The following is a 57,671-nucleotide window of genomic DNA, read 5'->3' as shown; positions in this document are numbered from 1 at the left end:
TTTTCCAGGATTCAATGTAAATATTACCTACCAAATCAACAGGTACATCTTTAGCTAAATTTATGGTTGAACTTATTGAATGTGTTGTGTATTTTTGAACTAAGGCTTGCATTTCAACACGTTTAACCCAATCAATTTCTGGCGCAGTTGCTCCGTTATATGGGCTTTCACTAATATCAGTTTTACCAGTTACTTCCATCCATTGTTTTAATTTAGGATGATATACTTCAAACTCTTCAAAAGCGTCACCCATATCATCTACATATGCAACTTTTGCATTTACATCACCTTCATTTACTTTTCTTCTTCGTTTATAGGATAATAAGAAAACTGGTTCTACTCCAGACGAAGTTTGTGCCAACATACTCAGACTTCCTGTTGGAGCAACAGTACTTATTGAAATATTACGTCTACCGTATTTCATCATCCTTTTATAAACTTCAGGAAACTCTTTTTCCATCATTTGTACAAACTCAGATAAATTTTCGATGTCTGGATTAAAAACCTCAAACTTTCCACGAGTTATGGCCATATCTATACTACTATCAAACTCACCTTTAAGTTTGGTTTTCATAATTTCATCAACAACAGCAATTGCTTCATCAGTATCAAACTTTTTACCTAAAGCAGCCATACAATCAGCCAATGCAGTAAAACCTAAACCTGTTCTTCTTCCTTTTTTACCTGTTTTATATAATAATTTCCAAGTGTCAATTTCTACTTGTTTAATATTATTTGGTTCCTTATCGTGCATTATTTTGTTGAATATCTTATCAACAGCTTCCAATTCCAAATCAACTAAATCATCCATTAAACGTTGCGACTCATAAACAACTTTATAAAACTTCTTATAATCGAATGTTGCTTTTTCTGTAAATGGGTTTTCAACAAAACTATATAAATTAATAGCTATTAATCTACAACTATCTCCACCTTGCATAGCAATTTCTGAACAAGGATTTGTTGAACTATTTTTAAAACCTGGGTAAATAGATGATGTTGAATAATAATGTTGACGATCCCAAAATATTAATCCCGGCTCTGCAGTATTATGTGCACAAGTAATTATAGTATTCCATAATTCCTGAGCTCTAATTGTTTTCGTATAGGTTGGTTTATCGCTTTCAATTGGCCAACGTAAGGTAAAATCACCATCTTCAATTACGGCCTGCATAAATTCGTCTGACAATCGTAAAGATATATTTGCCCCCGTAATTTTAGTTAAATCTTGTTTAATTGTAACAAATTCTTCAATATCAGGATGTGCAATATCCATAGTTAACATTAATGCACCTCTTCTCCCATTTTGAGCAACCTCTCTTGTTGTATTTGAGAAGCGATCCATAAAAGAAACTGCACCTGTAGTCGTTCCTGCAGAATTTGAAACTTGTGCTCCACGAGGTCTTAAATTTGATAAATCTACACCAACTCCACAACGTCTTTTAAATAATTGTGCCAATTGCTGATCCGTGTGGAAAATACCACCATAAGAATCAAAAACAGGCGGAACCACAACACAATTTGATAATGATGCAATAACATTTTCATTTCCTAACGAAGACATTACACTTCCTTGCGGAATTATATATTTAAAATCTTTAAACAAGTCAAAAATATCATTTTCTGATAAAAATTTTCTTGATTTTCCGTATTCTGATAAACCCTCTATCTCTTTTTCACTATCCAAATATTTCTTCTCAATTCTCCCAAATTCAACAGCCATTCTCTTATGCATTTGATCTGGTGTACTTTCCAAATATTCACCTTTCTTATTTTTTACTGCATACTTATTCATCCAAGTAGTCGCAGCAAGCTCATCACCATTAAAGTAAGCTAAGCAGCTCTCTAACACTTCGTTATATTCGTATATTTTCGGGAATATTAATTCTTCTATCATTTTGAGATGGTTTATTATTAATCAATTTTTGAATCAATAAAATTATTGAATTATTAAACCTAAATGGTCTTTTAATGAATTTAGTTAATAACATTTTGTTGTTGAAAAGTTTAATGAAATTATTTTTTTAGTTTTTATTTCGTAAATTCATCTTCTAATATTTTATAAATTGAATTTGGTGAAACACAATCTAACTTTAAACGGGATTACTGGTATTATTTTTGGAATATTCTCAATAATATTTAGTTGGTTCATAAAGTTATTTTTAACTAATTTTTCGTCTGGAGTTGGAGTTGCAGGATTTTTACCAATATCTTTTTTTGAAATTATTTTAGGGGTTATTTCGTTACTTTTTATTCTAATTTCTTATTTTACTGTTGTTTTAATAAATAAGAAGAGAAGAAAAAAAATAGGATTAAAAGGATGGGATTCTAAAGCTAAAAAAATTAGAAAAATATTTCTTGCATTATTATTAATAGGCGGAATTATTACACTTTTACTTGTTAAAGTTGGGCATATAAAACTTATAATTCCTACCTCACTTTTTCTTTATGGAATAAGCTCTATTGTTGTAAAAAAATACACTGTGGGTAATACGATACTTTTAGGAACCCTCTTTATTTTAAACGGGCTTTTAGCAATGGTTTTTACAAAACAATTATTTATGCTTTGGGGAATGGCTTTTGGTGTTTATCATATAATTTATGGCTCACTTGGTTTTTTTAAAAATCAGGAAAATTAATATTTTAATTTTCTTACCAAGTCTTCCAAACCATTTAGCTGAATCTCATAAACCAAACCTAGCATTTCACCAAGTTTTCCCTTTGGAAAACCCTTATTGTTATACCAAACAATATAATGCTCGGGTAAATCAATTAAATGTTTGCCTTTATATTTTCCAAAAGGCATAACAGTGTTAGCCAATTTTTCTAATTCGTGTTGCTGATTATTTGCCATCTATATAATTTTGTAAATAACTAAAACGCTCCGTTAATTTTCCGTTTTCAGTCATTCTAGCTCTTAATAGAACCCCATCTTCATCATTATTTAAAAAAGCTGGAATTACATGTTTAGCAAAACTATCTCCAAATCCTTCGGATGCATCTTTTGGCAATTCACAAGGTAAATTATCCACTGCCATTACAGCAATTGCATTTTTATTTTTAAAATCAACTTCTTTTTCTGTTGCTGGGTTGTATCCATAAATAGGATCAGCAATTGTTGAAGATCGAATTGTTGAAGCAACTGGCCCATCAATATCACAACTAATATCTGCAATAGTATTTATATGAAACTCATTTGATTTAGCATCTTCACGAGTGAAAAGAAATGGTGCTCCATCCCCATAAAAGTGACCTGCAATGAACAAATCTGCAACTTTAGCAAATCTCATAAAGTTACTTTCATATTCAGATGGATTTTTAAAAAAATCGTTTTGATCTTTAACCTCTCCATCTTTTCTCTTATTATAATCTAATACATCTATTTGAACATAAACTGGTTCCTTAAAAGTTTTAGTTAGAAATTCTTGTATTGTTACTTCACGCATTCTCATACCCTTCAACATTTCCTTTGCTCCATTACCTACTCTACCTTTTCCTGTTAACAACACTTTAATTGCCGGTAATTTTATTTTTTGAAGTTCATGTATCAACATTAATTGATCGTGTAACTCTTCAGCTTTAGGTAATTGAAACAACTTATTTTTCATACCATACGCTCTAAAACCATTATAAGCACCAACAATACCAGCATATTTTCCAAAAGCCACTAATCTTTGCCCTTTTTTATTAACAATTACTTCGTGATCATACAATTCAATATTCTTTGCCAAAATGGCTTGCAGTAATTTTCTGTTATATTCCTGTTTTTTAATAGTATGTGAAAAGAAAAAATACTTTTTATTTGGAATTAAAAATTCAATTGGCACTTCTTTTACACCCAATAAAACATCACAATCAGAAACATCTTTAACTACTTCAACTCCTTGATTTACATAGTCTTCATCAGTAAAAAAACGATTATCCGAACTTTCTACTTTAATAGTTAATTGAGGATATTTTTTTAATAATCGCTTACATTCTTTTGGAGATAAAACGACTCTCCTGTCTGGTGGATTTTTACGTTCATTAATGATTCCTATTTTCATTGTATAATTTGGTATAAAATTTGTGACTAAGGTATTATGAATTAAAGAAACAAACAAATAATTAATCTAATGGATTTTTTATACATTTGCCTTCTTTTAAAAGAACTTGTTCTTTGACTTATTGGGGACGACTGGTTTTGACTGCAAGGTCAATTAAACTAGAAGCATGTCGAGTTATGAAATAGCACTCGTAAATCTCAATTTCAACTTTTTAAACGGCGAAGATAACTACGCTTTAGCTGCTTAATCCGAATTATAGTAGGATGAGCCTCGGCACACAAGGTGTGCAAGCTGAATGCCCCCTAATAGCCTTGGTTAGCGGCGATTAATTTTAGGGCATCGTAAAAGTTAACATAGAAATATCAGTGTTTCGTTGGTATTTTGAAACTTAAGAAACTAAGTTTAAAGTGGGCTGTTTTCGGTCAGCTTTAAGTCGAAAATCAAACGAAAAATAAACATGTAGAAACTACTTTGGTTGCTTGTTTGGACCCGGGTTCGATTCCCGGCGTCTCCACTAATATCTTCATTTTGATAAAATTAGCTTTTTTTAGTAAAAATTTAACAAAAAAACATATTCTTAAATAAATTTTATTGTATATTTGTATCTGGTAAGTCGTAAAGATTTACCAATCTTTTTCATAGCAATTTTCCTCACTCATTTTTGAGTGAGGTTTCTTTTTTTAGACCCTTCTCGTTTTTTCCATTACCTTTGCCCTCCAAAAAAAATACAAATATGCTTTTAAATATTTCTTATACTGAATGGGTTGGTTATTTAGCTTCTGCTGTGCTTATTATTTCATTCTTAATGAAAAACCTGTCAACACTTAGAATTATTAACTCTATTGGGGCAATTATTTTTGTTATTTATGGAGTAATGCTTAACATTTCCTGGCCAATAATTATTACCAATGTTTTTATTTTATTCGCAAACATATATTACCTTTACTTTAATCAAAGAAAGGTTAATTCTTAAATTTTAAAAAAACTCATTTGAAACGAATATTAGTTTCAGTAACAAATGATTTGGTCACAGACCAACGAGTTCATAAAGTATGTACTACTTTAGCATCAATGGGTTTTGACTTGCTCTTAATTGGTAGGAAATTTTCTGATAGTATTGAAATTGACAGACCTTATAAAACAATTCGATTTAAGCTAATATTCAATAAAGGTTTTTTATTTTACGCGGAATACAATCTTCGCTTATTTATTAAACTACTTTTTACAAAAAAGGATATTTTACTTAGTAACGATTTAGATACTTTATTACCAAACTATCTTGTGAGTAAAGTGTTTAGAAAAAAGCTGGTTTATGATAGTCACGAATTATTTACAGAAGTTCCTGAATTAATAAACAGGCCTTTTGTTCAAAAAATATGGTTGAAAATTGAAGGAAATATATTACCAAAACTTAATAATTGTATAACAGTTAGTGATTCAATTGCAAAATATTACAACAAAAAATACAATACTAATTTTAGTTTAATTAGAAACTTTCCCATAAAATTATCAAATAATCAAAAAGGTAATTTCCCATTCGAAATTTATAATTCTAATATTATTTTATATCAAGGTGCCTTAAATAAAGGAAGAGGTCTAGAATTGATAATTGAGACAATGCAATTTATAGATAACTCAATTTTAGTACTCATTGGTAATGGAGATATTGTGGATGAATTATTGGAGAAAGTAAAAATTTTGGGACTGGAAAAGAAAGTGAGGTTTATTTCTAAAATAGCTCCAAATGAATTAAGTAGTTTAACAAAACTCGCAGATTTAGGACTTAGTATTGAAGAAGATTTAGGCCTAAATTACAGGTTTGCTTTGCCAAATAAATTATTTGATTACATACAAGCTAATATTCCTGTTTTAGTTTCTAACTTGCCCGAAATGAAAAACATTATTTCAAAACACACTGTTGGTGAGGTAATTAAAAGTAGAACTCCAAAAAAACTAGCAAATCAAATTGATCAATTACTTTCTAAAGGAAAATCGCATTTTGAAAACAATTTAGAAAAAGCTAGCTCAGAACTTATTTGGGAACATGAAGAAAAAAAATTAATCGAAATTTTTGAAAATCTTGAATAAAACTTTAAATATAGTATCATTTGATGTTCCATACCCTCCAAATTATGGCGGTGCTATTGACGTTTTTTATAAAATAAAAGCCTTAAATAATCTTGGAATTAATATAATTTTACATACTTATGAATATGGTAGAGGTAAGCAAAAAGAGCTTGAAAAATATTGTAACAGTATACATTATTATAAGAGAAAAATTAAATTAAAAGATTTTTTTTCGAGAAAACCATTTATAGTTAAAACAAGGACAAATAAAAAGTTAATTGAAAATTTAAGATCAAATAATTTTCCGATTTTGTTTGAAGGACTACATAGCACTTCGCCTCTTTTAACAGCCAATTTCAATAATAGAACTGTTATTATTAGAGCACATAATATTGAACACAACTATTATAAAGGTTTATCAAAAAGTGAATCAAATATTTTTAAAAAACTTTTTTTTAATACAGAAGCTATTAAATTACGCCCGTTTCAAAAAATATTTAAAAAAGCCAACTATATTTTATCTATTTCACCTTCGGAACAAGAATATTTTTCGGTAAAATTCCCTTTAAAATCGATATATATTCCAGCTTTTCACGAACATAAAACTGTTAAATCTATGCAAGGTATCGGGAAGTTTGCAATTTATCATGGTGATATAAGAGTAGCTGATAATACTAAAGCTTGCTTTTATTTAGTCAAAGCCTTTTCAAATACCACGTATCCATTTATTATTGCTAGTAATTTTAATAATCCAAAACTAGAATCTGAAATAAAAAAACATTCCAACATAAGCTTCATAATGCTTAAAAGTAATGATGAATTAACAGAGTTACTAAAATCTGCACATGTAAATATACTTCCTACATTTCAAGGTACAGGCATCAAATTAAAGCTAATTAATGCATTATTTAATGGTCGGTTTTGCTTAGTAAATGACGAAATGATTAAAAATACAGGACTAGAAAAGCTTTGCTCAATTGCAAACTCAAAAAAAGAATTCATTAATAAATTCGAACAATTATCTCAACAAGAATTTACTGAAAATGATATTATTAAAAGAACAAACGTATTAAAAAGTTTTGACACTCATATTAATGCACAAAAAATTATAGAATTATTAAATTAAATATTTGAATTCTGCTGTACAACCTCAAATAATTCTCCACCTTCACATTTTAATGTTTTATAAGGAAACTTTAGTATTAATGCATAATCATGAGTCGCCATTAATATAGTTTTCCCGGTATCATGAATTTCCTTTAAAACATTCATCACTCCAACAGAAGTTGCCGGATCTAAATTCCCGGTTGGCTCATCTGCTAAAATTAACTCAGGATCATTTAACAAAGCTCTTGCAATTGCAACACGTTGTTGCTCACCACCAGACAGTTGAAATGGCATTTTAAAATCTTTGGTTTCCATCCCAACCTTTTTTAAAACTTCCATTATTTTAGTTTTCATTTTTTCAGCATCTTTCCAACCTGTTGCTTTTAAAACAAACTTTAAATTTTCAAATACATTTCTATCATTCAACAATTTAAAGTCTTGAAAAACAATTCCAATTTTTCTTCTCAAAAACGGAATCTCTTTTTCTTTTAGAGATTTTAAATTAAACCCTACAATACTTCCTGTGCCGTTTTCAAGTGGTAAATCCCCATATAAAGTTTTCATTAAACTACTTTTTCCGCTTCCCGTTTTACCTATCATATACACAAACTCTCCCTTATTTATATTTAAGTTTACATTTGATAATACAAGGTTCTCTCGCTGAAATATTTGAGCTTCTTTTAAACTAAGAATTGATTCGGACATTTATTAATGATTTTTAACAAATTTAAAAATTTTAGCATTTAAACAACTACTAATTAATTAATTTATTCATTTAGACATTTTAAAAACATAATCAATTTAATAATTGGGAATAGTTCTTGTAATAACCTTTTGATAAAAATATTAATAACCAAATGCAATTTCAAAAAATTATTGCGTTATTAGATTATAGTTTTAAACTTTCAATTTTTATTAAAATGAATTATAAAAAAATTGTATTACCTATTATAGTGTTTTTTATTTCCATCACTATTTCAGCACAAAAAACAGCCATTTACACTAATTCACTTAAAGAATATAATCACGCAGTAGAATTGTATCAAAATAAGGCATTTGTTGCTGCTCAGCAAAAATTTAATACCATAAAAAATGATTTTGATAATTCTTCAGAATTAAAAGCTAATTGTGAATATTTTGCTGCCAACTGTGCTATTCGGTTAGGTCAAAGAAATTCAGATGATTTAATGCAACAATTTGTTGATAAATACCCTACAAGTACTAAACGAAATTCAGCTTTTATAGATGTTGCCGACTATTATTACAAAGTTGGAAAATATTCGTATGCTGCAAAATGGTATAAAAAAGTAAACACTACCAATTTAACTTTAAAACAAGAGGAAGATTATAATTTTAAATATGCTTATTCTCTATTTATAAATAAAAATTACTCAGCCGCAAAAAACTATTTTTTAAACTTATTAGACTCGCAGGAATATGGAGCTCAAGCCAAATATTATTATGGTTTTATCGCTTATAACCAAGATGATTACGAAACTGCAGATAAATATTTAGGTGAAGTTGAAGAGGATACTTCTTTTAAAAAAGATGTTTCTTATTACTTAGCAGATATGAATTTTAAACTCGGAAAGTTTCAAATAGCTATTGATAAAGGAGAACCTTTACTAGAAAAATCAAGAGGATTAGAACATTCTGAAATTTCAAAAATTGTTGGAGAAAGCTATTTTAATCTTCAAAAATATGAAGAAGCAATTCCACATTTAAAAAACTATAAAGGTAAACGTGGTAAATGGAATAACACAGATTATTACCTACTTGGTTATTCCTTTTATAAGCAAAACGATTTTGACAATGCCGTTAGTAATTTCAATAAAATAATTGGCGGTAATAATGCCGTTGCCCAAAATGCTTATTATCATTTAGCTGAATGTTACCTCAAATTAGAAAAAAGACAAGAAGCCTTAAATGCATTTAGAAATGCAGCTAATATGGAATTTGAACCGGAAATTAAAAAAGATGCATGGTTAAATTATGCCAAATTAAGTTATGAAATTGGAAATCCATATAAAAGTGTTCCTGACGTTTTGCAGGAATATATAGAGTTGCATCCAAATTCAACTCATAAAGAAGAAATTAATGATTTAATAATCAGTGCATACATTACATCAAAAGATTATAAAGGTGCTTTAGAATTTTTACAGAATAAAAAAAGTGCCAAAGAACGTGCTTTGTATCAAAAAGTTGCTTTTTATAGAGGGACAGAACTTTTTACAGAAGGTAATTACGATTTAGCCAAAGAAAGTTTTGAAAGCTCTTTAACCATTCCATTAGACCCTACATTTACTGCAAAAGCTACTTTTTGGAAAGGAGAATCAAATTATAGATTAAATAATTTTATAGATGCACTTGCCGATTTTAAAGATTTTTCATCTAATTATGAAGCTTCAAAAACAACAGAATTTAAGCATCTAAATTACAATATAGCTTATGCCCTGTTCAAACAAAAAGAATACGGACAAGCTACTGATGAGTTTAAAAAATACATCAATAAAAACACCGATGATAAGATTAGAAAAAATGATAGCTATTTAAGAATTGCCGATGGTTATTTTGTGAACAGTAACTATTCCAGTGCTATTAGTTTTTACAATAAAGCCATTGATATGAATGGAATTGATGGTGATTATGCGCAGTTTCAAAAAGCAATTTGTTACGGCCTTACAGGAAACGAAAATTTAAAAATTGATGAATTAAATTCTTTTTTAAACAAATATTTAAGATCTACTTATAGAGATGATGCGTATTATGTTTTGGGTAATTCTTACATTAAAAAAGGCAATAACCAACTTGCTATTGATAGTTTTGACAAGCTAATTTCAAATTATAAAAGAAGTCCGTTGGTTTCTAAAGCATTGCTAAAAAAAGGGTTGATTTATTATAATTCAGATCAAAATAACCAAGCATTAGCAACCTACAAAACAGTTGTAAATCGTTTTCCAAATACTTCTGAAGCAAAACAAGCAATTAAAGATTCTCGTCAGATTTACGTGGATTTAGGTAGAGTTGATGAATATGCTGCTTGGGTAAAAGATATTGATTTTATAAATGTCTCGGATGCAGAATTAGACAATGATATGTACGAGTCTGCTGAAAAACAATACCTACAAAATAACCATAATAAATCAATTTCAAGCTTTAAAAAATACTTACAAAACTTCCCGAGAGGGTTACACACATTGCAAGCTCATTTTTATTTAGCGCAGTCATTATTTTCGGAAAACAAGCATAATGAAACCATTCCACATTATAAAAATGTGATTGATCAACAGCAAAATGAATTTACAGAAAGTGCTCTTTCAAGATTAGCGTTGGTTCATTTAGAAAATAACAATTGGCAAAGTGCAATTCCAGTATTGGAAAGATTAGAGTCTGAAGCCGATTTACCTCAAAATATCACATTTGCACAGTCCAACTTAATGAAAGGTTATTATGAAAGCAAAAACTATAGCAAGGCTGTTAATTATGCAGAAATGGTATTGCGAGGTGCTAAATTAGAAACACGTGTAAAATCTGATGCACATATTATTATTGCACGTTCAGCTATAAAAACTAACAATGAAGATAAAGCCAGAAATGCCTATAAAGAAGTAGAAAAAATAGCCTCAGGAGAATTAAAAGCAGAAGCTTTGTATTACGATGCTTATTTTGAAAATAAAGATGGTAGCTACAGAGTATCAAACCAAATTGTCCAAAAAATTGCATCAGATTATTCTGCATATAAATATTGGGCTGCTAAAGGTTTATTAATTATGGCAAATAATTATTACGAATTAAATGATGCTTATCAGGCTACTTACATTTTAGAAAGTGTAATTAAAAACTTTTCACAATTTGATGATGTTGTTGAAAAAGCGACTTCAGATTTAAATAAAATAAAAACTGAACAAGCAAAAACAAACGAGTCAATAAAAAATTAATTATTGATTTAAAAATCAAAAAAAGACAGTTTCACAATTAAAAAATATACAATGCGAAAGCTATTTATAACTTCAACATTAATTTTAATAGCAAGTGTTTCTTTTTCACAGGAAACCAAAGTAGATACCTTAAGAACCGAAGAAATTATGGTTGTAAAACCGTATACACCTACAATTTCTGATGCTTTTAAAGTAAAATCCAATCCTGTAATAGATACAATTACTAAAATTCAAAAAGAAAATGTTAGCTATAGTATATTTTCTATTCCTGTAGCATCTACTTTTACACCTTCAAAAGGAAAAGCCAAAGGTGTTGTTAGAGAACCTAAAGAACGGCTTTTTGAAAATTACATTTCTGCAGGGTTTGGTAATTTTACAAGTCCGCTTTTCGAGGCTTATCTGCATACTGGAGATTCCAGATACAATGATCTCGGTATTTTTATAAATCACCACTCTTCTGAAGGAGGAATAAAAGATTTACAGTTAAATGATAGTTTTGCTGACACAAGAATTGATGGGTATTATAAACAATTTGATAGATATTATAATTGGCAAATAAATGCTGGTGTTCAAAGAAAACTATACAATTATTACGGAATTCCTGCTGATGTAATTTTTGATGATGCCGTAATTAATAATATGGATGAAAAACAAATCTATAAAAATATTTATGTTGGTGGAAAAGTAAATTTTGAAGATTCGTTTTTTCAAGGAGCAACAGCTGAATTAGTTAACTTTTCAGACAATTTTAGTAGTAATGAATTTAGATTTATAGCTAAACCTAAATTAGAATTTCCAATTTCAACAGAGCTAATTAACGGTGAATTTTTAATAGATCTAATTAATGGTAAATTTGAACAAAATTACGATACAACTGATGATTTAAAATACAGCTTTTTAAACTTAGGGTTCAATCCTAATTTTGAAGTTTTACGCGAAAACTTAACCGTAAACTTAGGAGCTAAATTATACTACTCAAGTGATCTCGATAATAAAACAAATAAATTTTATGCATATCCAAATGTCACCGCTTCCTTTAAGTTAGTAGATGAAGTTTTTATTTTGGTGGCTGGAGTTACAGGAGATTTAATTCAAAATACATATAGAGATTTATCAACTGAAAATCCATATGTTTCCCCAACATTAAGCATTCAACAAACGGATGCTCAATATAAAGCGTTTGTTGGCGCAAAAGGAAAATTAGCTTCTAATATTGGATATAATTTTTCTGTGAGCCATACCAACGAACAAAATAAACCTCTTTTTATTCAAAACCAAACTAAAACTAATGGTACAATAAATGTTGCAAATTCTTATGAAGCAGGAAATTCATTTGGAGTTATTTATGACAATGTAAAAACTTTAGGATTCTTTGGAGAATTATCTATTGATGCATCAAAAGAGTTTAATTTTGGAGGAACAATTAATTACGCAAATTATACTACAGAAAACGAATTAGAAGCTTGGAATTTACCTTCAATTAAAGCAACTATAAATGCAGATTATCAAAACAAAAGTTGGTTTGCAGGAGCCAAATTATTTTACAACGGCCAAACAAAGGACTTTGTAATTCCTTTCGGGCAACCAACAAATACAGGGGTAATTGTAGAAAACGATTCTTATATGGATTTAAACCTAAACGGTGGGTACATTTTTTCTGATAGGCTAACGGCCTTTGCAAAAATAAATAATGCACTTGGTAAAAAATACCAACCTTTTGTAAATTACCAAGTACAAACTTTACAAATATTGGCAGGTATTACCTATAAATTTGATTTATAAATAAGCCATGAATTTTTCAACTATTTTATGTAGTTTTAACAATCTTTAAAACTATACGATTAGTGAGAATTCTATTTTTTTCGCTTATTATTCTAATGGACTTGTTACCTTGTAATCAAATTGAGCCTAAAAAAGACTTTGATATAACTTCAAACAAAATCGATTTTATAGCAAAAAAAATAATATAAAAATAAAAAATGAAAAAATTATCCATTTTAATTTTAGCTGTAATTACATTTTCTTGCACAAAAAAAGAAAAAGCAGATACTACTATAATAAATGCAAATATTTATACCGTAAATAACAATTTTGATAAAGCTGAAGCAATTGCAATTAAAGATGGAAAAATAATCGCAGTTGGAACTAATGAAGAAATTCAAAATACGTACGCCTCAACTTTTACAAATAACGTTCAAGGCAAAACTATAGTACCTGGTTTTATTGATGCTCATTGCCATTTTTATGGTTTAGGATTGCAACAACAAAAAGTAGATTTAAATGGAACTAAGAGTTTTAAAGAAGTTTTGTATAAAATTTCTCAATTTCAAAACAAAAACAATGTTGCCTTTATTACTGGCCGAGGTTGGGATCAAAATGATTGGGAAGTAAAAGAATTTCCAACAAAAGAATCGCTAGACAAAATTTTCCCTAATACTCCGGTTGCAATTAGAAGAATTGATGGTCATGCTTTATTAGTAAATCAAGCAGCGATAGATTTGGCAGGAGTTACGGTTAAAACAAAAGCTGAAGGTGGTTTTATTCTTCAAAAAAATGGAAAATTAACAGGTATATTTATTGATGGCCCTATGGATTTAATTGAAGCAATCATTCCAAAACCATCAAAACAAGTACAAATTCAAGCCTTAAAAGATGCTGAAAAAATATGTATAGATTTTGGTTTAACAACTGTTGATGATGCCGGTTTATCACAATCAACAATTGAATTAATTGATAGTTTACAGCAAACTGGAGAATTAAAAATAAGAATTTATGCAATGGTTTCAGCAAGTGATAAAAGCATTGATTATTACACTAAAAAAGGAATTATAAAAACCGATCGTTTAAATGTTCGCTCATTTAAAGTCTATGCAGATGGAGCATTGGGTTCTCGCGGAGCAGCTATGAAAAAACCATATAGCGATCAGCATAATCATTTTGGAGCTTTAGTAACACCTCTAAGTGATTTAAAAAGTTTTGCTGAAAAAATTGCAACATCAGACTTCCAAATGAATACCCACGCAATTGGAGATTCAGCAAATTATGTAATGTTAAAAACTTATAAAGACGTTTTAAAAGACAAAAAAAATAGACGTTGGAGAATTGAACACGCACAAATTATTGATAAAAATGACTTTAATTATTTTGACAATATTTTACCTTCTGTACAACCAACGCACGCAACATCTGATATGTATTGGGCAGAAAACAGAGTTGGTGCTGACCGAATAAAAGGCGCTTATGCATTTAAAGATTTATTAAATAAATACGGAAAAGTAGCTTTAGGAACCGATTTTCCGGTTGAAAAAGTGAGTCCTTTGTTAACATTTTATGCTGCAGTTACTCGTAAAGATTTAAATAATTATCCTGAAAATGGATTTCAAATGGAAAATGCTTTAACAAGAGAAGAAACTTTAAAAGGAATGACTATTTGGGCAGCTTATTCAAATTTTGAAGAAGAGGAAAAAGGAAGTATTGAAGTAGGTAAAATGGCAGATTTTATAATTCTTGATAAAAACATTATGGAAATTGAAGAATCCGAAATTCCTTCAATAAAAATCAAAGAAACATATATAGACGGTGAAAAAGTAAAATAAAAAATATTGTCATTTCGAATTTTACTTTTTTCAGTAAAATGTGGCAATCTGTTTATTGATAGTCAGATTGCCACAGTCGTACCTCTTTGGAAATGACGCAAACCACTGATATTTATTTAGATGGTATTACACTTGATAATGTCGAATCCAGGCTTATATCTTATATTGCTTAACAGAAGAAACTAATATTTCAGATAAGTTGAATAACCATTTAACTTGTTCCGAAACTAGTTGAGCTTCTTTTAATTTTGAGCCAAGTTCAGGGGAAATTTCTATTCCTTGTTTTATTTCAGCATCACGCTTTTTTGAAAGAGTTTCAAAATTACTGTCAAACAAATCTTCCGCTTTTTTAACATCCGAATGTTCAACTTCTTCTTTAATTAAATTATTTTCAAGCAATTGAATGGCAATATTTAAATTTGAAATGATATGCTCAACATAAACTTTAAAATGAGGTGACGGTTCAGTTGTTTTATTATTTCTAAAAAAGGTACCTAAAGAAGTTAAGGAACTTAAAAACGTATTGTTTAAAACAACAATTTTATAAATAATTGAAAGTTCCTTTTGTTTAGATTTTGGATCTTGGTTCATTCTCTGATAGGCTGCATTTAAATTTCCAACATTTAAAAACGCTTCTTTTCTAGCCAATTTAAAGCTCGTAGGAACCTCTCCTTTCTTATGATAATAAACATCTATTTGCTTTAAAAAAATACGGTTTGATTTAAGCGCATCTATAAAAGATTCAGAAATATTTTGAAATTGCCAAGAAGGCCAAAGCAAATAATTTGCCCCAAAAGATAAAGTCGCTCCAATTAAAGTATCAAAAATTCTAAATTTAATTACTGATAAAATATTTGGCTCAATTAAAGCATAAACAAATACTACATTTAGGGTTATAAAAATAGCTGCATTTCTATAATTATACTGCATCAAAGAAAAAGCAAGTGGTAAGGAAATTATCGCTAATACCCCATACAAAATAGTATTTTGTGTAATTAAAATAACTAATGTTGCCAAACCAGCACCTATTAAAGTTCCAAAAACTCTATGTATAGATCTTTCTTTAGTAAGCCCAAAACTAGGCCTCATTATTACAATAATGGTTATTAATATCCAATATGGATTTTGCATTTCAAAAGCTCTTCCAATTACAAAACCCAGCATTACAATAATTGCAAGCCTTAAGGAATGCTTAAATATGGGAGATTTAAAACTTAAATTATCGATCAATTTTTTTAAATCGTAATCTTGAGGAGTTATAAACCTACCCGCATCTTTAATACTTGAAATAGTATTGTTTTTATTATAATTTGAAAGAACTCGCTCCAATCCAATAATATTTTGAGCTTGTTTTTCTTGATAACTTTTTAAATTCAACAGCATTAAGGTTCCAACTCTTGCTTTTGGCATTCCAATTAAAATTCTGTAATAATCAATATTTCTTTGAATTTCATTTAATTTTTCCGGAATGATAGAATTGGCTTTTAGCGGTTCTTCCTTTCTTATTACTTTGGCAATATGCTCTAATTGAAGCGCCATTTCATAACTCAAATTTTTAAACTCCTCAATTTTCTCTTTATGTTGTTTAAAAACTTCATCAAATTTTTCGTAATTAATTGGATTTGAAATAGCTAATTCATAAATATCTAATAATTCAGAAAAAAACAATTGTTGCCTTCTGGTTATATTAGAAAATCCAGATTTAAGTCTTTTGCTTAAAATTATTCCTCGAATAGATTCGTGACTTTCATTAATTTCAGTTTGAAGCTCAAACATTCTAATGCTTAATTTATCTCTATTCGTTTTGCAAACCAACAAATCACCTCTCAACCTTAAAAACTCAGCTGTTTTTTCAATTGTATCAATAAATAAATCATCTGTTTGAAACTTAGGAAATAAAAGTAAAGTAAGAATAGACAAAGATATATACCAAAGTCCACCTAAAGCTATTAAAAACGCGTGTGTTAATAAAGGAATTTCATTATAATCATTAGCAAAACTTAATACTATTGCTAACAAACCCGAAAAAGCTATTAAAGAAGCTCTAAAACCAAAAACTGAAACATATGAAACTAGAAATACAAAAACGCCTAACAAAGGCAACAGTAGCCAAATTAAATGCGCTATTGAACCAAAAATTAATGTCAAACAAAACGATAAAAAAACTGCACTTATTATTCCTAAATACTTGTGCTTAAACCCTCCAGGAACATCTGTTGGAAAACAAAATAAAACACCTAGAGCAATACTAAAACCAAAGGAAATCTTACCAAATAATACATTTGAAATTAGTATAGGAGCAATCATTGCTGAAGCTAATACAACTGCTTTTAGAAAATTAAAACTTTTAAAAAATCTCTTTATTGATTCAAACATATTAACTTAATAGATTGCAAATTTAAGTAGTATTTTTTTATTCATTAGTTTTATAAAATTATATAATTGTAAAAAAACATTAATGTTCATACATAAACATCCATATCCTCCATTTATTCCAAAAGCGGCAACTAAACTAATTGTTGGAACCTTACCTCCTCCCCGTTTTTACATGGGAAATTTAAAAAAAGGTGATGTAAACTTTTGCTATGGTAGTATTGATGGACAATTATGGAAAATTTTAGATGAAATTTTTAATCTAAATCTTAAATTTGAAACTACTGAATTTGCAATTCAACAAAGGAAAGATTTTCTAATTTCAAATAATATTGGTATTTGTGATATTGTTGAATCTTGTGAACGAGAAAAAATAGATGCTTCAGATTTAGGAATGTTGAACATTCAGTTAAGAAACTTGCCTTATTTTCTTAAAAGACATCATTTAGTTGACACGTTACTTTTAACTGGAGGAAATAGTAAAAATGGTCCCGAATATCATTTAAGAAGGCAATTAAAAGAACAACAAACTAATTTAATTCCAATTTCTACTGAAACGCCAAAAATTCATCATTTTGAATTTGAAGAAAGAACTATAAAGGTAATTTCATTAACGGCACCTTCAGGTGCGGCAAATAGAGCAGTTGGTAGTAACCCTGAATACAAGTTATTAAAACAACAAAACCCTAATTTCAATACATTTGATTTTAGGGTTTTACAGTATAAAAAGTTTTTTTAACTATTTATGTGAACCATCGCAAAATGGGCCATTTTTAGTTTCTTTACAACTACATAAATATTTAGTCTCTGTTTTTTCGGCAGTAAAAACTTGAGGAGACATACCCTTTCCTTTATGCTGTCCATCGCAAAAAGGTTGGCTTTCGGATAAACCACAAGTACACCAAGCATATTTTTTTCCTTCTTCCAATTCAACAGCTAAAGGATTATCTCCTGCTCTTTTAGGTAATTCCATCTATTATTGATTTTTAAGTTTATTCTCTAAATATATCATTCTAAAATTACATCAACAAATATATTAGAAATGATAATCTTTTTTTATTAATCTGAACCGTCTTCACATAAAAATTGTAGGAATTTACCTTATATTCGCAGCTAATTAAAAAATAACGTAAGATTTATGAAACCATATATATTCTTTTTGCTTTCAATTATTTTATTTTCTTGTAATAAAACAAGTAATTCAACAATTACAAAAGCTGAAACTGAAGCAGATATTATTCAATATATTGAGGACAATAATTTAACAGCTCAAAAAAGTAATTCTGGATTGTATTATGTAATTACTGAACAAGGAAATGGTGCTGCGCCAAATAGCGACTCTAATGTTACCGTAAGTTATAAAGGTTATTTTTTAGATGGATCTGTTTTTGACCAAAGTAATGCTGCCGGAATAACTTTTAATTTACAACAAGTTATTAAGGGTTGGACAGAAGGTATTACTTATTTTAATGAAGGTGGAGAAGGAATTCTTTTAGTTCCATCACAATTAGGTTACGGTAGCAATTACTATAACGGAATACCTGGAGGTTCTGTATTAATATTTGATATTAAATTATTAAAAGTTGAATAATATCTATTACTATTCAACTTTTAACATTTAAAAAAATCAACAGATTTCTTTTATAAATTCATTAATAGAACCAACTCCTTTATTACTTAAATGCTTAACAAAAGCAGAACCTATAATTGCTCCTTTTGCTTTAGAGGTTGCCTGCTTAAAAGTTTCGGCATTAGATATCCCAAAACCAATTATTTGTGGTGCTTTTAACTTCATAGAAGCAATCCTTTGAAAGTATTCTTCCTGCGTATTTCCAAATCCACTTTGTGATCCAGTTACACTGGCTGAACTCACCATATAAATAAACCCATCTGAGATATCATCTACAAACCTTATACGCTCATCAGAAGTTTGGGGAGTAATTAAAAACACATTTATCAAACCATATTTTTCAAAAATAGCTTTATAATTATCTGTATATTCTTTTACTGGCAAATCAGGAATTATCAATCCATCGATACCAATTTCAGCACATTTTTTACAGAATTCTTCAATTCCATATTGCATCATTGGGTTAAAATAACCCATAATAATTAATGGGATAGAAACTGTTTTTCTAATATCTTTTAATTGTTCAAAAAGCACTTTTGTTGTCATCCCATTGTTTAGAGCTGTAGTTGAACTCTCTTGAATTGTTGGCCCATCGGCTAAAGGATCACTAAAAGGCAATCCTATTTCAATCATATCAACTCCACTTTCCTCCAACTTTTCAATTATTGTAAATGTGTCATTTAATTGTGGAAAACCGGCTGTAAAATATATAGACAACAGTTTTTTATCTTCTTGTAATTTTTGATTTATTCTATTCATTTTTTACAACTTAAAATATTTTATATAAGTATCTAAATCTTTATCTCCTCTACCAGATAAATTCAATACAATAACATCATTTTCTTTAAATGCTTTCTTTTTGAAAATAGCCAATGCATGAGAACTTTCAATTGCTGGAATAATTCCTTCTAACTCACACAACTCTAATCCTGCTTGCATTGCTTCATCATCAGTTACAGAAACAAATTCAGCACGCTTACTTTCACATAAATGCGCATGTAAAGGTCCAACTCCAGGATAATCTAACCCCGCTGAAATTGAATATGGCTCTGTAATTTGTCCGTCCTGTGTTTGCATTAATAATGTTTTACTTCCGTGAATTATTCCTTCATTTCCTAAAACACTTGTTGCAGCACTTTCTCCAGAATCTACACCTAAACCTGCTGCTTCAACAGCTATTAACTTTACACTTTCTTCGTCTAAATAATGATAAAAAGCACCTGCCGCATTACTTCCTCCACCAACACAAGCAATTACATAATCCGGATTTTCATTTCCTTCTTTTTTATTTAGTTGCCATTTAATTTCTTCCGAAATTACAGATTGAAAACGAGCAACCATATCTGGATAAGGATGTGGCCCAACAACTGAACCAATAATATAATGTGTATCTACCGGATTGTTAATCCAATCTCTAATTGCTTCATTTGTCGCATCCTTTAAGGTTCTACTACCTGATAAAGCAGGAACAACAGTCGCTCCTAACATTTTCATACGGGCCACATTTGGTGCCTGACGTGCAATGTCAATTTCACCCATATACACAATACATTCAATTCCCATTAATGCGCAAACTGTAGCAGTTGCAACCCCGTGTTGTCCTGCTCCTGTTTCGGCAATAATTCGGTTTTTACCTAGGCGCTTTGCCATTAAAATTTGCCCAATTGTGTTGTTTACTTTATGAGCTCCGGTATGACATAAATCTTCTCGTTTCAAATAAATTTTCGTGTTGTATTTTTCGGACAACCGTTTTGCAAAATACAACGGAGTTGGTCTTCCAACATATTCTTTTAATAGCTCATCAAACTCCTTTTTAAAAGAATCCTCTTGCATTATTTTTAAATAATTCTGACGCAATTCTTCTACATTCGGATACAGCATTTCAGGAATGTAAGCGCCTCCAAATTGTCCGTAATATCCTTTTTCATCTACAAAATAACTCATTATAAATTTTGTTTAAATTCTTTAATATCTTCTATATTTTTCAATGCAGCTTCAATTTCAAAACCGCTGTTAATATCAATACCAATACATTTATTAGATTCCTTCCTGTGCAGGAATGACAATATTGCCTTTGAATCATTCTTTGATATTCCTCCACTTAATAAAAATGGAATTTTTCCTTTATATTTTTCTAATACCTGCCAATTAAATTTAACTCCGTTTCCTCCGTAATCTTTTCCTTTTGTATCAAAAAGGAAATAATCACATACCTTTTCATAGGCATTTGTGTTAGAAAAATCAAAATAATCGTCTACAGAAAAAGCTTTTAAAATTTCTACTTTACGAATAAGCAAAACTTTTAATTCCTCACAGTATTCAGGAGATTCATCCCCATGTAATTGAACAGCTTCTAATTGATGTTTTTCCATAATTTCAATAATATTATCAATTGTTTCATTTACAAAAACTCCAACCTTTTTAATTTTTGATGGAATTTCAACTTCAGGAAAATTAGTAACAAAACGCTTCGATTTTTTGTAAAAAATAAAACCTAAATAATCTGGTTCTAATTTTATTAGGTCCAAAATATTTTCGGCATCTCGCATTCCGCAAACTTTTACTAACATCTTTAATGTTCTTTTATCTTTAATTTGTCATACCTGCTCTGGCAGGTATCTATACTTTGTTGGTTTTGGATTCCTGCCTTCGCAGGAATGACACTAGAGTTCATCCTTTTAATTCTAATAACTCTACCCTATTTGATCAATAAATTCTTTACAAGCCTGACCAGGATTTTCAGTTTTCATAAAGTTCTCACCTATTAAAAATCCTTGAAAACCATATTCTTTTAAACCTGTAATTACTCTTGGATCATTTAATCCACTTTCTGAAACTTTAATACAACTGTCAGGTATTTTACTTGCCAATTCAATTGAATGCTCTAAATCAACCTCAAAAGTTTTTAAGTTTCTATTGTTAATCCCAATAATTTTATTGTCCAATTCTATTTTATCTAATTCCTCTTGATTATGAACTTCATACAATACTTCTAGACCTAAATCTGCTGCCAATTTCCCGTAATTCTTAAGTTCTTCTTTTGTTAAACAAGCTGCAATTAACAAAATTACATCTGCCCCAATTGCTTTGGCTTCAACTATTTGAAACCCATCAACAATAAAATCTTTTCGTAAAATTGGAGTTGTATCTTGTATTGCACGTGCTTTCATTACGTCCAAAATGTTACCTCCAAAAAAGTGAGCATCGGTTAAAATAGATTGCGCCGCTACTTTAGCATCTAAATATCCATTTGTAACATCTTCAATTGTTGCTTTGTCATTAATTATCCCTTTTGAAGGAGATTGACGTTTAAATTCTGCGATAATTCCAGTTGATCCAATACTCAACAAACTCTTTTTTAATGAAAGTGGAGTTCTTTGAAAATTTGGACTTTTAACAAGTTTTTCAATTTGGACTTCTTTTCTTAATTGAGCAACTTCTTGCTTTTTATGTGCTATTATTTTATCTAAAATATTCATTTCTTATTGTACTAATTTTGATAAACTTTCTTTTGCTTTTAACCCAAATAATGAATCTTTTGCTTCTTCAAAAGCAGTTTCAAAAGATTTACTATTGTCAAATGTTTTTAATGCAAACGCTGCATTTGTTAAAACCGTATTATTTTGAGCTTCTGATCCCTTTCCTTCTATAATTGAAACAAATATTTTGGCTGAAGCTTCAACTGAATCTCCTCCAAAAATCTCTTCTTGATTTAATCTTTTCAAGCCTAAATCTTCTGGAGTTATTAATTGTTCGTTTCCTTTTGTAAACAGCTTAAAACCACTTGTTAAGGAAATTTCATCATAGCCATCTATACTATGAACTATTCCATAATTCTGACTGGTTTCCTGCAATAAATAATTGTAAATTCTTGCAACTTCTAGGTTAAAAACTCCAACCATTTGATTTTGAGGAAAACTTGGATTTACCAACGGGCCCAGCATATTAAAAAATGTTTTCATTTCCAATTCTCTTCTTACTGGCCCTATTGCCTTCATAGCTGGATGAAATAATGGCGCATGTAAAAAGCAAATATTAGTTTCATCTATTTGTCTTTTTAAAGTGGCTTCATTATTAGTAAATTTATACCCTAAATATTCTAACATATTAGAAGAACCACTTACTGAAGAAGCACTATAATTACCGTGTTTGGCGACTTTATTTCCTGTCCCCGCAACAATAAAAGAAGTTAGCGTAGAAATATTAAAAGTGTCTTTTCCATCACCTCCAGTTCCACATAAATCAATCGTGTTAAAGTCCGATAAATCAACTTTTACAGCCAATTCTAATAAAGCTTCTCTAAAACCAGCCAATTCATTTACTGAAATTGGTCTCATTAAAAATACAGTTAAAAATGATGCCATTTGAGAAGCATTATATTTCTCCGCTGCTATTTGGATTAATACCTCTTTTGCTTCCTGTTTAGTTAAGCGTTGTTGCTCAAATAATTTATTTAGTATTTTTTTCATAAGCCCCTTTTAATTCCCCAAAGGGGAAATTTATTTAATTTTGTTTTCTACTCATTCAACTCCTTCCCTTTGGGAAGGTTGGAATAGGCATCTATAAAATTACGAACCATTTTCTCTCCTAGAGGTGTTAAAATAGACTCTGGGTGAAATTGAACAGCACTTATATTGTGTTTTTTATGTTGTAAAGACATAATATCTCCAAATTCATCAATAGCAGTAATTTGTAATTCTTCTGGAAAATCAATTTTTGAAGCAATCCAAGAATGATATCTTGCAGCCTCAAATTCTTTCGGGAAATCTTTATAAATAATAGCATCTTTATCAGTAATACTCATTGTTGTTGCTACACCATGAAATACTTCATCCATATTTTCTAAACTTCCTCCAAAAACTTCAGTAATTGCTTGCAAGCCTAAACATACACCAAATATTGGCTTTTTTCCAGCATAAGTTTTAATTGTTTCTTTTAAAATACCAGCTTCATCTGGAATTCCAGGACCTGGAGAAAGTATAATTAAATCGTACTCATTAATAGCTGCTATTGAAATTTCATCATTTCTAAATACTGCTGGATATTCACCAGTAATATCTTCAACCATATGAACCAAATTATAGGTAAATGAGTCGTAATTATCTAATATTAAAATCTTCATCTTCTAAATTTTTTCTGCTAAAGTTAATGCCTTTTTCAAAGCAGCTAATTTATTATTTACTTCTTGTAACTCTCCTTCTTCTGTAGATTTCATTACAATTCCGGCTCCAGCCTGATAATACAAAGTATTATTTTTACTTACAAATGAACGGATAGCAATTGCTAAATTCACACTATTATCTAACCCAATAAAACCAACAGCGCCTCCATAAAATCCTCTAGTCTGATTTTCATAAGAATCAATTAATTCCATTGCTTTAAATTTTGGAGCTCCACTTAATGTCCCGGCAGGAAATGTATCTCCTACTATCTCAATTGCCTTTCCTTTTGGTTTTCCTTGAACTGTAGAAACCAGATGAATTACATGGCTAAAATATTGTACTTCTTTAAATACCTCAACAGTAACATTACTTGCGTGTTTACTTAAATCATTACGTGCTAAATCAACCAACATTACGTGTTCAGCAGTTTCTTTTTTATCATTTGATAGTTTTTCTCCTAACAAAATATCTTTTGCCATATCTCCAGTTCTTCTAAACGTTCCAGCAATAGGATTGATGATGGCTTTTTCTTCATCTATCTTAATTTGAGCTTCTGGTGAAGACCCCATTAATTTAAAACTTCCATAATCGAAATAAAATAAATATGGTGAAGGGTTTATTGAACGTAATGCTCTATAAACATTAAAATCATCTCCTGAAAATGATTGCTGATATTGACGTGACAATACCAATTGGAAAACATCTCCTCTTTTACAATGTTGTTTAGCTTTAGCTACATTGTTTTTAAAATATTCATCGGTACAATTGGATGATTCTTCGCCTTTAATCTCAAACTTATATAAACCATATGTTCTTGCATTGATCAAGGTTTGAATTTCTTCAATTCTAGATTCTTCGCCTTCTTCAATATTTTCAATTAAGGTTAATTCATCATTAAAATGATTGATTACAATTATAAAACGAAAGAAACTGAACTGTAAATCCGGAATTTCTGAAGCTGCTTTTTTTGCTTTTAATTTAATTGTTTCAAAATATTGTATTGAATTATAAGAAACATAACCATAAAAACCATTATAAGATTTTATAGCTGCATCACAATCAACATCAATAGTTTTACTATACTCTTGAAATATTTTATAAAAATCTCGGTCAATTATTTTACTATCTATCACTTTATCTTTATAACAATAAGAAAACGTATTCTCATCGGCTTTTAAAGTAACTATAGGTTCTGCACAAATAAATGTGAAACTTTCTTCTTTACTGTGATAATCTGAACTTTCTAACAATAAACTATTGGCATATTTATCTCTAATTTTCGAATACATTCCTACTGGAGTAATTGTATCTGCCAATTGTTGTTTTGATATTGTTTTAAATTTTAATGTTTTCATTTTAGTTGAAATAAAAAAGGACTTATCTTGCGATAAGTCCTTTTTGTTATATATTGTGAATTAAATATAATGGATGCTCCTCGCTTATTTTTTAAGAGAGTTCCACCACCAAATCATATTTAAACTATTATTCTTCATTTATGGCACAAATTTAGCATAGATTTTTAAATAAGCAAATTATTAACTAATAAATTAATTTATTAAATTTGATAAAAACATAATTATGAAAAATTCATATAAAATTGCCTTTTTATTTACATTATTTATAACATCTGTTATTACAGCTCAAGAAAAATTAAAAGGGAATAAAGAAGTTACCACTGAAAATAGAAATATATCCGAATTCAATAAGTTAGAAATAATCGATGATGTTGATGTTCTTTTGGTTTATAATGATAACCAATCTGTAAGTGTTGAAACCGATTCAAATCTTCAAAATTCAATTATTACTGAAATAAATAAAGGAACGCTTTCCATTAAAATAAAAGATAAAATTCTTAAAAAAAAGGAATTAGTTGTTCATATTAAAGTTAATAAAAATTTAAAGGAAATTTATAGCTACAATAAGTCTAATATTAAATCTAAAAATTTACTACCTATTGATACTTTAACAATAAATGCCTTTGACAATTCTGATATAAGTTTAAAATTAAACTCAAAACTTCTTAAAATTAATAGTAAAAAAACAAGTAATTTAAAATTTGAAATTTTATGTGACAATATTTTTATAAGAGCTGAAGAATCTTCTACTATTAAAGGTACAATTGATTCAAAAGAAGCTGTTTTTAACTTAATAGATAGAGCAATTGTAAGTATTGATGGCTCTTCAAATATTTTTGAAGTTGAAACACTTGGAAATTCTTCCCTAAAAGGAAAAGATTTTTTTGCTAAAGATGTGATTATAAATGCTTCAAATTCTTCTGATGCTTACATTAACGCAACTGACACTATAGATATATATGCCAAAAATTCAACAGAAGTATACTTATATTCTAATCCTAAAATTACTTTATCTGAATTTTTTGATAAAGCCACTCTCTCTAAAAAAGAACTTGATAAAAAGTCTTTATTTTAATAATTAAAGTAAACTTAAAATTTGAACAACAATTATTAATAAAACCATTGCAATTGGATAAACAGTTGCATATGCAACTGCAGCCGCATCCGTATCCACCATATTATCAACTGCAGCTAAACCTGGTGTACTTGTCATACTTCCAGTTAAGGTTCCTAAAATGGTAAGTATGTTTAGTTTTAACACATATATAGCAACAATGGTTGTTATTATCATTGGTATAAGAGTAATAACTATGCCATATATAAATAACTCTAATCCATATGATAAAAAGGTTTCAACTAGACTTGAGCCTGCACTAGTACCAACTGAGGCTAAAAAGAACAACAATCCAAATTGTCTTAGTAATTGATTGGCTGCTCCTGTCATTGTCCACATTATTGGACCTGTTTTACCAGTTCTACCAAGAATTAATGCTACCAATAAAATCCCTCCTGTTAGTCCAAAACTAAAAGAAAATGAGCTAAAGTTAATACTTAACTTACCAACTAAAATACCTAGTATTATACCCGTTGCAATAGGTAAAAAGTCTGTATTTGAAAGTTTACTTGTGTCATCTCCAAAAATACGACTAACATGCTTCATTGTATCTTTATGACAAACAACAATTAATTTATCACCAAATTGCAATTTTGTTGATGGACTTGGAGAAATGTTAATACCTGATCGACGAATTCTTGTAACAGTAGCCCGATAAGTTTCCAATATATTTAATTGTCCTAAGGTTTTTTTAACAACATCTTTATTTGTAACCAATATTGATCGTATATCAAAGTTATTGTCTGAAGGAATTTCTTGATTAGTTTCATTACCTATTAACAATTTAACTCTTTCCAGAGCATCATTTGTACCAACTGCTTTTATAATATCTCCCTTATGAAATACTACTTTCGGATCAGGAACAATTACATTTCCTTCATGCATAATTCTGGAAATAACTGCCTTGGTCATGAATCTAATATTTAATTCACCCAAGGTTTTGCCAATTACATTCTCATTTTCAACAATGAAATATTTTCGTGTAATTTCTGGAAAACCAGTCATTACTTCCTTTTTATAAATTTCCTCTTCCTTCTTAAGATCTTTACGAAGAATTTTAGGTAAAAAACTAACAAAAAGAATTACTCCAATAACACCAAACGGATAACCTATACCATAACCAATAGAGGCTAATGGAGAGCCAGTTGCATCAATTGCTGCAGCTAGTCCGGGTGTACTTGTTAAAGCTCCATTTAATAAACCAATACATAAACTTTTATCAATTTCAAAAAAATAAAAAACCCCAAATGTAATTATCCCAGCACTTAGAATAAGGGTACTTGCTAGTAATGCCAATTCTCGACCATTTTTTTTAAATGATTCAAAAAAACTTGGACCAGCTTGTATTCCAATTGTAAAAATAAATAATACTAAACCCAAATATTGAAAGTCTTTTGGCACTACAACTCCATAATGCCCAAAAAATAATGCTACAAAAATAACTGCCGAAACATCAAGCGAAATTCCTTTTATTTTAATTCTACCAATAATAAAACCGATTAAAATAATTAAGAACAATACAAAATAGCTATTCGAAAATAAATCCATTTATTATAAATTTTTAGACAACAAAATTAATGACTTCAACATATTAAAGAGTTTATTATTTTTATAATTTACGAAAACGATTGCATTTATCGACCACAAAAAAACCCAAGAACAAGTCTTGGGTTCTAAATATAATATTTTATTTTTTAATCTAAAGATCCCAGATATCGTTCCGCATCTAATGCTGCCATACAACCAGTCCCTGCCGCTGTAACCGCTTGTCTATACTCTTTATCCTGTACATCTCCTGCCGCAAAAACACCGGGCAAGTTTGTTTTTGTAGATTTCCCCTTAGTAAATAAATAACCAGTTTCATCCATATCTAAAATACCTTTAAATATTTCAGTATTTGGTCTATGGCCAATTGCAATAAAAACACCTGTTACATCAATCACTTCCTTTTTACCAGTAACATTATTAAAAACTCTAACACCTTCAACAACATTGTCACCTAATACCTCATCAATTTCAGTATTATATTTAACTTCTAAGTTTGCCGTTTTATTAACTCTATGTTGCATTGCTTTTGAAGCTCTCATATAGTCTTTACGGACTAATAAAGTTACTTTTTTACAAATATTTGAAAGATATGTAGCTTCTTCCGCAGCTGTATCTCCTGCACCAACAACAACTACATCTTGTCCTTTATAAAAGAACCCATCACACGTAGCACAAGCAGAAACTCCACCTCCAATTAATCTTTGCTCACTTTCTAAACCTAAATATTTAGCAGTTGCTCCTGTAGAGATAATAACTGTTTCAGCTTCAATTTGAATAGATTCATCAACTGTAACTTTATGAATACCTCCTATTTCTTTACTAAAATCAACACTTGTAACTAAACCAAATCTTACTTGAGTTCCAAAACGTTCTGCTTGATTTTTTAAATCTTCCATCATAGCAGTACCATCTGTTCCATTTGGGTAACCTGGAAAATTATCAACTTCCGTAGTTGTTGTTAATTGCCCTCCCATTTGCATTCCCGTATACATTACTGGCTTTAAATCTGCTCTTGCAGCATAAATTGCAGCAGTATATCCTGCAGGTCCAGAACCAATTATTAAACATTTTATTCTTTCAATAGTATCAGCCATCATTAATTTATTTTATTTTATCGATGAACAAATTTAGCCCATTTAAATAGAAATTAACACCTTTGTTTATAATTTTTAATAATGCGACTATAAACAAACAAAATAGGTAACATTCATTGCCCAACTTATGGTATTTTACATTAATTTTGGTTAATTAATCACTCGATATGCAACATCAGGAATATCTAACAACTTTTGAAAATTTAAACGAAAAACTAGCTACAGAAATAGCTCTTTTACTCTATTTCTCTACAAACTCCTGCAATGTAGGGGAAGCATTAGAACCAAAAGTTAGAAGTTTATTAGAAAATAACTTTCCAAAAATAAAATTTTACAATATAGATTTAAATTTAAGTCCAGAAATAGCTCCAAAGTACAATGCTTTTGTAGAGCCTACTATTCTTGTCTTTTTTGATGGCAAAGAAACTATTAGAAAAAGTAGAAACATTGGCATTTTCGAACTCGAAAATGCCATAAAAAGACCCTACAAACTTATTTTCGAATAATTACTTGGTAAATGTTTAATTAGTTTTATATTTGCAAACCGAAATTATTCGGGGTGTAGCGTAGCCCGGTTATCGCGCCTCGTTTGGGACGAGGAGGTCGCAGGTTCGAATCCTGCCACCCCGACAACATTTCTAAAAAACCTGATAATACTGTTATCAGGTTTTTTCTTTTTTTATTCAAAAAAATATTTCTTTTAAATATAATTTAATTGATTATTCCTAATAAAAGCTTTAACTTTATATTTAGATTTAGTATAATCTATACGCATATTCTGTATCTAATTAGAAACCCTATAATTGATATAATACGTTAATTTTTCATCCCTCTATTTTTATTGAATTATAAATGTTTTAAGCATTTAATATTAATTTATAAATACTTTGTTATGTTTCTATTTAAACAAATAACAAATGATAATAAATTTAATCAGAGTATTACACTAAACTATGGGTGGAAACAGATTGTTCTCCTATACATTGTAGTTAGTGCGTTAAGGATTTTATTTGCAGTTTCTGGAGGAATTGACCTTGATCCTGAAGAATCTCAATATTGGTTATGGTCTAAACACTTAGATTGGTCCTATTACTCCAAACCCCCGCTAATTGCCTACATCAATGGTTTTACATCTTCAATATTTGGAAGCTATACCTGGACAGTTAAATTAAATGCCGTTATAATTGGAAGTATTATTGGTTTAACAACGTATTATATTGTTGAACAGTTATACCGTTCTAAAAAAATGGCATTTTTTGTTTCATCAGGACTTTTAATATTACCTGCATACCACTATATATCTATGTTCTTTACTACAGATGTTTTAGTTTCATTTTTTTGGCTACTTACCTGTTATTTCTTTTGGATGGCCACCCAAAAAAACAGCTTAACATTTTGGATATTAACTGGATTATCTATAGGAATTGGATTTTTAGCAAAGTATTCATTGTTGTTTTTTATCCCATTTTCATTTATATATCTTCTTTTTAAAAGAAAAGAATTACTAAAACAACAAGGATATTACATTTCTATACTAATAGCCACCATATTTTTTACTCCAGTTTTAATTTGGAATATAAACCATGATATGGTAGGTGTATTTCATATATCCAATTTATCTGGTATAGGTAGAAAATTTATTAGCTTAAACAAATCAATAATATATCTACTAGAATTTTTTGGGGGACAATTATTATTAAACCTACCTTTTTTATTTCTTTTCTTTTATTGGAAAAAATACAAAATAGGAAGCTATTTAAAAGGTGGTTTTGAGCAATTTATAATTTTTCTAATAACTTTTGTTTTTATTACCTTTACTTGTATTTCTTTAATTAAAAGAGTTCAAATAAATTGGCTTATTTTCAGCTACATTCCTTTTTACATAATTTTACTTAAAGCAATATTAAAATCAGGAATTCTACTAAATAAAGTAGTAAAAAAATACATAGCTTTTTCTTCCATATTATTACTCCTACTATTATTACAACCTGTTTTTGAAACTTTCACCCCCCATTTTTCGAAACTAATCCCAGCTAAAATAGATCCTTTTGGTAAATTGGTAGATTGGAAAGGGCTTGCCAATTTTGTAGACGTTGAAATAAATAACAAATGTGATGGAAAAGATTACATAATTCTATCTGATAAGTACCAAATAGCTTCTCAGTTAACTTTCTATAGCACAGGACATCCTAAAACTTACTGTTTACCCTATTCAGGAAGAAGAATGAATCAATTTGACATATGGGGAATACCATATACTGAAATTAAGGAAAAACAAGTCGTTCTAATTAAAACTTCACCTCTTGAATTTGATGCTGATATTAATTCATTAATTGAACAAAGCAGTATAATTTATTCAACCAAATATAACATTTTGTATAAAGAAAAATTAGTGAAAAGTTATTACATTTATTTATTGAATAAAATGCCACAATTATCCAATTCTACCGAAATATTTACCTCTTTTTAGCATTTTAAATTTGATAATAATATCAATTATATTCGAAAAAATTAATGAGTAAAATTCTAAAAAAATAATTTTGAAAAACAACTATATATTTTCAATAAAAAAAATGATAATTTACTTGCAAATTAATTTTAAATAAAGTTAATTTGCATCCGCTAATAAGCCGATGTAGCTCAGCTGGCTAGAGCAGCTGATTTGTAATCAGCAGGTCGTGGGTTCGAGTCCCTCCATCGGCTCAAAAAGCCTCTTCAAATGAAGAGGCTTTTTTTTATTTTTAATTTTAACTTCAAATTACTAATTAGAAATAATATCTTAGTCTATAAAAAAATAACACAAATCAGTTTTCAACAACTATAGAATCATTAAATTTGCCTCACTAAATAAACTTATATGTTAATTATTGGAATTGCTGGCGGAACAGGAAGTGGTAAAACTACGGTTGTAAACCAAATTTTAAACGAATTACCAGCTGATGAAGTTTGCGTAATCTCGCAAGATTCATATTATAATGAAACGCACAACCTGTCGTACCAAGAACGTACAAAAATAAATTTTGATCATCCAAAAGCTATTGATTTCAATTTACTGGTACAACATATAAACAATTTAAAAAAAGGGGAAATTATTGAACAACCTATTTATTCATTTGTTACCCATGACAGAACAAAAGATACTATTGTTACCCATCCTAGAAAGGTTGTAATTGTTGAAGGAATTCTAATTTTCAACAGCAAAGAATTACGTGATCTTTTTGATATCAAAATATTTGTACATGCTGACACTGATGAAAGACTAATAAGAAGAGTAAGACGTGATATTGAAGAACGTGGACGTGATATTAATGAAGTTTTAACCAGATACCAAAACACGTTAAAACCAATGCACCAGCAATTTATTGAACCTACTAAAAATTATGCTGATATTATAATTCCAAATGACCGATACAATACCGTTGCAGTTGATATAGTTAGAACTGTTATTAGTAATAAATTATGATTTATGACATTTAACCAGTTCAAAAATAAACCAATTATAAAAATTTTATTAAATCGTTATGTGCTGATTTTAATAACGTTTATTGTATGGATGGTGTTTTTTGATGAAAATTCCTGGATAAATCACAAAGAATTCAACAATGAAATAAACAAACTTAATAAGGAGAAGGAATATTACAAATCGCAAATTGATGAAGATAAAGAGCTCATTAATAAATTAGATGATAAAGAAGAATTAGAAAAATTTGCAAGAGAAGAGTATAAAATGAAAAAAGAAAATGAAGATATTTATATTATTGAATACGATACACTAAATAAAAAGTAGTACAGAATTTAAAACACTAAGTTTAGTTTAAACTTAATACATATGAGCAACCTTTTAACTGAAGATTTTGAACCTAGTTCTGCGGCAGCCTGGAAACAAAAAATTCAGTTTGAACTTAATGGAGAAGATTATAAAACGCTGCTAACTTCAACAAATGAAGGGATTACAATAAAGCCTTTTTATCATTCAGATAATTTTGAAAAATTAGAAATCCCGGTTCCAATTGAGGATTTTAAAATTTGCCAATATATAATTATTACTGCTGAAGAAGAAGCTAATAAAATTGTCATTGAAAGTATAAAACAGGGTGCAAAATCTTTAAAATTTATTGTCAAAAAATCATTTAATATTGATGTTGTATTTGCAAATATTTTAGATAAAAAAATAGATTTTCAGTTTGAATTCAGTTTCTTTTCTCCAGTTTTCATTGCTGAATTAGCTGAAAAACTAAAAAATGAGACTGTTTATTTTAATATTGATATTATTGGAAATCTTGCTAAATCAGGAAATTGGTTTAAATCCCTAAATGAGGATTTTAAAAATTTAGAGACTATTTTTAAACCAAATACTTCAACTTGTTATTTAAGTGTTCGGGCTGATATTTATCAAAATTCTGGCGCAAATGTAGTTCAACAAGTTGCATATGCAATTGCTCATGCAAACGAATATTTAACAAAATTTGGTGGGAATGTTGCAGATAAAATTCAATTCAATTTTGCTATTGGAAGTAATTATTTCTTTGAAATTGCAAAAATTAGAGCTTTTAGGTATCTGTTTAATCTTATTTTACAGGAATACAATACCAATGTTCAACCTAAAGTGTTTGCACAACCAAGTTTACGGAATAAAACAATACTTGGTGCTCATATTAATAAGTTACGAGCTACAACTGAATGTATGAGCGCAATTTTAGGTGGCGTAAATACGGTATCAAGTCATCCTTTTAAATTAAAAGAAAATAACCTAAATCCATTAATTTTATTAAAAGAATCTGGAGCTCAAAATATTGCAACTGATTCTTATTATATAGAAACTATCACTAAACAAATTGCTGAAAAAGCTTTGGAAATCTTTAAAGATATTGAAAAAAGCGGCGGATTATTAAATCAATTGAAAGAAGGAACTATCCAAAGAAAAATTAAAGAAAACGCTCAAAAAGAACAGCATCAGTTTAATACTGGTAATTTAGTTTTATTAGGAGCTAACAAACATCCTAATGAATATGGCACATTAAAAGATTTACATATAAATCCATTTTTAAAAGGCAAATCATATAAAACTTTAATCGTTCCAATTAGTCCGAAACGATTAGCTGAAAAATTGGAACAAAAAAGGTTGGAAAATGAAGCGTAAAGATTTTTCAAATATAAAAATAGAAGTGAAAAATGAGAAAGATTCTTATTTTGAACATGAAGATTATATTGCTGGTGTCTCACCAAATCTGAGGGGAATACATTCAACTATGTATTTTCAAACACCGTTAGAAACCAAAATTTCAACTGATACACTTACTAAAGAAAATACAACCCCTGAAATTGAATTATCAACTTTTTTAGCTGAATCCTTAAGCCATATTCGAAAAAATATTGAGGCTAATTATACTATTGACACCATTGCTCCCCAATTAACTTTTGAAACAAAAATCGGAAAAAACCATTTTGATGAAATCGCAAAAATGCGTGCAGCAAGAATGCTTTGGTCAAAACTAATTAAACAATTTAACCCAAAAAACCAACGTTCCTTTGCATTAACTATAAATGCTACAGTAGATGCTCCTTTTGATGCTTTTCAAGCCATATTAGGTGGTTGCCAAAGTATAATTTCAAAAGATAAAGATTATTTATTTTTTGAAGAAGAAATTGAAATTCTAAAAACAATTGACCCTTGGGCAGGATCAACTTATGTTGAAAAAATAACAGAAAAAATTGCAAATAAATCGTGGTTCTTATTTAAAAAAACTACGATTTAATTTAAAAATAAAGTACAAAAGCAAACCTTAAAAACAATCCTTCTTCATCTTTTAAAAAAGTAAAAATATAATTTATATATTTTTTAATAATAGAAGATAATTTTGTCTTGAAAATTATTAATTTAGAAGTTGCTATATTAATTCAACTTTAAATTAAAAAATACAATAAAATGTCAGCAAATTATTTCAAAAACTACCCAAACAAAGAAGGCTTTTTTAACGAATATGGAGGTGCTTTTATTCCTCCTCAGCTTGAAGAAGAAATGAAAAAAATAAACGATGCTTATTTTTCAATAAGTAAATCACATAAATTTATTTCAGAACTTCGAAATATTCGCAAACATTTTCAAGGAAGACCAACACCCGTTTATCATTGTCATCGTTTATCTCAAAAATATGGCGGACAAATTTACATGAAACGTGAAGATTTAAACCATACAGGCGCACATAAACTAAACCATTGTATGGGTGAAGCTTTACTTGCAAAATATATGGGTAAAAAGAAATTAATTGCTGAAACCGGAGCAGGACAACATGGAGTTGCTTTAGCAACTGCTGCTGCTTATTTTGGTTTGGAATGTGAGATTCATATGGGTGAAGTTGATATTGCAAAAGAATACCCAAATGTACTTCGTATGAAAATTTTAGGAGCTACTGTTATCCCAGTAACTCACGGATTAAAAACATTGAAAGAAGCTGTTGATAGCGCTTTTGGCGCCTATTTAGAAGACCCCATTAATACAATTTATTGTATTGGTTCTGTTGTTGGTCCTCATCCATTTCCAATGATGGTTCGAGATTTTCAACGAGTTGTAGGAATTGAAGCAAAAGATCAATTTTATGATATGACTGGTGAATTACCTGATAATGTAGTAGCTTGTGTTGGAGGAGGAAGTAATGCCATGGGAATTTTTTCAGCTTTTTTAGAAGATGAAGAATGTAAATTATTTGGTGTTGAACCTGCAGGAAAATCATTTAAACTGGGAGAACATGCCGCAACAATGACATTAGGGAAACCTGGAATTATTCACGGCTTTAAATGCTATACCTTACAAGATGAAAAAGGCGAACCAGCTCCAGTACATTCTATTGCCAGCGGATTAGATTATCCTGGTGTTGGACCGGAACATAGTATGCTTAAAGACTTGAATAAAGTAACATACGAAAGTATAACCGACAAAGAATGTATTGATACTTTTTATGAATTAAGTAGATTAGAAGGAATTATTCCTGCTTTGGAAAGCGCACATGCAGTTGCCTATGCTTTTAAATTAGCAAAAGAAAATCCAAAACAATCAATCCTTGTGAATTTAAGTGGACGTGGAGATAAAGATTTGGATTACGTTGTTGATAATTTTGGAATACCAGAATAAATTAATTCAATAATTGTAAAGTTAATAAACTGTAATGAATAAATTTATTAGCAATCTATTTGTATTATTGTATTTAAAATCTTAAAAAATGAAAAATATTATAAGTACAATTGCATTTTTATTTATTACAATTAATTTAATTTCTCAAGAGAACAACCAAATGAAGTTAGGTGATAAGATTGGTGAATTTTCAGCTTTAGATGATCAAGGTAATGTTTGGAAATCTACCAGTGCTAAATCTGATTTTTTAGTTGTATATTTTTATCCAGCGGCTATGACAGGTGGTTGCACTAAACAAGCCTGTGCTTATAGAGATGATAAAGCCTCTTTTGATGAACTTGGCGTTACAGTTATTGGAATTAGTGGTGATGAAGTTAAAAATTTAAAATATTTTAAAGACTCATACCAACTAAATTTTCCATTACTTTCTGATAATGAAGGAACTATTTCAAAAATATTTGGAGTTCCAGCAAATAAAGGTGGTGAAATAACACGTGAAATTGACGGTGAAAATTTTCTATTAGTTCGAAGTATTACTACTCCTAGATGGACATTTATTTTAAATAAAGAACGGAAAGTTATTTATAAGAATGCTGAAGTAAATGCTGTTGAAGATAGTAAAAATGTAAAAGAAATAATTAAGAATTATTCAAAGTAACATTAGGAATTATAAAATGAAAATCCCGCTATAAAGGCGGGATTTTCATTTTATACTATTACTATTTTTTATGATAACCTTGTAATGCCTTCTTGAAATACACACCTTGTCTTGATGGTGTAAATTCCCAATCATTAAATAACATTGGAGACCAATTTGGGTCAAACACCCAAACTGTGTAAGAAATCCCTCTTTCATCAGCGTATTTTGTAATTGCATCACCATAAGACTCGTCACTAATTACTGGAATGTGCGCTCCTTCATCATCTGGTCCACAAAAGCCCATTTCAGATAAAATCAATGGATATTTTTCAGCTGCAAATCCCCAATCTTCTGTCCATTTTGGCTCCCACGGTTTTTCTCTTTTTTGAGGATATGGATGACTAACATAACCTATTCCTTCAGCAGAAATTGGATTTTCTTTAAGTGGCGTTAAATCATATCCCCAATTAAATCCCGCTACTAATGGTACCGTTTCACATCCGCTTTCTCTAATTACATTTATTAATTTTTCCATCAAAACTTTCCACTCATCCCAAGTACAAGTTCCTAAAGTTCCATTATAGGTAGTTGGTTCATTAAATAATTCGAAAAAAGCCAAAGTAGTATTGTCTTTATACTTAACAGCCATCGTTCTCCAGAAATCTTCAGTTTCTTCCATAGTGGTTTCATACATTGGCATAAAATATTTATCCTCTCTTAAATTACCTATACTATGCCAATCCATAATTACATAAATCCCAACTTCAGTAGCCCAATTTAAACCATCATCAATTAATTTTAAATAAGCCTCCTTACCTCTTTCTCTCCAAGCTTTTGGATGTACTGGAAAACGCGTAATTGTTGCTCCCCAATTTTTCATCTCTTGAAAATATTCTAAATTCCAATGACCGTCTTTTTCTAATTTATCCGGGTCACTAGTGTCTAATCCTCTAAATACAATTGGAGTTCCATCAGCGGTTACAAAAGAATTTCCTTTAACACTTATTTTTGCTAAAACTGGCGCTTCAACAATTTTTACTACTTCTTTTTTTTCTTGTTTATTACCGCACGACACTAATATTAGTAACAAAACAAGAACAAACTGTTTTAAAATTATTTTTTTCATTATTAAGATTATTTATGTTCAATAAATTGTAATTACACTCCAAGAAATCAATCTGAAATGTAACTACTCAAAAATAATTAATAAATAACACGTTTTTTAATAATTATACTACTTAATATGATACAAAAACATCAATTATTTAACTTATATTTTCAGTATTCGCTAACATTTTTCTTAAAATAACCATCAGTATTACAGCGAACAAGCCTAATCCACCCATTAAAAACCAATTTGCAGTATATCCAAACCTATCGATTACCTCCATCCCTGTTTTGGCACTAAAAATATGAGCTAATGAAAATGCCATTGAATACAATGCAAGATATCTGCCCTCTTTCCCAATTGGAGCTCTGTTCATTGCAAAATTATTTGTAAAAGGAAAGGCTAGCATTTCACCTAAAGTTATAAATAACATCCCAACAATTAAAATTCCACTCCAATTGGTACTATTTAACACTGTGTAACTCAATGCAATTAAAATTAAACTCCAAGTGATTATTTTCATACGGTCAAATAATTTCTTTTCTATATAATGAATTAAAGGCATTTCAAGCAAAAAAATCAAAAATCCATTTATAGATATTAATAAACCAATTTGAACTTCAGTTAAAGAGTGAATTTCTTTATAAAACAGCGGCATTGTTGTAAATAATTGTAAAAATATAAACCCCATTAAAAATACAACTGCTAAGAATATCCAATAAGGCTTATCCTTATAAATTGAAACTTCTTTCTTATTAACATCTAAAGAAACGTTAGATTCTTTTTTAAAATATTCTTTTTGTTTAAGTACAAATTTCATTAATAAAACAGCTCCAATACAGGTAATTCCATCTACCCAAAAAAGTCCTGAATATCCAATTGTAGCTATTATAATTCCTCCTAAAAAAGGACCAAATGAAAAACCTAAATTTATTGCTAAGCGTATTAATGTTAACGACCTTGTTTGATTTTCCTTTTTACTATACGCTTTCAACGAAACAAACATTGCGGGTCTAAAAGTATCAGCAACGGTCATTGTTAAAAATATTCCAAATACAAACCCATAAAACGTTGATATATATTGCAATCCAATAAACAGAAAACCTGTTAATAATAAACTCCAAAACATTACTCTATAAAAACCAAAAGAGTCTGTTAGTTTTCCTCCCAACCAAGAACCCAATAAAGACCCAACTCCAAAACTAGACATAATCCAACCTACCTGAGCCAGCGTTAAATTTAAATCTTCTGTTAAATATAATGACAAGAATGGTAATACCATTGTACCTGCTCTATTTATAAAAGTTATTAAAGCCAACCACCAAACTTCTTTGGACAACCCTCTAAATGAATCTTTATATGAAAATATTAATTTTTTTACCATTGTTTAAAACTAAAAAACCCGGCTAAAAGCCGGGTTTAAATTAAATTGATATTATTTAAAAATAAATAATTATAGCACATTAATACACCGGCAGTTCTTTAAAAACCACTTATTCACGGTAATATATAGTCTACAATTATTCATTAAAATGTTCTTTATTTTTATCAAATCTACAAAAATATTTCAATTTTAAATGATTTTATTTCCAACGGTTGTTTTTTTGTACTTTTAAATCTTAAATTTTTAATAGATGAAAAATATATTTTTACCCCTGCTTTTAGTGATACTTTACACAAGCTGTTCAAATAAAAAAACAAACTACACTGATGAAATTAAGCTTTTTCAATATAAATTAAACACCGAATTTGCCAACGAAGAAGAATCTCCTTTAACCGAAGAAGATATTAAAACATTTAAATCCTTAGAATTTTTTGATATTAATGAAAAATACAGAATTGAAGCTGAATTTGAGTTAACCCCAAATACTCCAATATTTGAAATGCAAACCACTACTGAGAGATTGCCTTTGTATAGAATATATGGAATTGCAAGGTTTACTTTAAACGGCGAAAAAATTGAATTAAATATTTTCCAAAGTCAAGATTTAATGCTAAAATATGAATATAAAAACTACTTATTTCTACCATTTAATGATGCTACAAATAACAAAACAACCTATGGTGGAGGACGTTTTATTGATTTAGAAATTCCAGAAAATAATGGTAACACAATTATTATAGATTTTAATAAGGCATATAATCCTTTATGCGCTTATAATCATAAATATTCCTGCCCTATCCCTCCCAAAGAAAATAACATTCCCATAGAAATTCCTGTTGGTGTAAAAGCATATGAAGTGCAACATTAAAAAAAGCCCATTCAAATTAATTGAATGGGCTTTTTAATATAAATTTTTGTCAGACTAAATCTATATATAAAATTAATGTTGGTTTAAACGGAAATCTGGATAAGCATCCATACCATGTTCATGTATATCTAAACCTTCTTGCTCTTCTTCTTTAGAAACTCTAATTCCGACGGTGCTTTTTAATGTTTTAATAATTGCATAAGCAGAAATTAAACAAGTTGCACCTATTGAAACCACCCCAATTGCTTGGTAACCTAATTGAGACCAACCAGCTAAATCTCCAAATATTCCAACTGCTAAAGTCCCCCAAATTCCACAAATTAAATGCACTGCAATTGCACCAACTGGATCATCTAATTTTAATTTATCAATTAAAGCAACCCCTAATACTATTAAAGCACCTGCAATAAAACCAATTAATATAGCATCAGTTACACTCATTAAATCTGCTCCAGCAGTAATTCCAACTAAACCTCCTAATACACCATTTAAAAACATTGATAAATCGTATTGTTTATATTTAAATAATGAGACTAAGAAAGCACCCAATCCACCTGATGCAGCTGCTATACAAGTTGTTACTAAAACTAATGAAGTTGATCCTGGAGCTGCAGAAAGTACAGAACCTCCATTAAATCCGAACCAACCTAACCATAAAATAAATACACCTGCAGTTGCAAATGGCATATTATGTCCCGGAATTGCTCCTACCGAACCATCTTTTTTAAATTTTCCAATTCTTGCTCCTAATAACCAAACCGCAACTAATGCAGCCCATCCTCCAACAGAATGTACTAAAGTTGATCCTGCAAAATCATAAAATCCAAGCTCATCTAACCAACCTAATCCCCATTTCCAAGAACCTACAACAGGGTAAACTAAGCCTACATAAATAATTGTAAATATCATAAATGCACCAAGTTTAATTCTTTCTGCTACAGCTCCAGATACAATAGTAGCTGCAGTTGCCGCAAACATTCCTTGAAACAAAAAGTCAGTCCAATAAGTATAACCTCCATCGGCATATTCCGATGTTAAACCATTTTCAGGCATACTCAAACCAAATAAATCAATAAAATAATCAGGTATAATTCCAGCAATAAATGATCCTGGGTACATTAGATTAAATCCAATTAAGGCATATAGAACTAATCCTATACAAATAATAAATACATTTTTAAATAAAATATTTATCGTGTTTTTCTGTCTTGTTAATCCTATTTCTAAAAGTGAAAATCCTAAATGCATTAAAAATACCAACGCGGTACATATCATCATCCATACATTGTTCACCGTAAATAACGTTTCTTCCATAATTGTAATTGTCTACTTTTTATTTTAAAGATTCTGATCCTTTTTCTTTTGTTCTAATTCTATAAGCTTCCTGAATATCTGAAACAAATATTTTACCATCTCCTACAGCGCCTGTATACGCTGATTTTAAAAGAACTTCAATTGTTTTATCTAAAAATGGATCTGAAACAACAATCGATAAAAATCTTCTTTGTAATTCTGAAGTACTATAACTTACCCCTCGGTAAACATGTCCTTCTTTTTCATTTCCTACTCCTGTTACATCCCAGTAACTAAAAAAATTAACTTCGATTTCATGTAAAGCCTCTTTAACTTCATCAAATTTTGATTTTCTTATTATTGCTTCAATTTTCTTCATATTAAAGTGTTTTTTATAATTGATTTTGTCAAAAATATAAAAAATATTTAACACCCCTAATTATAAGGGGGTTAAAATATATTTTTTGTAATATGTGTAATTTTACCCCTCTATTTTTAATGCATTTAAATTTTTAATGTAAATAATTTAAAATTTATAAAACAAAATTGCCCAATAACATAAAGCTATTGGACAATTTTTAACTAAACCTCAATTATATATTTTTATATAGTGAATTTTTTAAAATAGGCTTCGCCTAATTAAAATTCACTTTAAAACGAATAAATCGCAGCTATTAAGATAGAAGATAAGTTATCAGATGGCATTCCATCCGCATCTTTATAAGGCATATCATCATTCCAAGAATCTAATCTAAATTCTGGCTTTATTGTTAAGTTCTCAACAGTATAACTACCCGTTAAAGTAAGTCCTAAAACACTTTCTTCTTCAGGATTTTCATCTCCATATCTACCAAAATACTCACCTCTTAAACCAATAGAGAAAGAGTCAGAAGTAGCCAATTGAGGATACAAGGCAGCTCCATAGAAACCAGAACCATCATTATCATTATAAGCAGCATTAATTCCTAAAAAGAAAGAATCTGACACATCAAATCCACCCGTATAATCAATTTCAAAACCTAAGCCACCGTTATTACCACTATCATAGTATAAGTTAAGATATTGACCATAAAAACCTAATTGAGCTCCAAGTGCATATTCACCAGTCATAGAAATATCATTAGTATCCCAAGGATTCGTAACAGCTAACATTAAGCTATAATCATCCGACAAAGCAAAATCCGCTTTTATACCCACATGTGAGAACGGCCCGCTTGAGAATAAATAAGAAGTGCTATAATTGAAGTTTGCTGCTGGAGCAATAACTTCATACCCCAAGAACGTATTAAATCTACCCATTGTTAAGGTTGTGCTTTCAGACACGTTGTAGTACACATATGCTTGATTTATGATACCATCAACAATATCGCTATTAAAAGTAGCGCCAGAACCTCTTGGTCCAGTAACTAAATCCAGAACAGCACCTACTTTTTCACCTTCGTAAGCAAAAACAATGTTTCCCATACTTAAAGCAAATCCTGTTTTTCCTGCGAAAGCAGTTCCAAAAGATTGCCCTGCATTATCTGCCGCACTTAAATTTGTTTGAAAATAACCGTCGACAGAACCGCTTATACTAAACTTCTTCTCTTCCTTTTCCTCTTGAGCATTCATTGTAGAAATAGATAAAATAGCTACAAATACCAATATAATTTTTTTAATTGTTTTCATTTTTTTAATTTTAGTTTAATAATATTCTTTTTATTTAATTAGTTTAATTGTAAACGTTTGATTTATGTTCGTGAATATCTAAACCATCCACTTCTTCTTCTTTAGAAACTCTCAATCCAATAGTTTTCTTTAAAATATACAATACAACAAAAGCCGTAACAGCTGCCCAAGCACCTATTGCCAATACACCAATTGCCTGCACTCCCAGTTGTGAAAATCCACCACCATATAAAAGCCCACCATCAATAGCAAATACACCAACAAGTAATGTACCAATAGCTCCACATACACCGTGAACTGAAACCGCACCTACCGGATCATCAACTTTTAATTTTTTATCAATAAATTCAATTGAAAATACAACAACAGATCCTCCGATCAATCCAATAATAAATGCACCGCCAGGACTAACAGCAGCACAACCTGCAGTAATAGCAACCAAACCAGCTAAAGCACCATTTAAAGTCATAGAGACATCTGGTTTTCCAAACTTTAACCAAGAAACAACCATAGCAGCAAATGCACCCGCAGCAGCAGCTAAATTTGTTGTGATAATAATACCCGCAACAGCATTAGCACTATCTCCTGAAATTGCTAATTCAGAACCCGCATTAAAACCAAACCAACCTAACCAAAGTATTAAGACACCTAAAGCTCCTAAAACTAAATTATGACCTGGAATTGCATTTGATTTTCCATTTGTATATTTTCCTAACCTAGGACCAACTAATATTGCTGCAACTAAGGCAGCCCATCCACCAACTGAATGCACTACAGTTGAGCCCGCAAAATCTATAAATCCAAGTTCGGTTAACCATCCTTCACCTTGCCAAACCCAGTGACCAGAGATTGGATAAATAACAACCGTCATTATAAAAGAGAATATTATATATGTGGAGAATTTCGTTCTTCCTGCTATTGCCCCAGATACAATTGTAGCCGCGGTAGCAGCAAATACAGTTTGAAAGAATAAGTTATGCATATTTTCAGCATCATCAAAAAACAGTGTTGGAGATCCTATAAAAGAACCAATTGTCTCTCCATACATTACTGTATAACCAATTGCCCAAAAACCGATGCTACCTATGCAAAGGTCCATTATATTTTTCATTATTATATTTCCTGCGTTTTTTGATCTCGTAAATCCAACTTCAACAAGCGTAAATCCGGCTTGCATAAAAAATACTAAAATTCCGCAGATCACAATCCACATTAAGTCTAATACAGCGTTAGCTTCCATAATTTTTTATTTAATAGTTAATTAATTTTTTTTAGTTTATTAGTTTTTTACCTCCTTAGCTTACAGCATCTGTCCCTTTTTCTTTGGTTCTAATTCTATAAACTTCATCAATTGTTGAAATAAATAATTTACCATCTCCAACCGTACCAGTAGCAGCAGATTTCAAAATTGCATCAACAGTTCTATCTAAAAAAGTATCAGACACTATAATTGATAAAAACCTGCGTTGTATATCCGTTGTGCTATAACTAACACCTCTATAAACGTGGCCTTGCTTTTCATTTCCAACACCAGTTACATCCCAGTAACTAAAAAAATTAACTTCAATTTGATGTAAAGCCTCTTTTACTTCATCAAATTTTGATTTTCTAATGATAACTTCAATTTTCTTCATAATAAAGTGTTTTTTATAATTGATTTCGAGACAAAAATATAATTATATTTTCATACCCCCTAATTTTTAGGGGGTATGAATTAATTTTTACAAATATCTATTTTTTTACCCCCTTTTTTTGAAGGTATAACAAAAGTTAATATGTTATTTTTTGTTTTTACACTATGGAAGGCATTCAGTTTTACTAATAAATTGGAGAAGTCATTAGTAAAATGAAAAATAAAGCGATAATACGATGTTTTTTCTGTGATATTTTACCACTTAGACTAGAAAAATTATCTTGAAGGTTAATTTTACTGAAAAACAGGTGTTTAAATAAGCTTTGAAATATACAATCCAAGAAAGACTGCTAAAAAGCCCAAAACTAATGATCCTAATGTATATGTTATAAATGAAAAGTAGTCTCCATTTTTTAAAAATACTTGATTTTCATAAGCAAATGTTGAAAATGTTGTAAACCCACCACAAAAACCTGTGGCAAATAATAATGTTTGCGTTTCAGAAACATTGGAAGTTTTAGCAAAATACCCAAGAACTAATCCTATTAATAAACTCCCAAATATATTAGACAACAAAGTACCGTATGGTATAGAAGTTTCTAAATTATTTAACCATTTACTAAGTATGTAACGAGCAACACTCCCAACTCCTCCACCTAAAAATACCAATAAAGCTTGTTTCATAGTAAAAATTTAAAAACTCAGTTTATCAGCATCAACCCAGCTACATTTATCTTTAACGGTTCCATTATTGAGAATTAGAACTCCTGGATTTGCTCTTATAATAGTTTTTAATGTAGTTTCATCACAAAACAACATTTCAAAATTTAAATTGTATTTGGTTTTAATCTCAACAAATTCTTCATTCATAGATGAGGATAAAGCGTAAACCATATAATTATTACTAATTGCTCTGTCGGTTACTTCTTTTATTTTAGCAAAACCTTCTTTATCGCTTTTTTCCAAATTATATGAAATAATTAACATTACTTTTTCTTCTTCTAAAACAGTACTAGTTAAATCTTCTCCACCTGTAGATTCTAAAAAGAAATCATGTATTGGAGGCTCCTTCTCACCAATGTACTCCATTCCTTCTGGAATATTTTTCCCAATTGCATAAGGTCTAAAATCAATAAGCGGTAAATGAATTAATACATAATATATAATGTATAAAAATAAAAAGAAGGAAAGAAAAGTTGTCCATTTTGAAAAATTTAAACTAACTAAAGGCTTAATAAACTTAAAGCCTTTAACCAATATAAGTATTAATAATACCAAGACTATATTTTTATAAAAAGTTCCCCAACTTGATAATTTAACTGCATCTCCAAAACACCCGCAATCCGTTACCTTATCATAATAAGCTGAATACCACGTTAAAAATAAAAAGACAATAATAATTAATAATAAGCTCCAAACTGTAAACTTTGGAAAATAACCTACTAAAAGCATTACTCCTAGCATAATTTCAGCCAGAATTAATAAAATGGAAAATGGCAATGCATAAGGAATTAAAAATTCCATATTTAAAACATCCGCACTAAAATACTCTTGAAACTTATATGCCGACCCAAGTGGATCTACCAATTTTACAAATCCTGAAAAAATAAATGTAACGGAAACAATAATTCGAGAAAGGAAAACCAGTAATTTCATATGTCTATATTATTTGTTTTAAAAGGTCACATACCGCCTACCTGCCGCAGGCAGGTTCGCTACTTGCCTATCGGCAAGTAAGTTTATCATGTTGTTGGGTGATAAACTTTTTGGCATGCTCGTTTCTTAATTTCTAAACTTCATTAATATGGATTAAAGCAAAAACAGCATAATTTATCATATCCTGATAATTTGCATCTATTCCTTCAGATACAATTGTTTTACCTTTATTATCTTCTATTTGTTTTACACGCAATAATTTTTGAAGAATTAAATCTGTTAATGAACTTACACGCATATCACGCCAAGCCTCTCCATAATCATGATTCTTATCCTCCATTAATTGTTTTGTAATTGTAATATGCTTATCATACAATTCAACAGCTTCATCAAGAGACAAATCTGGTTGTTCAACAACTCCTTTTTCTAATTGAATCAATGCCATTACAGAATAATTAATAATTCCAATAAATTCTGAAACTTCTCCTTCATCAACCTTTCGAGTACTATTTTGTTGCAACTGACGAATACGCTGTGCTTTTATAAAAATTTGATCTGTAAGTGATGGCAACCTTAATATTCGCCAAGCACTCCCGTAATCTTTTAGTTTGTTAATATATAAGGAGCGGCATTTTTCAATAACCTCGTTGTATTGTTTTGAAGTTTGTTGCATGTAACTTTAATTATTTCCGTAAATTTCGAACAAATTTAATGAATTAAAAAATCAATTAATAAATAATGAAGAAAGTTGCAGTTTTTTGTGGTTCTAGTTTAGGTTTTAATGAAATTTATAAAAATGATGCTATTAAACTTGGAAATCATTTTGCAAATAATAAAATAGGCTTAGTATATGGGGGAGGCAAAATTGGGATGATGGGCGTTATTGCCGATACAATTATCGAAAAAAAAGGTGAAGTTATTGGAGTAATCCCAGGACTATTGAGACATGAAGAAGTTGCCCATAACAACATAACTGAAATGATAGTTACCAAAACAATGAGCAAACGAAAGGTAAAAATCAGCAGATTGGTTGACGGGTATATTGCTTTACCTGGTGGATTTGGAACCTTAGATGAAATTTTTGAAGCTCTAACTCTTGGTCAATTAGGGATTGAACGAAAACCTGTGGGAATTTTAAATACCAATGGGTTTTTCAACCACTTATTAAAACAATTGGATATAATGGTTACTGAAGGTTATTTAAAACAATCTAATAAAGAAATGCTGATTGTAAGTGAATCTGTTGATGATTTAGTTTCTCAAATGTTCAATTACAAAGCTCCAATTATGACCAAAGTAATTAATAAAGTTGTAAAATAATGAGTACAATTAATTGTAACGGAAAATTAATTGATTTGTCCTCTCCAAAAATTATGGGGATTTTAAACATAACCCCAGATTCTTTTTTTGATGGTGGAAAATATAATAATACTGCTGCCATTCTTTTTCAAGTTGAAAAAATGCTTACAGAAGGAGCAACATTTATTGATGTTGGTGCATATTCATCACGTCCAGGAGCGAAACAAATTTCGGAAGAAGTAGAATTAAACCGAATTTTACCTATAGTTAAGTTACTTATTAAAGAATTTCCAAATATTTTAATTTCAATAGATACATTTAGAAGCAACATTGCTATACAATGTGTTGAAAATGGAGCTTGTATAATTAATGATATTTCAGCTGGTGGTTTAGACGACAATATGTTCTCAACGATAGCAAAAATTCAAGTTCCTTACATTATAATGCATATGCAAGGCTCTCCTCAAAATATGCAATTAAATCCAAAATATGATGACATTATAAAGGATGTGCTTTTTTATTTTTCAAAAAAATTGGCAACATTACATTCATTAGGAGTTAATGATATTATAACAGATGTTGGTTTTGGCTTCGGAAAAAAAATTGACCACAATTATAAATTATTAAAAAACTTAGAACTATTTAAAAACTTAGAAGCTCCAATTCTTGTTGGCCTATCTAGAAAATCGATGCTATATAAACCTTTAAACATAAAACCTAATGATGCTCTTAATGCAACAACTTCTGCAAACACAATAGCATTATTAAATGGCGCAAATATTTTAAGAGTTCATGATGTAAAAGAAGCAAAGGAAGCAATAAAGATTGTTCAACAATTAAATAATTAAAATGAAAAAATATTTCCTTTTTATAATTCCATTTTTAATTTTTGGTTGTGCAAAAGAAGAACTTAAAATTCCAACTTTAGCAGCTTCCGGAATTCAAGAACTTCACGATCACTCCCAAGTTTGGATGTTCTTTGAAGTAAAAAATAATGACACCATTGCAAAAGTAAATCGTAAAAACACCATAAGCTCAACGCATTGGATTTACAATATTGATAAAAGATTGCCTATTAGGACTTTTGTTCCAACGTTAATTAAACTTAAAGAAAAACACTCCAACTCAATGCACTCCAAAGAAGGAACGCATAATTATTTTAGTTATTCAGATACCATTTCTAAAAAATTATCCTTTTTTGAATTTGATGCAACGGTTTTTAAAACTGATAGTTTACTCTCTAAATATTATTTAAAAGAACATAGCGATATTTATAAAAATTACAACAATATTAACCTTACATTCAACCCAAATAATACTTGGATCAATGATGCCAAAATGGAAAATGGAGAATTAGCTTCAACTTTAAATGATTTTATTGATTTTTCTTCTGAAGGAAGTCAAACCATGCTTCATTTAAGTTTTAATCAAAATCTTTTATACCAAGATTATTTATTTTATAAAACAATGATTGAAAACATAAGCTCCCCTTCTATTTTAATTAATAATATAGAATTTATTTTTGATCCTAAAAAAGTTCCTGATTGCGGTTGTGAATAGCTATTTATTATGCAATCTTTTTCCTATTTTTACAAAAAACATTACTAATGCTAGATTTCTTAGATTTTACTTTTCTTGATATATTAGATATAGTATTAGTCGCAACTCTTTTATATTACGTTTATAAATTATTAAAAGGAACAGTTGCTATTAACATATTTATTGGAATTGCATTGGTTGTTTTAATTTGGAAAATTACACAAGCTTTACAAATGGAGATGTTGAGCGGTTTACTTGGAACCTTAATAAGCTTAGGTGCTATTGCAATATTAATTGTTTTTCAACCAGAAGTGCGGAAATTTTTATTAATGCTAGGTTCAACTAATTTTACAAATAGGCGAAATTTTTTAAATCAACTTAAATTTTTAAAAACTGAGATTCATACCAGTATGAATGTTGAAGATATTGTTTCAGCTTGTGAAGGTATGGCATCTACAAAAACAGGTGCATTAATAGTTTTAGAACGAACCCATAATTTGGATTTTGTAAAATCAAGTGGTGATGCAATGAATGCAGAAATTAATCAACCTATATTAGAAAGTATTTTTTATAAAAACAGTCCGCTTCACGATGGAGCAATGATTATTAAGGATAATTTTATTGTAGCAACTAGAATTATTTTACCATTATCAAAAAAAGCGTTACCCTCACGATTTGGATTGCGACATAGAGCGGCAATTGGCATTACTGAGACAACAGATGCACTTTGTTTAGTTGTTTCAGAAGAAACAGGGAGAATTTCTTATATTAAAGATGGAGAATTTATACTATTTAAAAACAACAATGAATTGGCAGAAATGATTCGGTACGATTTAAATTAAGCTACTTCATTTACAAATTGCATATCGTATAACGTTTTATAATAGCCATCTTTTTCCAGCAACTCAATATGCGAACCTTGTTCAACAATTTCACCTTTATCCATTACAATAATTATATCTGCCTTTTTAACTGTTGTTAATCTATGAGCAATTATTATTGAAGTTTGATACTTAGTAATTTTATCAGTTGCATCTTGAATTAGTTTTTCAGAATAGGAGTCTATTGAAGAAGTTGCCTCATCTAAAATTAAAACGCTTGGTTTGCTTACATAAGCTCTTAGAAAAGCAATTAATTGTCGCTGTCCTGAAGATAACATTGCGCCTCTTTCTTTCACATTGTAATTATAATTATCAGGCAAAGACATTATAAATTCATGAATCCCAATTTCTTCAGCTGCTTTTTTAACTTCCTCTAAAGTAATCTCTTTTTTATTTAAAACTATATTATTAAAAATCGTATCAGAAAATAAAAACACATCTTGCAATACAACAGCAATTTGGTTTCGTAATGATTGCAATGTGTATTGTTCTATATTGTGATTATCAATACATATTTCACCTTCATTTATTTCATAAAAACGATTCACTAAATTAATAATAGTTGATTTTCCAGCTCCTGTTGCTCCAACAATCGCAACAGTTTCACCTGCTTTTACATCTAAATTAATTCCCTTTAAAACCTCTTCACCTTTTATATAACTAAAATGCACATTTTTAAAAGAAATATCACCTTTAAAATGTGAAGCTTTAACATTTCCAGTTTTTGTTATTTGACTTTCAGTATCCAATATTTCAAAAACACGATCACCAGCAACCATACCCATTTGCAGCGTATTAAATTTATCTGCAATTTGTCTTAATGGTCTAAACAACATTTGAGACATCATTATAAAAGCAATAATTTCTCCTGCATTTGTTATTCCAGAATTTACAATATCTAAACCTCCATACCACACCATTAAGCCAACCGCAATAGATGATAAAATTTCAGCAACTGGGAAAAAAATTGAGTAATACCAGACAGTTCTAATATGTGCTTTTTTATGTTTATCGTTAATTTTTACAAAATTTTCAAATTCTAACTTCTCCCTGTTAAAAAGTTGAACAATGTTCATTCCTGTTACTCTTTCCTGAACAAACCCATTAAGATTTGCCACTTGAGTTCTAACTTCTTGAAATGATGATTTTATGGCTATTTGAAATAATTTAGTTGCATAAATTAAAATAGGAAGAATAATAAATGCTATTAGTGCTAATTTCCAATTCATAAATAACATAACAACTGCAACCACCACCATTTTTAATAAATCACTTATAATCATAAACAATCCTTCACCAAAAAATTGAGCAATTGTTTCTGTATCTGAAACTAACCTGGTAACCAACTTTCCAACCGAAGACTTATCAAAATAAGCCATTTTAAAGTGAAGCATATGCTTTTGTAATTTTACTCTAATATCTTTTATAATATGCTGTCCTAACCAATTAACTTTATAGATAAACAAGGCTTGTAAAAATACTTCAACTAATAAAAAAGCACACATAAGAAGTGAAAAATAAAGAATCCCTTCTTTATCTTTATTTTCAAAATAGGTTTGTACAATTTCTTTTAGTAAAATAGGTCTAGCAACAGAGACTAAGGAAAGAATTATTGCTGCAAGGGTGCTAATTACAAACTCCTTTCGATAAATTTTAGCAAAACCCATTAAACGGGTAAAAATTTTTGAATCAAAAGCTTTTCCAGTTAATTTTTTACTCATCAATAAATATTTTTTTAGGATAAGAAACTTGAGTTAAAAACAACCCATGAGCTGGTGCCGAAGGCCCCGCATTTCTCCTATCTTCACTTTCAATTATCTTTTTAAACTCTTCTATGGTTGTTTTCCCTGTTCCAACTTCCATTAGTGTACCAACTATTGCTCTAACCATATTTCTTAAAAATCGATCAGCTGTAATATAAAAAATCAATTGTTGATTAGTTTGTTTCCATTCAGCAATTGTAATATCGCAATTATAAGTTTTAACATCAGAATTTGAACGAGAAAAACACTTAAAGTTAGTGTAAGTTAACAAAATTCTGGCTGCCTCATTCATTTTATCAATATTTAACTTTTTATTAATAAGTTGTAATGAAGTATCAATCAAAAACGGATTCTTGCCCAAAAACATCCTATATTCATAACTTCTACTTGTAGCATTAAAACGCGCATGAGCATCGTCTAAGACTCTTCTTATATCCAAAACTGCGATATCATTAGGCAGTAAAGAATTTACTTTATATTTGAACTCGTTAACATTAAATTCAACTTCTAAATCTAAATGGGCAAATAACTGTTCAGAATGAACTCCAGTATCTGTTCTTCCTGCTCCAACAACATTAATATCAGTTCTAAAAATTGTAGCTATAGCTTTATTAATCAATTCTTGCACTGTTATGGCGTTTGGTTGCAATTGCCAACCATGATAATTTGTACCATTATATGCTATTTCTATAAAATATCTCAATTGAAATGTTAATTTTGTATGGCTGCAAATATAAGGCATATTTGCGAGTTTAATTTTGGCCGTTAATGAAAAAAATATTATTACTTTCCGATACACATAGTTATTTAGATGACCAAATTTTAAAATTTGTAAATCAATCTGACGAAGTATGGCACGCTGGTGATATTGGCGCAATTGAAGTTATTGATACAATTAGCAAATTAAAAACTGTAAGAGCTGTATATGGCAACATAGATAACAGTGTAATTAGATCCGAATTCCCTTTAGATAACAAATTTACTATTGAAGGAGTTTCGGTTTGGATAACACATATTGGAGGTTATCCAAATAGATATGACTATAGAATTAAAGAAGAAATTACTAAAAACTCGCCAAAAATTTTTATTAGTGGGCACTCTCATATATTAAAAGTAATTTATGACAAAAAATTAAATTTACTTCATATGAATCCAGGAGCCGCAGGTAAACATGGATTTCACAATATAAGAACCATGTTAAGGTTTGAAGTTCATGAAGGGGATATTTCTAATTTAGAAATTATTGAATTAGAAAAACGCTAATAAACAATTGGAACAGAAATAAAAATACGAGTACCTGCATCCGTTGGGTTAATATTAATTAACCCATTTAACGCATTTATTCTTGCATCAACTTGACTTAATCCAATACCACTTTTCTCTTCTATTTTATTAATATCAAAACCTTTTCCATTATCAAAAACTACTACTTGCAATTGCCCATTTAGTTGTTCTAATTTTATAACTCCATTATCAGCACTGCTATGTTTTAAAATATTATTTACTAGCTCATTAATAATATTAAACATTTTAATCTCAAAATTTTGTTCAAATCTTCCAATGTTTTTAGAATCACTTTTTAATTGAATAGTTGAATTTGAAGATTTTTCACATAAATCCTGAACTGCCATACTAAGCCCAAATTTTAATAAAACGGATGAAATTAACTTATGAGATAAGTCTCTGATTTTTTCTGAAGCCTCTAAAATAATTTTTTGAGTTTTATCAATTTCAATTGGCATATTACCAATTAGTTGCTTTTTACTTGCATACAAATGCAAATTTGCTGCAGAAAGCAATGCACTAACATTATCATGTAAAACGCTAGCAATTTTTTTTCGTTCTTCTAATCCGCCATCTAAGGTTGCTACCAAAATTTTAGACTGTGAATCACTTTTAAGCTTTTCTATTTTGCTTTTATGTATTAACTGCTTTTGATTTATTTGAAGTTTATAATTTTTTTTATTCAATTTATAAACCTTATAAAGACTGTAGATTCCTGAAAGCAACAATAAGATTGCCAAACCCAAACCATATGATAAATATTCTGCCTTTAACCGTTTGGTTTTTTCTATTTCAGCTTCCTTTTCCTTTGTTGCTACATTATATTTCGATTCAATTTCTGCAATTTCTTTATATTTAAGTTCTTGACTTAAAGAATCATTTAAAGAGAAAAATTTATCCTGATATTCAAAGGCCTTCTCGAAGTTATCTAGAGCGCTATATGCGTAAGCAATATTTATGTAAGAACTATTTCTAGTTTGTTTCTCCAAGTCACTTTGCCCATATCCAACGAGTTCAAATGCTTGTTGAAAGCTATTTAGGGCATCATTATACTTTTCTTGCATATAATAAACACCTCCTAAATTATTCAAAATTCCAGCTTCAATTTCTTTATTTCCTAATACCTTTTGATATTCTGCAGCTATCTTAAAATTTTCAATAGCATTTTCATAATCCGCTTTCAGATAATAAATACCCGATAAATTAGCGTAAATTTTAGCCTTTAAATCTTCGTTTTTCTCCACATTATCATTAAAGCTAATAGCTTTTTCATAATTCACTTTTGCTGAATCAATTTGATTTTCTAATTGAAAATTACCTCCCTTTTTAAAAAAAACATATTGAAGCTTTGCAAAATTTGTAGATATAGAAGGTATTATTTCATAAAATATTTCATTTGATTTTTGATAATCTCCATTTTCCCTATAAACATCTGCCAATAATAGCTTCCCTTCAATTACCAGTTTATTATTGTCCAACCGTTCTGCCTCTTCAATTAAAGAATACAATTTTTCCATTGCTTCAGCAGTTTTCCCTTTTTCTAGTAATTCAAGTATTAACTGTAAATCTTCATTATCAGAATTGTATAATTTAGATTCAAATCTCATTGAATTTGTTTCTAAAAAATTAATTGCTAAAGTTGAATGATTTGTAAAAAAAATTAAAAAGGCACTTATAAATGTTAGTTTTAAAATATCCATATAGCAGTGAGCCTAAATTTTAAACAATATTGTTTTTAACGGCATAAATAGCCAGCCCAACAACATTTTTAACTTTTAATTTATTAATTAAATTTTTTCTATGTGTTTCAACTGTATTCTTACTAATGTGAAGTTCTGTACCAATTTCTTTCGTATTGAATTGCTGAGCAATTAACCGAAGAACTTCAGTTTCTCTAGGAGTTAATGAACTAAAAAATGAGCCATCTTGTGAAGTTTGTTCCATACTTGAAACTTCCTTAGAAAAAGTAGATAATAATTTATCTTGAATACTTTCACTAAAATATTGTTTCCCACCATAAACCGTGTTTATTGCTTCAACAATATTTTCCCCAGCACATTTTTTAGCTAAAAAACCTTTTGCTCCAATTTTCAGCACTTCTTTAATTAATTTAATATCATCATAGCTAGATAAAACAATTGTCTTTTGCTGAAAACCAATTTTAATAAAACTTTGCAGAACTTCAATTCCATCAACATTTGGCATATTAATATCTAAAATTAAGATATCAGCTTCATTTGAAGCAAACCATTTTAAAACATCTTCACCGTTAAGAGAACTCCCAACAACTTCAATATTTTCTTCTGAAGATAAAACTGCATATATACCATCAATTAAAATTTGATGGTCATCTGCAATATGAACTTTAATCTTTTTCATTATTTTCCCTGTTCAAATATATTACTATTAACAAACTGAAACTATAACCAAAAGTAGTGATATTTTTATATCCCTGAAAACCGTTAGAAACAAAAAACCATTTCAATAAAAATTGAAATGGTCTTTCTCGCACTATATATACTAAGATGTTAGGTTTATCGCAATCTGTCAACAGATTTTACAAGTTCCTCATCCTTTTTAATTGCCTTATTTGCTAATACAACTAATACAATTGTTAAAATTGGAATGAGCAACCCAATACCCTTCTCCGAAACGTTAATTTCTCCAGATAAGTTTTGTGCAAAATATACGAGTATCCCTAATAAAATAAAATTGATCAAAATTGTTATTCTGCCCAAAACAAATTGCAACTGCCTCTTTTTAAATTGAAAAATTGTTACAAACGTTAAAACAGATGATCCTAAAAATAATACAGCCATTACTTTTAACAAAATAATACTTGTTTCAAATGAATCTATCACAAAAAATTTAACTCCATTACCATCAATCCATAAATTCAAAAGAAAAATTAATCCCCCAGAAATTAATGTTGCTAATAATAAATAAATAGTTTGAATCCTTTGAATCATTAATTAAATTTTCGGACACAAAAATACGTTTTATTTTTAAAGATTTAAAGTTTAATATGTAAATTATTTTTATATATTTGCAATATCTATTCTAAAACAGTAGAACAACCAACTACAACTAAAACAGCTAATCATCACTTAGTTAAAATCTCAATAAATTTCTTATAAAGAAAAATATAGTACGTATTACACATTAACAATAATTTACAAATTAACATAATGTTTGAAATTTCCCAACTTAAGGAGAAAACTCTTGTTGAATTACAGGAGATAGCAAAATCTATTGGAGCAAAAAAATACAGTCAATTAAAAAAATTAGATCTAGTTTATTTAATCTTAGACATTCAAGCTTCAGTTCCTTCAAAAATTACAAAGAATGAAACTTCTATTAGTGACAACAAGCCTAAACGTAAAAGAATAATAAAAAAGGCTAACGCACCAAAAGACAATGTTTCTTCTAAACCAACTCAAACTAAACCGGAACCTAAGATAGTTCCTGAAGTTAAAGTTAAAAATGAACCAGCAAAAAAAATTACTAAACCTATTCCTGCTCAAAAAACTAAGATTGAACAAGTTAAACCTGAGGCTACCAAACCTGAAACTATTGCTACAAAAGAGTTAGAAAAACCAGAAAGTTCTAATCCGGTTAAAAATAAACAACAAAATAAGCCGATTCAAAAGCAACCAAATCAACCTAATCAGCCAATTCAGAAGCAACCTAATCAACCTAGACCAAAACAACATCAAAATAAACAACAAGGAAACCAACAAAGAGATATTAAAGGTCCACGTACTGCAGCTAATCGCTACAGAGACCCGGATTATGAATTTGATGGTATCATTGAAAGTGAAGGTGTTTTAGAAATGATGCCTGATGGTTATGGATTTTTACGTTCGTCGGATTATAATTATTTATCATCTCCAGATGATATTTATTTATCTCAATCTCAAATAAAATTATTTGGATTAAAAACTGGAGATACCGTAAAAGGTGTTGTTCGCCCGCCTAAAGAAGGGGAAAAATACTTTCCACTTATTCGTGTTTCTAAAATCAATGGTTTAAACCCAAATGTTGTTAGAGATCGTGTTTCATTTGAACATTTAACACCTTTATTTCCTCAAGAAAAATTTAATTTAGCTGGTAAAGGAAGTACATTATCAACTAGAATAATGGATTTATTTTGTCCAATAGGTAAAGGACAAAGAGGTATGATTGTTTCTCAACCAAAAACTGGGAAAACAATGTTACTAAAGGATATTGCAAATTCAATAGCATCAAATCACCCAGAAGTTTATCAAATTATTCTTTTAATAGATGAACGACCAGAGGAGGTAACTGATATGCAACGTAGCGTTAGAGGTGAAGTTGTTGCTTCTACTTTTGACGAACCTGCTGATAAGCACGTAAAAGTTGCGAATATTGTTTTAGAGAAAGCAAAGAGACTAGATGAATGTGGACATGATGTTGTTATCTTATTAGATTCAATTACACGTTTAGCAAGAGCTTACAATACAGTAGCTCCAGCT

Annotated in this window: 55 protein-coding genes, 2 tRNA genes and 1 other RNA gene (2 of these 58 running past the window's edge); 28 read left to right on the top strand and 30 right to left on the bottom strand. The window is 29.4% G+C overall.

Annotation, left to right across the window (positions count from 1 at the left end; genetic code table 11):
- Positions 1 to 1,897: the 5' portion of an adenosylcobalamin-dependent ribonucleoside-diphosphate reductase gene (locus tag CHB63_RS15030; protein WP_217898421.1), read on the bottom strand. 653 nt of this gene lie to the left of the window's left edge; the window shows 1,897 of its 2,550 coding nt (coding positions 1-1,897); its start codon is at positions 1,895 to 1,897; its stop codon lies beyond the left edge, outside the window.
- 178 nt (positions 1,898 to 2,075) lie between these two features.
- Between CHB63_RS15030 and CHB63_RS15025 the strand changes: the two genes are divergently transcribed.
- Positions 2,076 to 2,639, top strand: coding sequence for a DUF3810 domain-containing protein (locus CHB63_RS15025; protein ID WP_141107321.1), 564 nt, complete (start codon positions 2,076 to 2,078; stop codon positions 2,637 to 2,639).
- Here CHB63_RS15025 and CHB63_RS15020 read toward each other — a convergent pair.
- Together CHB63_RS15020 and CHB63_RS15015 are read right to left on the bottom strand one after the other, a co-directional pair.
- Positions 2,636 to 2,854 (bottom strand): DUF3820 family protein, encoded by a 219-nt coding sequence (locus CHB63_RS15020; RefSeq protein ID WP_089379291.1) that lies wholly within the window; start codon positions 2,852 to 2,854, stop codon positions 2,636 to 2,638. The genes CHB63_RS15025 and CHB63_RS15020 overlap by 4 nt on opposite strands.
- The gene (locus tag CHB63_RS15015) at positions 2,844 to 4,046 is read right to left on the bottom strand and encodes an NAD(P)-dependent oxidoreductase (RefSeq protein WP_089379290.1); all 1,203 of its coding nucleotides are present in this window, start codon (positions 4,044 to 4,046) and stop codon (positions 2,844 to 2,846) included. Before CHB63_RS15015 ends, CHB63_RS15020 begins: the two co-directional genes overlap by 11 nt.
- Before the next feature lie 123 nt (positions 4,047 to 4,169).
- Here CHB63_RS15015 and ssrA point away from each other — a divergent pair.
- From ssrA to CHB63_RS14995, 4 genes are all read left to right on the top strand, one after another.
- Positions 4,170 to 4,563: a transfer-messenger RNA gene (gene ssrA / locus CHB63_RS15010) on the top strand.
- Between the two features lie 216 nt (positions 4,564 to 4,779).
- Positions 4,780 to 5,019, top strand: coding sequence for a uroporphyrinogen decarboxylase (locus tag CHB63_RS15005; RefSeq protein WP_089379289.1), 240 nt, complete (start codon positions 4,780 to 4,782; stop codon positions 5,017 to 5,019).
- A gap of 17 nt (positions 5,020 to 5,036) precedes the next feature.
- Positions 5,037 to 6,134, top strand: a complete 1,098-nt coding sequence (locus CHB63_RS15000) for a glycosyltransferase (RefSeq protein WP_141107320.1) — start codon at positions 5,037 to 5,039, stop codon at positions 6,132 to 6,134.
- The gene (locus tag CHB63_RS14995) at positions 6,127 to 7,239 is read left to right on the top strand and encodes a glycosyltransferase (protein ID WP_089379287.1); all 1,113 of its coding nucleotides are present in this window, start codon (positions 6,127 to 6,129) and stop codon (positions 7,237 to 7,239) included. Before CHB63_RS15000 ends, CHB63_RS14995 begins: the two co-directional genes overlap by 8 nt.
- Here the strand turns inward: CHB63_RS14995 and CHB63_RS14990 are convergent.
- Positions 7,236 to 7,925 carry a cell division ATP-binding protein FtsE gene (locus CHB63_RS14990; protein WP_089379286.1) on the bottom strand — a complete coding sequence of 230 codons (690 nt, stop codon included), beginning with the start codon at positions 7,923 to 7,925 and terminating at the stop codon, positions 7,236 to 7,238. The two genes, CHB63_RS14995 and CHB63_RS14990, sit on opposite strands and share 4 nt — an antisense overlap.
- 215 nt (positions 7,926 to 8,140) lie before the next feature.
- On the opposite strand from CHB63_RS14990, the gene CHB63_RS14985 reads away from it, so the two are divergent.
- The 3 genes from CHB63_RS14985 (at position 8,141) to CHB63_RS14975 (ending at position 14,754) form a co-directional block, all read left to right on the top strand.
- Positions 8,141 to 11,158, top strand: coding sequence for a tetratricopeptide repeat protein (locus CHB63_RS14985; RefSeq protein WP_089379318.1), 3,018 nt, complete (start codon positions 8,141 to 8,143; stop codon positions 11,156 to 11,158).
- 51 nt (positions 11,159 to 11,209) lie between these two features.
- Positions 11,210 to 12,940 carry a porin family protein gene (locus CHB63_RS14980; protein ID WP_089379285.1) on the top strand — a complete coding sequence of 577 codons (1,731 nt, stop codon included), beginning with the start codon at positions 11,210 to 11,212 and terminating at the stop codon, positions 12,938 to 12,940.
- Positions 12,941 to 13,137: 197 nt separating this feature from the next.
- Positions 13,138 to 14,754, top strand: coding sequence for an amidohydrolase (locus CHB63_RS14975; protein ID WP_089379284.1), 1,617 nt, complete (start codon positions 13,138 to 13,140; stop codon positions 14,752 to 14,754).
- 153 nt (positions 14,755 to 14,907) lie between these two features.
- On the opposite strand, the gene CHB63_RS14970 is transcribed toward CHB63_RS14975, so the two are convergent.
- Entirely contained in the window at positions 14,908 to 17,130 is a 2,223-nt protein-coding gene (locus CHB63_RS14970; RefSeq protein ID WP_089379283.1) for an FUSC family protein, read from the bottom strand.
- Positions 17,131 to 17,212: 82 nt separating this feature from the next.
- On the opposite strand from CHB63_RS14970, the gene CHB63_RS14965 reads away from it, so the two are divergent.
- Positions 17,213 to 17,866 carry a uracil-DNA glycosylase family protein gene (locus CHB63_RS14965; protein WP_089379282.1) on the top strand — a complete coding sequence of 218 codons (654 nt, stop codon included), beginning with the start codon at positions 17,213 to 17,215 and terminating at the stop codon, positions 17,864 to 17,866.
- Here CHB63_RS14965 and CHB63_RS14960 read toward each other — a convergent pair whose 3' ends face one another.
- Complete coding sequence (locus CHB63_RS14960; protein ID WP_089379281.1) at positions 17,867 to 18,100, bottom strand: CDGSH iron-sulfur domain-containing protein; 234 nt, start codon at positions 18,098 to 18,100, stop codon at positions 17,867 to 17,869. It lies immediately after the preceding gene.
- 165 nt (positions 18,101 to 18,265) lie between these two features.
- Between CHB63_RS14960 and CHB63_RS14955 the strand changes: the two genes are divergently transcribed.
- The gene (locus CHB63_RS14955) at positions 18,266 to 18,718 is read left to right on the top strand and encodes an FKBP-type peptidyl-prolyl cis-trans isomerase (RefSeq protein WP_089379280.1); all 453 of its coding nucleotides are present in this window, start codon (positions 18,266 to 18,268) and stop codon (positions 18,716 to 18,718) included.
- A 36-nt stretch (positions 18,719 to 18,754) separates the two neighbouring features.
- Here CHB63_RS14955 and trpA read toward each other — a convergent pair whose 3' ends face one another.
- The 7 genes from trpA to CHB63_RS14920 form a co-directional block, all read right to left on the bottom strand.
- Positions 18,755 to 19,516: a tryptophan synthase subunit alpha gene (trpA, locus tag CHB63_RS14950; RefSeq protein WP_089379279.1), complete on the bottom strand. Its 762-nt coding sequence runs from the start codon at positions 19,514 to 19,516 to the stop codon at positions 18,755 to 18,757.
- Positions 19,517 to 19,519: 3 nt separating this feature from the next.
- On the bottom strand, positions 19,520 to 20,701 hold the full coding sequence (trpB, locus tag CHB63_RS14945; protein WP_089379278.1) for a tryptophan synthase subunit beta: 1,182 nt from the start codon (positions 20,699 to 20,701) through the stop codon (positions 19,520 to 19,522).
- Positions 20,701 to 21,327 (bottom strand): phosphoribosylanthranilate isomerase, encoded by a 627-nt coding sequence (locus tag CHB63_RS14940; RefSeq protein WP_089379277.1) that lies wholly within the window; start codon positions 21,325 to 21,327, stop codon positions 20,701 to 20,703. Before CHB63_RS14940 ends, trpB (CHB63_RS14945) begins: the two co-directional genes overlap by 1 nt.
- A 123-nt stretch (positions 21,328 to 21,450) precedes the next feature.
- On the bottom strand, positions 21,451 to 22,236 hold the full coding sequence (gene trpC, locus CHB63_RS14935; RefSeq protein WP_089379276.1) for an indole-3-glycerol phosphate synthase TrpC: 786 nt from the start codon (positions 22,234 to 22,236) through the stop codon (positions 21,451 to 21,453).
- A 3-nt stretch (positions 22,237 to 22,239) separates the two neighbouring features.
- On the bottom strand, positions 22,240 to 23,226 hold the full coding sequence (gene trpD / locus CHB63_RS14930; RefSeq protein WP_089379275.1) for an anthranilate phosphoribosyltransferase: 987 nt from the start codon (positions 23,224 to 23,226) through the stop codon (positions 22,240 to 22,242).
- Between the two features lie 47 nt (positions 23,227 to 23,273).
- Positions 23,274 to 23,879 (bottom strand): anthranilate synthase component II, encoded by a 606-nt coding sequence (locus CHB63_RS14925; RefSeq protein WP_089379274.1) that lies wholly within the window; start codon positions 23,877 to 23,879, stop codon positions 23,274 to 23,276.
- Between the two features lie 3 nt (positions 23,880 to 23,882).
- Positions 23,883 to 25,274, bottom strand: coding sequence for an anthranilate synthase component I family protein (locus CHB63_RS14920; RefSeq protein ID WP_089379273.1), 1,392 nt, complete (start codon positions 25,272 to 25,274; stop codon positions 23,883 to 23,885).
- 223 nt (positions 25,275 to 25,497) lie between these two features.
- Between CHB63_RS14920 and CHB63_RS14915 the strand changes: the two genes are divergently transcribed.
- On the top strand, positions 25,498 to 26,349 hold the full coding sequence (locus CHB63_RS14915) for a GIN domain-containing protein (protein WP_089379272.1): 852 nt from the start codon (positions 25,498 to 25,500) through the stop codon (positions 26,347 to 26,349).
- Positions 26,350 to 26,352: 3 nt separating this feature from the next.
- Here CHB63_RS14915 and CHB63_RS14910 read toward each other — a convergent pair whose 3' ends face one another.
- Positions 26,353 to 27,936: an aspartate:alanine exchanger family transporter gene (locus CHB63_RS14910; protein ID WP_089379271.1), complete on the bottom strand. Its 1,584-nt coding sequence runs from the start codon at positions 27,934 to 27,936 to the stop codon at positions 26,353 to 26,355.
- A 146-nt stretch (positions 27,937 to 28,082) separates the two neighbouring features.
- Positions 28,083 to 29,030, bottom strand: coding sequence for a thioredoxin-disulfide reductase (gene trxB, locus CHB63_RS14905; RefSeq protein WP_089379317.1), 948 nt, complete (start codon positions 29,028 to 29,030; stop codon positions 28,083 to 28,085).
- A 167-nt stretch (positions 29,031 to 29,197) separates the two neighbouring features.
- Between trxB and CHB63_RS14900 the strand changes: the two genes are divergently transcribed.
- The 10 genes from CHB63_RS14900 to CHB63_RS14855 all read left to right on the top strand — a co-directional run bounded on the left by CHB63_RS14900 (position 29,198) and on the right by CHB63_RS14855 (position 36,817).
- A complete protein-coding gene (locus tag CHB63_RS14900; protein WP_089379270.1) occupies positions 29,198 to 29,536 on the top strand; it encodes a thioredoxin family protein in 339 nt (112 codons plus the stop codon).
- A 49-nt stretch (positions 29,537 to 29,585) separates the two neighbouring features.
- Positions 29,586 to 29,660, top strand: a tRNA-Pro gene (locus CHB63_RS14895).
- A gap of 262 nt (positions 29,661 to 29,922) precedes the next feature.
- Entirely contained in the window at positions 29,923 to 31,500 is a 1,578-nt protein-coding gene (locus tag CHB63_RS14890; RefSeq protein WP_089379269.1) for an ArnT family glycosyltransferase, read from the top strand.
- 159 nt (positions 31,501 to 31,659) lie between these two features.
- Positions 31,660 to 31,733, top strand: a tRNA-Thr gene (locus CHB63_RS14885).
- A 154-nt stretch (positions 31,734 to 31,887) separates the two neighbouring features.
- Entirely contained in the window at positions 31,888 to 32,493 is a 606-nt protein-coding gene (gene udk / locus CHB63_RS14880) for a uridine kinase (protein WP_089379268.1), read from the top strand.
- A 3-nt stretch (positions 32,494 to 32,496) separates the two neighbouring features.
- Positions 32,497 to 32,817 (top strand): FtsB family cell division protein, encoded by a 321-nt coding sequence (locus tag CHB63_RS14875; protein ID WP_089379267.1) that lies wholly within the window; start codon positions 32,497 to 32,499, stop codon positions 32,815 to 32,817.
- Positions 32,818 to 32,859: 42 nt separating this feature from the next.
- Positions 32,860 to 34,170, top strand: coding sequence for a methylmalonyl-CoA mutase family protein (locus CHB63_RS14870; protein ID WP_089379266.1), 1,311 nt, complete (start codon positions 32,860 to 32,862; stop codon positions 34,168 to 34,170).
- Complete coding sequence (locus CHB63_RS14865) at positions 34,160 to 34,786, top strand: methylmalonyl-CoA mutase family protein (RefSeq protein WP_089379265.1); 627 nt, start codon at positions 34,160 to 34,162, stop codon at positions 34,784 to 34,786. The genes CHB63_RS14870 and CHB63_RS14865 overlap by 11 nt, the downstream gene beginning before the upstream one ends.
- Positions 34,787 to 34,956: 170 nt before the next feature.
- Positions 34,957 to 36,159 (top strand): tryptophan synthase subunit beta, encoded by a 1,203-nt coding sequence (trpB, locus tag CHB63_RS14860; RefSeq protein WP_089379264.1) that lies wholly within the window; start codon positions 34,957 to 34,959, stop codon positions 36,157 to 36,159.
- An 88-nt stretch (positions 36,160 to 36,247) separates the two neighbouring features.
- Positions 36,248 to 36,817: a peroxiredoxin gene (locus CHB63_RS14855; protein WP_089379263.1), complete on the top strand. Its 570-nt coding sequence runs from the start codon at positions 36,248 to 36,250 to the stop codon at positions 36,815 to 36,817.
- Between the two features lie 61 nt (positions 36,818 to 36,878).
- Here CHB63_RS14855 and CHB63_RS14850 read toward each other — a convergent pair whose 3' ends face one another.
- Both CHB63_RS14850 and CHB63_RS14845 read right to left on the bottom strand, forming a co-directional pair.
- The gene (locus tag CHB63_RS14850) at positions 36,879 to 37,925 is read right to left on the bottom strand and encodes a glycoside hydrolase family 5 protein (protein WP_089379262.1); all 1,047 of its coding nucleotides are present in this window, start codon (positions 37,923 to 37,925) and stop codon (positions 36,879 to 36,881) included.
- 139 nt (positions 37,926 to 38,064) lie between these two features.
- Positions 38,065 to 39,291 carry an MDR family MFS transporter gene (locus CHB63_RS14845; protein WP_089379261.1) on the bottom strand — a complete coding sequence of 409 codons (1,227 nt, stop codon included), beginning with the start codon at positions 39,289 to 39,291 and terminating at the stop codon, positions 38,065 to 38,067.
- 250 nt (positions 39,292 to 39,541) lie between these two features.
- On the opposite strand from CHB63_RS14845, the gene CHB63_RS14840 reads away from it, so the two are divergent.
- Complete coding sequence (locus CHB63_RS14840; protein WP_089379260.1) at positions 39,542 to 40,159, top strand: DUF1684 domain-containing protein; 618 nt, start codon at positions 39,542 to 39,544, stop codon at positions 40,157 to 40,159.
- A gap of 72 nt (positions 40,160 to 40,231) precedes the next feature.
- On the opposite strand, the gene CHB63_RS14835 is transcribed toward CHB63_RS14840, so the two are convergent.
- From CHB63_RS14835 to CHB63_RS14800, 8 genes are all read right to left on the bottom strand, one after another.
- On the bottom strand, positions 40,232 to 41,473 hold the full coding sequence (locus tag CHB63_RS14835; RefSeq protein WP_089379259.1) for an ammonium transporter: 1,242 nt from the start codon (positions 41,471 to 41,473) through the stop codon (positions 40,232 to 40,234).
- A gap of 19 nt (positions 41,474 to 41,492) precedes the next feature.
- Positions 41,493 to 41,831, bottom strand: coding sequence for a P-II family nitrogen regulator (locus CHB63_RS14830; RefSeq protein WP_089379258.1), 339 nt, complete (start codon positions 41,829 to 41,831; stop codon positions 41,493 to 41,495).
- A gap of 272 nt (positions 41,832 to 42,103) precedes the next feature.
- Positions 42,104 to 43,120 (bottom strand): outer membrane beta-barrel protein, encoded by a 1,017-nt coding sequence (locus CHB63_RS14825; RefSeq protein WP_089379257.1) that lies wholly within the window; start codon positions 43,118 to 43,120, stop codon positions 42,104 to 42,106.
- A gap of 43 nt (positions 43,121 to 43,163) precedes the next feature.
- On the bottom strand, positions 43,164 to 44,360 hold the full coding sequence (locus tag CHB63_RS14820) for an ammonium transporter (RefSeq protein WP_089379256.1): 1,197 nt from the start codon (positions 44,358 to 44,360) through the stop codon (positions 43,164 to 43,166).
- Between the two features lie 55 nt (positions 44,361 to 44,415).
- Positions 44,416 to 44,754, bottom strand: a complete 339-nt coding sequence (locus CHB63_RS14815; RefSeq protein WP_089379255.1) for a P-II family nitrogen regulator — start codon at positions 44,752 to 44,754, stop codon at positions 44,416 to 44,418.
- A 311-nt stretch (positions 44,755 to 45,065) separates the two neighbouring features.
- The gene (gene crcB / locus CHB63_RS14810) at positions 45,066 to 45,437 is read right to left on the bottom strand and encodes a fluoride efflux transporter CrcB (RefSeq protein ID WP_089379254.1); all 372 of its coding nucleotides are present in this window, start codon (positions 45,435 to 45,437) and stop codon (positions 45,066 to 45,068) included.
- 9 nt (positions 45,438 to 45,446) lie between these two features.
- Positions 45,447 to 46,409, bottom strand: coding sequence for a DoxX family protein (locus CHB63_RS14805; protein ID WP_089379253.1), 963 nt, complete (start codon positions 46,407 to 46,409; stop codon positions 45,447 to 45,449).
- A 133-nt stretch (positions 46,410 to 46,542) separates the two neighbouring features.
- Positions 46,543 to 47,082, bottom strand: coding sequence for a DUF1599 domain-containing protein (locus tag CHB63_RS14800; RefSeq protein WP_089379252.1), 540 nt, complete (start codon positions 47,080 to 47,082; stop codon positions 46,543 to 46,545).
- 65 nt (positions 47,083 to 47,147) lie between these two features.
- On the opposite strand from CHB63_RS14800, the gene CHB63_RS14795 reads away from it, so the two are divergent.
- The 4 genes from CHB63_RS14795 to cdaA are packed head-to-tail and all read left to right on the top strand — an operon-like array spanning position 47,148 to position 50,089.
- Positions 47,148 to 47,729: an LOG family protein gene (locus tag CHB63_RS14795; RefSeq protein ID WP_089379251.1), complete on the top strand. Its 582-nt coding sequence runs from the start codon at positions 47,148 to 47,150 to the stop codon at positions 47,727 to 47,729.
- Positions 47,729 to 48,556, top strand: a complete 828-nt coding sequence (gene folP, locus CHB63_RS14790) for a dihydropteroate synthase (RefSeq protein WP_245857022.1) — start codon at positions 47,729 to 47,731, stop codon at positions 48,554 to 48,556. Before CHB63_RS14795 ends, folP begins: the two co-directional genes overlap by 1 nt.
- A gap of 1 nt (position 48,557) precedes the next feature.
- On the top strand, positions 48,558 to 49,268 hold the full coding sequence (locus CHB63_RS14785; RefSeq protein ID WP_089379250.1) for a hypothetical protein: 711 nt from the start codon (positions 48,558 to 48,560) through the stop codon (positions 49,266 to 49,268).
- A gap of 47 nt (positions 49,269 to 49,315) precedes the next feature.
- On the top strand, positions 49,316 to 50,089 hold the full coding sequence (gene cdaA / locus CHB63_RS14780; protein ID WP_089379249.1) for a diadenylate cyclase CdaA: 774 nt from the start codon (positions 49,316 to 49,318) through the stop codon (positions 50,087 to 50,089).
- Here cdaA and CHB63_RS14775 read toward each other — a convergent pair.
- A complete protein-coding gene (locus CHB63_RS14775) occupies positions 50,086 to 51,849 on the bottom strand; it encodes an ABC transporter ATP-binding protein (protein WP_089379248.1) in 1,764 nt (587 codons plus the stop codon). The genes cdaA and CHB63_RS14775 overlap by 4 nt on opposite strands.
- The gene (gene truA, locus CHB63_RS14770) at positions 51,842 to 52,633 is read right to left on the bottom strand and encodes a tRNA pseudouridine(38-40) synthase TruA (protein WP_245857019.1); all 792 of its coding nucleotides are present in this window, start codon (positions 52,631 to 52,633) and stop codon (positions 51,842 to 51,844) included. Before truA ends, CHB63_RS14775 begins: the two co-directional genes overlap by 8 nt.
- A gap of 26 nt (positions 52,634 to 52,659) precedes the next feature.
- On the opposite strand from truA, the gene CHB63_RS14765 reads away from it, so the two are divergent.
- Complete coding sequence (locus tag CHB63_RS14765) at positions 52,660 to 53,154, top strand: metallophosphoesterase family protein (protein WP_089379247.1); 495 nt, start codon at positions 52,660 to 52,662, stop codon at positions 53,152 to 53,154.
- Here the strand turns inward: CHB63_RS14765 and CHB63_RS14760 are convergent.
- From CHB63_RS14760 to CHB63_RS14750, 3 genes are all read right to left on the bottom strand, one after another.
- On the bottom strand, positions 53,151 to 54,782 hold the full coding sequence (locus tag CHB63_RS14760; RefSeq protein ID WP_176420403.1) for a tetratricopeptide repeat-containing sensor histidine kinase: 1,632 nt from the start codon (positions 54,780 to 54,782) through the stop codon (positions 53,151 to 53,153). The two genes, CHB63_RS14765 and CHB63_RS14760, sit on opposite strands and share 4 nt — an antisense overlap.
- A 112-nt stretch (positions 54,783 to 54,894) precedes the next feature.
- Positions 54,895 to 55,554, bottom strand: coding sequence for a response regulator (locus CHB63_RS14755; RefSeq protein WP_317043613.1), 660 nt, complete (start codon positions 55,552 to 55,554; stop codon positions 54,895 to 54,897).
- A 155-nt stretch (positions 55,555 to 55,709) separates the two neighbouring features.
- The gene (locus tag CHB63_RS14750) at positions 55,710 to 56,144 is read right to left on the bottom strand and encodes a DUF4293 domain-containing protein (protein WP_089379244.1); all 435 of its coding nucleotides are present in this window, start codon (positions 56,142 to 56,144) and stop codon (positions 55,710 to 55,712) included.
- Between the two features lie 219 nt (positions 56,145 to 56,363).
- Here CHB63_RS14750 and rho point away from each other — a divergent pair, with 219 nt between their 5' ends.
- Positions 56,364 to 57,671: the 5' portion of a transcription termination factor Rho gene (gene rho / locus CHB63_RS14745; protein ID WP_089379243.1), read on the top strand. Its footprint extends 417 nt past the window's final position; 1,308 of the gene's 1,725 nt are visible here — the first part of the coding sequence; it begins with the start codon at positions 56,364 to 56,366; the stop codon falls past the right edge of the window.

This window comes from Lutibacter flavus (assembly GCF_900188355.1).
Taxonomy (GTDB): Bacteria; Bacteroidota; Bacteroidia; order Flavobacteriales; family Flavobacteriaceae; genus Lutibacter; species Lutibacter flavus.
Note: the sequence above shows the minus strand (reverse complement) of the source record. Positions and strands in the feature narration are given on the sequence as shown.

Excerpts from the sequence above, each read along its gene's own strand:
- CHB63_RS14750 (WP_089379244.1), bottom strand. The coding sequence starts at position 56,144 with ATGATTCAAAGGATTCAAACTATTTATTTATTATTAGCAACATTAATT.
- CHB63_RS14815 (WP_089379255.1), bottom strand. The coding sequence starts at position 44,754 with ATGAAGAAAATTGAAGTTATCATTAGAAAATCAAAATTTGATGAAGTA.
- CHB63_RS14960 (WP_089379281.1), bottom strand. The coding sequence starts at position 18,100 with ATGGAATTACCTAAAAGAGCAGGAGATAATCCTTTAGCTGTTGAATTG.
- CHB63_RS14925 (WP_089379274.1), bottom strand. The coding sequence starts at position 23,879 with ATGAAGATTTTAATATTAGATAATTACGACTCATTTACCTATAATTTG.
- CHB63_RS14765 (WP_089379247.1), top strand. The coding sequence starts at position 52,660 with ATGAAAAAAATATTATTACTTTCCGATACACATAGTTATTTAGATGAC.
- CHB63_RS14825 (WP_089379257.1), bottom strand. The coding sequence starts at position 43,120 with ATGAAAACAATTAAAAAAATTATATTGGTATTTGTAGCTATTTTATCT.
- trpB (WP_089379278.1), bottom strand. The coding sequence starts at position 20,701 with ATGAGTTATTTTGTAGATGAAAAAGGATATTACGGACAATTTGGAGGC.
- CHB63_RS14965 (WP_089379282.1), top strand. The coding sequence starts at position 17,213 with ATGTTCATACATAAACATCCATATCCTCCATTTATTCCAAAAGCGGCA.
- CHB63_RS14875 (WP_089379267.1), top strand. The coding sequence starts at position 32,497 with ATGACATTTAACCAGTTCAAAAATAAACCAATTATAAAAATTTTATTA.
- CHB63_RS15020 (WP_089379291.1), bottom strand. The coding sequence starts at position 2,854 with ATGGCAAATAATCAGCAACACGAATTAGAAAAATTGGCTAACACTGTT.
- CHB63_RS14985 (WP_089379318.1), top strand. The coding sequence starts at position 8,141 with ATGAATTATAAAAAAATTGTATTACCTATTATAGTGTTTTTTATTTCC.
- CHB63_RS14910 (WP_089379271.1), bottom strand. The coding sequence starts at position 27,936 with ATGGATTTATTTTCGAATAGCTATTTTGTATTGTTCTTAATTATTTTA.
- CHB63_RS14850 (WP_089379262.1), bottom strand. The coding sequence starts at position 37,925 with ATGAAAAAAATAATTTTAAAACAGTTTGTTCTTGTTTTGTTACTAATA.
- CHB63_RS14820 (WP_089379256.1), bottom strand. The coding sequence starts at position 44,360 with ATGGAAGCTAACGCTGTATTAGACTTAATGTGGATTGTGATCTGCGGA.
- CHB63_RS14800 (WP_089379252.1), bottom strand. The coding sequence starts at position 47,082 with ATGCAACAAACTTCAAAACAATACAACGAGGTTATTGAAAAATGCCGC.
- CHB63_RS14775 (WP_089379248.1), bottom strand. The coding sequence starts at position 51,849 with ATGAGTAAAAAATTAACTGGAAAAGCTTTTGATTCAAAAATTTTTACC.
- cdaA (WP_089379249.1), top strand. The coding sequence starts at position 49,316 with ATGCTAGATTTCTTAGATTTTACTTTTCTTGATATATTAGATATAGTA.
- CHB63_RS14955 (WP_089379280.1), top strand. The coding sequence starts at position 18,266 with ATGAAACCATATATATTCTTTTTGCTTTCAATTATTTTATTTTCTTGT.
- CHB63_RS14900 (WP_089379270.1), top strand. The coding sequence starts at position 29,198 with ATGCAACATCAGGAATATCTAACAACTTTTGAAAATTTAAACGAAAAA.
- CHB63_RS14915 (WP_089379272.1), top strand. The coding sequence starts at position 25,498 with ATGAAAAATTCATATAAAATTGCCTTTTTATTTACATTATTTATAACA.
- CHB63_RS14865 (WP_089379265.1), top strand. The coding sequence starts at position 34,160 with ATGAAGCGTAAAGATTTTTCAAATATAAAAATAGAAGTGAAAAATGAG.
- CHB63_RS14970 (WP_089379283.1), bottom strand. The coding sequence starts at position 17,130 with ATGTTTGAATCAATAAAGAGATTTTTTAAAAGTTTTAATTTTCTAAAA.
- folP (WP_245857022.1), top strand. The coding sequence starts at position 47,729 with ATGAGTACAATTAATTGTAACGGAAAATTAATTGATTTGTCCTCTCCA.
- CHB63_RS14940 (WP_089379277.1), bottom strand. The coding sequence starts at position 21,327 with ATGTTAGTAAAAGTTTGCGGAATGCGAGATGCCGAAAATATTTTGGAC.
- CHB63_RS15015 (WP_089379290.1), bottom strand. The coding sequence starts at position 4,046 with ATGAAAATAGGAATCATTAATGAACGTAAAAATCCACCAGACAGGAGA.
- CHB63_RS14845 (WP_089379261.1), bottom strand. The coding sequence starts at position 39,291 with ATGGTAAAAAAATTAATATTTTCATATAAAGATTCATTTAGAGGGTTG.
- CHB63_RS14920 (WP_089379273.1), bottom strand. The coding sequence starts at position 25,274 with ATGAAAACATTAAAATTTAAAACAATATCAAAACAACAATTGGCAGAT.
- CHB63_RS14795 (WP_089379251.1), top strand. The coding sequence starts at position 47,148 with ATGAAGAAAGTTGCAGTTTTTTGTGGTTCTAGTTTAGGTTTTAATGAA.
- CHB63_RS14975 (WP_089379284.1), top strand. The coding sequence starts at position 13,138 with ATGAAAAAATTATCCATTTTAATTTTAGCTGTAATTACATTTTCTTGC.
- CHB63_RS14980 (WP_089379285.1), top strand. The coding sequence starts at position 11,210 with ATGCGAAAGCTATTTATAACTTCAACATTAATTTTAATAGCAAGTGTT.
- CHB63_RS14785 (WP_089379250.1), top strand. The coding sequence starts at position 48,558 with ATGAAAAAATATTTCCTTTTTATAATTCCATTTTTAATTTTTGGTTGT.
- udk (WP_089379268.1), top strand. The coding sequence starts at position 31,888 with ATGTTAATTATTGGAATTGCTGGCGGAACAGGAAGTGGTAAAACTACG.
- trpB (WP_089379264.1), top strand. The coding sequence starts at position 34,957 with ATGTCAGCAAATTATTTCAAAAACTACCCAAACAAAGAAGGCTTTTTT.
- CHB63_RS14835 (WP_089379259.1), bottom strand. The coding sequence starts at position 41,473 with ATGGAAGAAACGTTATTTACGGTGAACAATGTATGGATGATGATATGT.
- CHB63_RS14830 (WP_089379258.1), bottom strand. The coding sequence starts at position 41,831 with ATGAAGAAAATTGAAGCAATAATAAGAAAATCAAAATTTGATGAAGTT.
- CHB63_RS14855 (WP_089379263.1), top strand. The coding sequence starts at position 36,248 with ATGAAAAATATTATAAGTACAATTGCATTTTTATTTATTACAATTAAT.
- CHB63_RS14890 (WP_089379269.1), top strand. The coding sequence starts at position 29,923 with ATGTTTCTATTTAAACAAATAACAAATGATAATAAATTTAATCAGAGT.
- CHB63_RS14840 (WP_089379260.1), top strand. The coding sequence starts at position 39,542 with ATGAAAAATATATTTTTACCCCTGCTTTTAGTGATACTTTACACAAGC.
- CHB63_RS15005 (WP_089379289.1), top strand. The coding sequence starts at position 4,780 with ATGCTTTTAAATATTTCTTATACTGAATGGGTTGGTTATTTAGCTTCT.
- trxB (WP_089379317.1), bottom strand. The coding sequence starts at position 29,030 with ATGGCTGATACTATTGAAAGAATAAAATGTTTAATAATTGGTTCTGGA.
- CHB63_RS14760 (WP_176420403.1), bottom strand. The coding sequence starts at position 54,782 with ATGAGATTTGAATCTAAATTATACAATTCTGATAATGAAGATTTACAG.
- CHB63_RS14755 (WP_317043613.1), bottom strand. The coding sequence starts at position 55,554 with ATGAAAAAGATTAAAGTTCATATTGCAGATGACCATCAAATTTTAATT.
- crcB (WP_089379254.1), bottom strand. The coding sequence starts at position 45,437 with ATGAAACAAGCTTTATTGGTATTTTTAGGTGGAGGAGTTGGGAGTGTT.
- CHB63_RS14990 (WP_089379286.1), bottom strand. The coding sequence starts at position 7,925 with ATGTCCGAATCAATTCTTAGTTTAAAAGAAGCTCAAATATTTCAGCGA.
- CHB63_RS14805 (WP_089379253.1), bottom strand. The coding sequence starts at position 46,409 with ATGAAATTACTGGTTTTCCTTTCTCGAATTATTGTTTCCGTTACATTT.
- trpD (WP_089379275.1), bottom strand. The coding sequence starts at position 23,226 with ATGAAAAAAATACTAAATAAATTATTTGAGCAACAACGCTTAACTAAA.
- trpA (WP_089379279.1), bottom strand. The coding sequence starts at position 19,516 with ATGAATAGAATAAATCAAAAATTACAAGAAGATAAAAAACTGTTGTCT.
- truA (WP_245857019.1), bottom strand. The coding sequence starts at position 52,633 with ATGCCTTATATTTGCAGCCATACAAAATTAACATTTCAATTGAGATAT.
- CHB63_RS14870 (WP_089379266.1), top strand. The coding sequence starts at position 32,860 with ATGAGCAACCTTTTAACTGAAGATTTTGAACCTAGTTCTGCGGCAGCC.
- trpC (WP_089379276.1), bottom strand. The coding sequence starts at position 22,236 with ATGAATATTTTAGATAAAATAATAGCACATAAAAAGCAAGAAGTTGCT.